Consider the following 57,671-nt stretch of genomic DNA (forward strand, 5'->3'; position numbering starts at 1 on the left):
CGTCGTCCCGGTACGCGCGGGAAGCGAAAGAGTGTTGGGCCACGCCTTTATCTTCCCATCTTTGGGGATACTGCCCTTCCGGCGTTCCCGGGCGGAAGGGGGGGGGGGGGGGGGGGGGGGGGGAAAAAAAAAAAAAACCCCCCCCCCCCCCCCCCCCCCCCCCCCCGCTTCCCTGTTGGTGCTTTAGCCGGGTTAGTTTCCGCCTCAGATGGCGGCGACTCCGCGTTCCCCGGTCCGGACCCGCACTGCCTCAAAGACGTCCATGGTCCAGACTTTGCCGTCCCCCGCCCGGCCCGTGTTCGAGCTCGCGATGATGACGTCCAGGATGTCATCGGCCTGCTCGTCGGTTGCAAGGACTTCCACCCGGATTTTCGGCAGGAGGTCGACGTTGTACTCGGCCCCCCGGTACACCTCGGTGTAGCCACGCTGCCGGCCGTAGCCGCTGGCCGCGCTGACCGTCAGGCCCTGCACGCCGTAGGACTCCAGGCCTTCCCGGATGGCTTCAAGCTTTTCCGGCCTGACGATTGCGGTGATCAGTTTCATGCCCCCACGCTTTCCTTGCCTGTGGCTGATTGGTTCTTCCGGTCGCCCGGCGTGGCTGCGGAAACCTCCGCGGCTTCCGGCTGGGTCTTGCCCGTGATCATGTCATGCAGCGGCTGGAAGGTGCCGCCGTGGCCGCCAACACCGAACTCGTAGGCAGTTTCGGCGTGCAGGCTGAGGTCCACACCCACCGTTTCCTGTTCCTGCGAGACCCGGAAACCCATGGTTTTGTGAATGGCCAGGGCGATGAGGGCGGTCAGGATTGCGGAGTAGGCGATGGCAATGCCGGCCGCCGCAAGCTGTGCCCACATCTGGGTCATGCCGCCGCCGTAGAAGAGGCCCCCGCCCACGCCGTCGGCGGGCAGTGCGATGAAGCCGAGGGCCACGGTGCCGATGATGCCGGAAACGAGGTGGACGCCGACGACGTCGAGCGAGTCGTCAAAGCCCCAGCGGAACTTCAGTCCCACCGCCAGGGCGGAGGCAACGCCTGCCACTACGCCGAGGCCGAGGGCGCCGACGGGGCTGACGTTGGCGCAGGCGGGGGTGATGGCCACCAGACCGGCAACCACACCGGATGCTGCACCAAGGGAGGTGGGGTGTCCGTCACGGATGCGTTCGGTGACCAGCCAGCCGAGCATTGCGGCAGCCGGTGCTGCAAGGGTGTTGACCCAGATGAGGCCGCCCTGTTCGGCGGTAGCCGCGGCGCCGCCGTTGAAGCCGAACCAGCCGAACCACAGCATGGCAGCACCGAGCATCACGAACGGGATGTTGTGCGGTCGGTGGTTGGGATCCTTGCCGAAGCCCTTGCGGTTGCCGATGATGAGGACGAGTACCAGTGCTGCGACACCTGCGTTGATGTGGACCACGGTGCCGCCGGCGAAGTCGATGGCGGGGCCGAGGGCCTGGCCCACAGCGCCTTCGGGGCCGAAGAGACCGCCGCCCCAGACCATGTAGGCCAGGGGGCAGTAAACCAGGGTGACCCAAACGGGCACGAAAACGCTCCAGGCGCCGAATTTTGCCCGGTCGGCGATGGCGCCGCTGATCAGGGCGACAGTGATGATGGCGAACGTGGCAGCGTAGCCAATCTTGATCAGCCCATCAGGAGTGTCGATACCTTCGAGGCCGAAGGTGGCGAACGGGTTGCCGACGATCTGCAGGAATCCCTCGCCGGAGCTCATGGAGGCGCCCCAAAGGACCCAGACGACGCCCACCATGCCGATGGAAATGAAGCTCATCATCATCATGTTCAGCGCGGCCTTGGCTCGGGTCATGCCGCCGTAGAAAAATGCCAGACCCGGTGTCATGAGCAGCACGAGGGCTGCCGACACCATGATCCATACGTGACCTGGGGTTAGTTCCATGGCGCACGTCCTTCCTGATCGAATAATGCGGAGTCCTCCGCCTGCCAACGCCTTTTCGCGTCCTGTAATGAGTTTGTGCGCGCCGTGTTTCGCCCGCGGAGGATTTAGATTGCCGGGCTGTTACAACAACCTCTAGGAAGTAAATGGTGCATATCTGGCTTGTTACCGTTGTGTTTCATCGTTTTCGCCGGCACCCGGCACTCCAGACTGCAAGGATTTGCGCATCATGACGGCAGCACCCCGCGGAAGCGGCGCCACAGCCAGGGTCCGGGCCCGTTTCCGGCAGCAGCGGGACCGGTTACCCCGCGACATCAAGGTGATGCTCGTCGCCGCGTTCCTTATTGCGCTGGGGTTCGGGCTTGTTGCGCCCGTATTGCCGCAGTTTGCCACCACGTTTGGGGTGGGCAACACCGAAGCGTCGGTGATTGTGGCCATCTTCGCGTTCATGCGGCTCGTGTTTGCGCCGGCGGGCGGAAGTTTGATCGGCAAGCTGGGCGAGCGGCCGGTTTACGTCGCGGGGCTGCTGATCGTGGCGCTTTCCACGGCGGCGTGCGCGTTCGCCCAGGACTACTGGCAGCTGCTGCTCTTCCGTGGCCTCGGCGGTGCAGGGTCAGTCATGTTCACCGTGGCCTCCATGGCGCTGGTGATTCGGCTGGCGCCTCCGGAAAGCCGCGGCAGGGTGTCCGGCGCGTACGCCTCGGCGTTCCTCATCGGCAATGTCTGCGGTCCCATTGTGGGCGGATTGCTCGCAGGGTTCGGCCTCCGGGTACCTTTCCTGGCCTACGCCGCGGCCCTGGCAGTGGCCGCGCTTGTGGTCCAGACGCAGCTGAGCCACGAGCGCCGGGGAACCGCCGAGGCGGAGCAGCGGGATCCGGCGATGAAGCTGGGAGAGGCCCTGGGGACTGGAGCGTACCGCGCCGCCCTGGTGTCCAGCTTCGCCAACGGGTGGGCCACTTTCGGGGTCCGTATGGCCACCGTTCCGCTGTTTGCCGCCGCGGTCTTTGGGGCCGGACCCGAGGCAGCAGGGCTTGCCCTGGCGGTGTTCGCCGCGGGCAACGCCGCGGCGCTGACCTTCTCGGGCCGCCTGGCGGACAGCCTGGGGCGCAAGCCCATGATGGTCTCGGGCCTGTTTGTGGCTGCCGCGTCGACGGCCGGGATCGGCTTCGCCGGGGATCTGGCGTGGTTCCTGGCGGCTTCGGCGCTGGCCGGCGTCGGATCCGGACTGTTCGGACCTGCCCAGCAGGCAGCGGTCGCCGATGTGATCGGCAACGGGAGGTCCGGCGGCAAGGTCCTGGCGGTCTACCAGATGACGTCCGACGTCGGCGCGATCGTTGGGCCGGTGCTGGCGGGTGTGCTTGCGGACTGGCTGGGCTACGGCTGGGCGTTCGGCGTGACGGGCGGCATCATGCTGGTTGCGGCCTGCACCTGGCTCGGCACCCGTGAGACCCTTAAGACCGCCAAGGCACCGGAGGCGGCTGACACGCCCTAGTTCAGCAGGGCGTCAACGAATGCTTCCGCCTCGAACGGGGCGAGGTCGTCTGCACCTTCACCGAGTCCGATCAGCTTGACCGGAACACCAAGGCTCTTTTGGATGGCGACGACGATCCCGCCCTTGGCCGTACCGTCCAGCTTGGTCAGGACGATTCCGGTGATGTTGACCACCTCGGAGAACACGCGTGCCTGGTTCAGGCCGTTCTGGCCGGTGGTTGCGTCGAGCACCAGGAGGACCTCGTCCACCTCAGCCAGCTTTTCCACCACGCGCTTGACCTTGCCCAGTTCGTCCATCAGGCCCACCTTGTTTTGGAGGCGGCCCGCGGTGTCGATCATCACCACGTCGACTTCCTGGTCAATGCCTGCCTTCACGGCCTCGTAGGCCACCGACGCCGGGTCCGCGCCGTGAATGTCCGACTTCACCGTGGGAACACCCACACGCTGGCCCCAGGTTGCCAACTGCTCGGCGGCGGCAGCCCGGAAGGTATCCGCGGCGCCAAGGATGACGTCCTTGTCCTCAGCCACCAGCACGCGCGCGAGTTTGCCGACAGTAGTGGTCTTACCCACGCCGTTGACGCCGACAACCATCATGACGGCGGGCCTGTCGGCATGGCGCTGGACATTCAGGGTCCGGTCCATGGTGGGGTCGACAAGCTTGATGAGTTCTTCCCGGAGCAGCACCTTGACCTGTTCGGGGGTACGGGTGCCCAGCACCTTGACGCGCTCCCGGAGTGCGTCCACGAGCTGCATGGTAGGTTCGGTGCCAAGATCCGCCAGCAGGAGGGTTTCCTCGACTTCGTCCCAGACGTTTTCGTCGATCCTGTCACTGGAGAGCAGTGCCAGCAGTCCCTTGCCCATGACGTTGTTGGAGCGCACCAGCCGTCCGCGAAGGCGCACAAGCCTGCCGGCCACCGGCATTGGCGTGTCCACGGGAATGGCTTCCAGCCCGGCTGCATCATCGGGGACCGTGGTGGTATCAAGCCCCTCCAGGTCCACCCCGTCCGGCGCCCTGCGGTCCGTCGGCGCGCCCGGGCGGTCCTCAACGGCTGTGCTTCCGCTGCGGGGCAGGACAGGATCATTGGCGTCCCGGGTTCCGGGGTACTGGGTGATGTTTTTCCGCGTTTTGAGCAGGACCGGAATCAGTCCGCCAATAACCGCCAAGGCAGCAACAATGGACAGAATTATGGGGAGGATGTCGTTCACTCCCCTAGCTTCTCATAACGGGGCGGGCGTTACGGGCGGCGCAGACGCAGCTGAACGCCGTGCGTCCTGCCTACACCTCGGGGCCCAGGCGCTGGCTGATGACGGTGGAGACGCCGTCGCCCCTCATGGTCACACCATAGAGTGCATCCGCCACTTCCATGGTCCGCTTCTGGTGGGTGATGACAATGAGCTGGCTGGATTTCCGGAGTTCTTCGAAGATAGTGATGAGCCGGCCGAGGTTCGTGTCGTCCAGGGCCGCTTCCACTTCGTCCATCACGTAGAACGGTGACGGCCGTGCCTTGAAGATCGCCACCAGCAGGGCCACCGCGGTCAGCGAGCGCTCGCCGCCGGAGAGAAGCGAAAGCCGCTTGATTTTCTTTCCCGCAGGGCGGGCTTCGACTTCGATGCCGGTGGTAAGCATGTCGGAGGGATCGGTGAGCACCAGCCGTCCTTCTCCGCCGGGAAACAGCCGTGCGAATACGCTCACAAACTGCGCCTGGGTATCCTCGAAGGCTTCCGTGAAAACACGCTGGACGCGGTCATCCACTTCCTTGATGATGTCCAGGAGGTCCTTCCGGCTGGCTTTCAGGTCCTCCAGCTGGGTGCTGAGGAACTGGTGGCGCTCCTCAAGGGCGGCGAATTCCTCCAGTGCCAGGGGGTTAACCCTGCCCAGGCTGGCCAGGTCGCGTTCTGCTTTCCTGAGCCGCTTTTCCTGCTCCTCGCGGACATACGGCTTTCCCTCAATGATTTCCGCTCCGCTGGAATCCACCGGGGCCCGCAACGCGGCCCACTTGTCGCCGCTTTCCCGGGCAGGGACCGGGACAGGAACCGCAGGCCCGTATTCCGCCACCAGGGCATCCGGGGTGATCCCCAGCTCCTCGATGGACCGTGTTTCCAGTGCTGCAATGCGGGCCCGTTGCTGTGTGCGGGCCAGCTCGTCGCGGTGGACATTGTCCGTCAGTTCGGCCAGCTCCCGCGCCAGGAAGTCATTGGCGGTCCGGATGTTCAGCAGTTCCTTGTCACGCTGTTCCCGGTTCTCTTCAGCGAGGTCGCGTTCATGCCGTGCCAGGTCCACGGACACGTCCATATACCGCAGGGCCAGCTCTGCGGCGGCAGCTACGGCGGCAGCCCGTTTCGCCTGGGCACGGCGGCGGCGGGCCCGCTCTGCTGCTTCTTCCCGGGCGCGGCGCTCGGTGGCAGCGGCGCGTTCCAGCGATTCCACCCGGTTCCGGGTGGCGGCGAGCTGCTCTTCGGCGCTGCGCAGCGCCAGCCGGACCTCAACCTCGGCCGCCCGGGCGGCTGCGGCGGTCCTGGCGAGCGCATCCCGGTGTTCAGTGGAGGGCTCCTGCTCCAGCGGCGCCTCCTGTGCTGCGGCGAGCCGGGCGGTCACGGCGGTAAGCGCTTCCTGCTCGGCCACCACGTTTGCTTCTGCCCTTGCCAGCGACGCGGCCAGCCGGTCGCTCTCCCCCACCGCGCTGCGAAGTACGGAGTTGAGGTACCCCAGCCGTTCCGCTACCGCTGCCAGCCTGGCGTCGGATTCGTGCAGCCGGTCAAGGGCGGCGTCCGCCTGTTCCTGCGCCCCGACACGCCGGGCCTCAGCCGCGGCAAGGGCGAACCGGTTCCGCTCCAGCTCCGCGGTGACGGCTGCGAGCCGGCTGTCGGCGTCGTCCAGTGCAGCCTGGACCTCAAGGAGGGATGGCGCCTTCGCTGATCCGCCCGCGGCTGAAACCGCGGTGAAGACATCTCCCGCCCGCGTTACCGCGGTGGTGCCGGGGCGGGCAGCCACCAGCGCGGCGGCCGCCTGAGTGTCAGCGACAACGACGGCGGCGGCCAGCAGGTGCCTCACCGCGGCGGCTGCACGCCCGGCGTGCTGCACCAGTTCCACGGCCCGGCGGGCTCCTTCGGGCAGCACCGGGAACCCGCCGGTCCCGGCCTCCCGGGCCGCACCTGCCAGTTCGAGCAGGAACGCGGCCCTCCCGGCGTCGTCGTCCTTGAGCAGTTGAACGGCCCGTGCTGCCGCCCCGGGGTCCCGTACGAGGACCGCCTCCGACGCTTCGCCCAGGGCGGCGGCTATTGCGGTTTCATAACCCGGTTCCACTGTCAGTTCCGCCGCGAGGGTTCCCAGTACCCCGGCCATTCCCGCCTTCAGGATGTGCGCTGCCCCGTCCTTCCTGTTCAGTCCGAGCTGCAGGGCATCCCGGCGCGCGGCCAGGGCGTCGCGCTTCCTAATTCCCTCGCTCACGGCGGCTTTGAGGCCTGCGATGTCCTGGAGCACTGCATCAAGGGCTGCCCCGGCGGCCTCGTACTCGGAGTCAAGGGATTCTTCCCCTTCTTCGACGCCCGCCACCTGGTTCTCCAGCGCCGTGAACTCGGACTGGGCCTTGGCCCGCCGTTCCATCCCGGCAGCCTGGGATTCCCGGAGCCGGCCCAGCTCGGCCTGCGCCGATTCGACGCGCGACCTTGCGGCAGAGACCTGTCCGGCGAGCCGTGCCAGTCCTTCACGCCTGTCAGCCGCTGCCCGGAGCACGGCGGTGAGGCGCTTGTCTTCGGCAAGGGCGGCCGACTCTGCCTCTGCCTTCGCTGCGCTGGAGGCTTCAAGGCTGCTGCGTTTATCCAAAATGTGGCGTTCGAGCTCGGCAAGTTCCCCGCGGACCCGGGCGGCCTGCCGCTCCAGTTGTTCCGGATCCCGGCCGGCTGGCGGGGGCTCGCTGGACCCGAGCAGGCGGCTTCGCTCCTGCGCGAGGGTTCCGAGGGCACGGAGCCGTTCACGGGCAGCGGTCAGCCGGTACCAGGTGTCCCTCGCCGCGTTCAGTTTCGGGGTTGCTTCCGCTGCCAGCTGCTCCAGGGCAGCCTGCTGCCGGCGCCCGGTTTCCAGTTCCTGCGCGACGGCGGTCCGCCGGGACTTCAGCGCGGCTTCGTCAGCAACGTCCTGCTCCAGTGCTTCCTGCAGCAGGACGAGCTCATCGGCGAGAAGCCGTGCCCGGGCGTCGCGGACGTCGAACTGGACGCGCTGGGCGCGGCGGGCCACCTCGGCCTGTTTGCCCAACGGGGTCAGCTGGCGGCGGATCTCCCCCGTGAGGTCCGTGAGGCGCTGCAGGTTCGCCTGCATGGCTTCGAGCTTGCGGACTGTCCGTTCCTTGCGGCGCCGGTGTTTCAGGATGCCTGCAGCTTCCTCAATGAACCCACGCCGGTCCTCAGGGGTGGCGTGCAGGACCCGGTCCAGCTGCCCCTGGCCCACGATGACGTGCATTTCCCGGCCCAGGCCGGAATCGGACAGGAGTTCCTGGATGTCGAGCAGCCGGCATCCCGCACCGTTGATGGCGTACTCGGAACCACCGGCGCGGAAGAGTGTCCGGGATATGGTGACTTCGCTGTATTCGATGGGCAGGGCGCCATCGGCGTTGTCGATGGTCAGCGAGACGTGGGCGCGCCCGAGCGGCGCCCTGCCGGAAGTACCGGCAAAAATGACGTCTTCCATCTTGCCGCCGCGCAGGGTCTTGGCACCTTGCTCCCCCATGACCCACGCCAGGGCGTCCACCACGTTGGACTTTCCGGAACCGTTAGGGCCCACCACGGCAGTGACGCCTGGTTCGAAGTTGAAGGTGGTGGCGGACGCAAAGGACTTGAACCCCCGAACGGTAAGGCTTTTGAGGTGCAAGGCTTTTGGATCTCCTGGATGGCTGGGACGGATGCTTCCCTGCACCAAATCTACTGCTTAGCGGCAGGAAGGCCGCGGATTGGACCGGTTGCGCGGCCTGAACTACCAGCGTCCGTTGCGGGGACGGGGCTGGCACACGGGACAGGTGTGCGAGGAACGGTTCATGAACTGCTCTCGGCGGATGGTTGCGTGTATTCCGGCAGCGGAACAGCGCCTGCAGGGCTGGCCTTCCCGCCCGTAGGCGTTGAGGGACCGGTCGAAGTAGCCGGAAGCGCCGTTGACGTTGACGTACAGCGAATCGAAGCTGGTTCCGCCCGCGGCCAGCGCATCCAGCATGACCTCACGGGCGCTGCCCAGTACCCTCTCCGCTTCCGCACGGCGCAGGGTGTCGGTGGGCCGGGCGTAGTGGAGCCGGGCACGCCACAGGGACTCGTCCGCGTAGATGTTTCCGATGCCTGACACGAGGCCCTGGTCCAGCAGGGCCCGCTTCAGTCCTGTCCTGCGTTTGCGGAGGCGCCGGTAAAAGAGGTCGAAGGAAAACGCCGGATCCAGGGGGTCCCTGGCAATGTGCGCCGCCTCCTCTGCGATCAGCGGCAGGGGCAACTCAGCCAGGCCACCCGGGCCGCCGTCGTCCGTTGGAACCAGAGCCGTGACGAACAGGCCACCAAAGATGCGCTGGTCCACAAAGCGCAACTGTTCCGGCATGCCTTCGCACGGGCTCAGCCGGAACCGTACCTTGAGGTGTTTCTCGTCGGGGACACTGACGTCCTGCATCAGCAGCTGGCCGCTCATGCCCAAGTGCGCCATCAGCGCCACCCGCGGGCCGCCGTCGGGTTCCTCAGCCCCTGCGGCCGCATCAAGCAGCGGCATCCAGAGGAACTTGCCCCGCCGCACCACGTCCGCAACGGTTGCACCCTGGAGGTTTCCGACGAAGTCTTCGGTACCCAGCGCGTGACGGCGGATCGAGCGCTGGTCGAGGACTTCCACGTGTTCGATGGTCCTGCCGCGGACCCAGCTCACCAGGCCGCGGCGGACCACCTCAACCTCGGGAAGTTCAGGCACGCCGGCTACTTGGCGGCTACGGAACCGGGAGACTTGCCGGCCGGCGCGGAACCGGCGCTGCCGGTAAGGGCCCGCCAGGCGTCGGCGGCAGCTTCCTGCTCCGCTTCCTTCTTGGAATGTCCCGTGCCTTTGCCATAAGCCTTGCCGCCAATGTGCAGGGCAGCGGCGAAGACCCGGGCATGGTCGGGCCCGGAGCCGTCCACGGCATAGTGGATGGTGCCAAGCTGGCGGCTGGCTGCCAGTTCCTGGATGCTGGTTTTCCAGTCCGTCCCCGCGCCCAGGGCGGCGGCGTCCTTGAGCAGGGGCCCGATCAGGCGCATCACCAGCTGACGGGCCGTCTCGATGTCGTTGGAGACGTAGGTGGCACCGATCAGCGCCTCCATGGTGTCAGCCAGGATGGAGGCCTTGTTTTTGCCCTCGGTGAGCTTTTCGCCCTGTCCGAGGTAGATGTAGTCGCCAATGCCGAGGCTCCGGCCGATGCCGGCGAGGGCACGGGTGCTGACCACGGCAGAGCGGCGCTTCGCGAGATCTCCCTCCGGAAGGTCCGGGTTGTCCCGGTACAAAGCGTCCGTGACGGAGAACCCCAGGATGGAGTCGCCCAGAAATTCGAGCCGCTCATTCGTGGGGATGCCGCCGTTTTCGTAGGCGTAGGAACGGTGCGTGAGCGCAAGACGAAGCGTCCCGGCGTCAATAGAGACACCGAGACGCTTCAAAAGCTCTTCAGTTGAAGACATCATGTCAGCCGGAGGGCCGATTAGACGTCCGCGACCTTGCGGCCCTTGTACTCAAGGAACAGCGCGGTGCCGGCCGAGTCGGTAACGACCTTTGCCTGGTGCGGCAGGCTGTAGGTAACCTGGCCATTCTCCACGGTCTTCACCAGGTGGGGGGCGGTCGCCTTCCACTGCGAGCGGCGGGCGCGGGTATTCGAGCGAGACATTTTCCGCTTGGGAACAGCCACGGCTAACTCATTTCTCTCTAGACAAACACGTACAAATCAATTTTGCCGGTCAGGCTTAGCCATATCAGCTAGGGCAGCCCAGCGAGGATCCAAGACCTCGTGGTGGTGCCCCGGCTCGTCTTCCAGGCGCGCTCCGCATTCGGAGCAAAGGCCCTGGCAGTCTTCCCGGCACACCGGCTGGAACGGCAGATTGGTGACAACCGCGTCCCGCAACACCGGTTCAAGATCGATTACATCGTGCTCGACTCGACGTTGCTCTTCATCATCTTCTCCGTCCGAAAGCTCCACGCCTTCATAGAAGAAAAGTTCTTGCACATTGACCTCAAGGTCATACGCAAGGGGATCCAGGCATCGACCACATTCACCGGTTACCCCGGCAAGGGCGGTTCCTGATACCAGAATTCCTTCGTGTACGGCCTCAAGCCTCAGATCCAGCTCGATATCCGAGCCTTCCTGAACACCAATAAGCGCCACACCGAGATCACCCGGTGCGGGTACATGTTCCTTCAGTGTCCGCATGCTTCCCGGACTGCGTCCGAGGTCCTTGACGTCGAACGCCAGGGGCGAACCAGCATCTCGTTTAATGAGAACTCCTGTTGAACATATGACCGACGTACCATCTTAGCCTGAAGAGCCACGGGGACTCAAACCAGGCAGCCGGCGGCGCCGAAGTACCGGACCAGCCTACCCTCTCTGCTGCTGTTCCGGCGCCGGCTCGCCCGCAAGCATCCGCCGGTGCACGGACCTGGGTACGTATTCCGAGACATTGCCGCCCAGGCCGGCAACTTCCTTGATCAGGGTGGATGACAAATGAATGTAGTGGGCCTCGGCCGGCAGGAACACTGTTTCCACGCCGCTGAGCTGGCGGTTCATGGTGGCCATGGGAAGCTCGTAGTCGAAATCCGAAGAGGACCGGAGTCCCTTGACGATCGCCGAGACGCCGCGCTGGCGGCAATACTCCGCGAGAAGTCCCTCCCCTACGGGTTCCACCACGATGCCCTTCAGCGAGGCCAGGGTTTCCCGTGCCATGTCCAGCCGATCTTCCAATGCGAACCTGTACTTCTTGGCCGGGTTGGTGGAGACCGCAACGAGAACTTCATCAAAAAGGCCCGCAGCCCGGGCAATGACCTCAAGGTGGCCATTGTGGATGGGGTCGAAGGATCCTGGGCAGACAGCTCGTCTCATGTTCCGAACCTACCCATAAAAAGGCCGGGATACCATGACTGGATGCATCCACGACGGGAAGTTTCCACCCCTGCAGCCCCGGCCCCCTGGCAGCGGACGGCACTCGGAGCCAACCTTCTGGGGCCTGACGGCGCGTTGGGGGTCACGATCTTCGAAGAGATGACCACACTTGCGGTCCGGACCGGTGCCATCAACCTGGGCCAGGGTTTTCCGGACGAGGATGGACCGTTGGCAGTCCGGGAAGCAGCCCGGGCGGCCATCACGTCCGGAGCAAACCAGTACGCACCGGGCAAAGGCGTCGTGGAACTCCGGGAAGCAGTGGCTGCCCACCAGGAAAGGTTTTACGGCCTCACCCCGGACCCGCAGACCCAGGTGGTGGTTACCACCGGGGCCACCGAGGGCATCGCCGCCTCCCTCCTGGCGTTTGCCGGACCCGGCGACGAGGTCCTGACCTTCGAACCCTTTTATGACTCCTACGGCGCAATCATCGGCCTGTCCGGTGCTGCGCATGTGACCGCGCCCCTGCTGGCTCCGGACTTCATGCCGGACATGGCAGCGCTGGAGGCGGCCTTCACCGGGCGGACACGGGTGGTGCTGCTGAACAATCCCCATAACCCCACCGGCGCCGTCTTTCCCCGCCCGGTGCTGCAGCGAATCGTCGACCAGGCCCGGAAGCACGACTGCCTGATCGTCAGTGACGAGGTGTACGAACACCTCACGTTCGGCCAACGGCACGTGCCGGTGGCCTCCCTGCCGGGAGCCAAAGACAGGACCATCACCATTTCGTCTGCCGGGAAGACCTTCTCCCTGACCGGCTGGAAAATCGGCTGGCTCACGGGCCCGGAAGAACTTGTTTCCGCTGTGCGCACCGTTAAACAGTTCCTCACCTACAGTTCGGGCACGCCGTTCCAGGCGGCCATCGCCACCGGGCTCGGCATGCCGGACGATTTTTTCCACGGCATTGCCGCTGAGCTGATGCACAAGCGGGACATCCTCAGTGAAGGCCTCCGGGCCGCGGGCTTCGACGTTTTCAACCCCCAGGGAACCTACTTCGTCAACGTTGACACGTCACCGCTGGGCATCCGCGACTCAGTGGAATTGGCGCGCAAGCTCCCTGGCCTGGTTGGCGTGGCCGCCATTCCGGTTCCTGTCTTCTGCCACCCGGAAGGGGCAGAGAGGACCCGGAGTCTGCTGCGGTTCGCGTTCTGCAAGAAAACCGATGTCCTGGAGGAAGCCGCCCGCCGGCTGTCCACGCTCAGGAACCGGCTCTGATGCCTGCACGCAGCGGCGGGCGTGCGGAGCGGTTTTTGCGAACTACCGGACAGCACGCAACCATCGAACCGGACGCTTTCATTGACGGCAGCTTCGTGCTCAGCATTGGCGGCGCGGAGCAGTCCCACGTAAACCTGGTCCGGCCGGAGGAGATCTTCTATGAGTACCTGCGGCGGATCGGGCACCTGGTGGATCTGGCTGCCCCTGCCGGCACACCGGTGACGGCGCTGCATCTGGGGGCCGGGGCACTGACCTTGGCCCGCTATATCCAGGCCACGCGGCCGGGGTCCGTCCAGCACGCGGTGGAGCTGGAACGTGAACTGCTGGATTTTGTCCTGCGCCAGCTGCCCCTTCCGGAAGGGACGGACCTGCATACCACCATCGGGGACGCCCGCGGCGCCCTTGCTGAACTCGAACCCGGGTTGCTGTTCGACGTCGTCATCCTGGACATCTTCTCCGGCCCCGAAGCGCCCGAACATCTCGCCTGCGCCGCGTTCTACGGCGAGGTTCGGGATCGGCTCACCCCGCACGGGCTGCTGATCGTCAATGTGGGCGACGAGCCCGGGCTTACCCTTGTCCGCAGCCAGGTCGCAGCCATGCGGCAGGCGATGGGCGACGTGGCGGCGTTTGCTGAAGCCGGAATGTTCGACGGCCGCTACCCGGGCAACATCGTCCTGGCCGGCACCCAGACGTCCTGGCCGGACGGCTGGTCTGCGGAATTGCTGTCCCGCGGCCCGCATCCCGCCAAGGTCCTGGCCGGCGTGGACCTGGACGCTTTGACGTCCTAGTCCCGGTCAGCGGCGTCGTGGCTGACCGGGTCCTCGTCAACAACGTCCGGATCGATGGCGTCCGGCACAAAAGGCTCCGCAAACCAGAGCCGGGTCTCGCCGTATTTTTTCTCTGCGAAACGTGCCAAACCACTGGGCCAGCCCGGTTCCGGTGAGCGGGATGAACGTTCCACCACCACCACAGCGGCCGGCGAGAGGTGGGCAGCGAGCTTTTCCAGTACGGCGGACAGCGCCACCTGCTCCAGCGGATAGGGCGGGTCCAGGAACACCAGGTCCCAGGCCGCGGTGTCGTCGGCGCGCTCAAGGAAGGGCTCAACTTTGGAACGGTGGACCGTCACGGCTTTGCGCCCCAGTACCCCGTTGATGAGGTCGGCGTTGCGCTGGCAGACGGCGCTCGCCTTGGCATCAAACTCCACCAGGTCCACCGTCAGGGCTCCCCTGCTGCCGCTTTCCACCCCGAGCGACCCCGAACCAGCGTAGAGGTCCAGCACCCGCGCCCCGCTGATGACCTCAAAGGCATCCAGCCGCGAGAACAAAGCCTCCTTGACCCGGTCCGTGGTGGGCCGGGTCAAGGAACCCGGAACCGACTGCAGAGGCGTACCGCCAGCGGCACCGGCAATGATGCGGCTCATTGGGCACCTGCGCCTGCGCCGCGGCCTGCTTCTGGTTTGTGCGTGCTAACCGCGTTCAAGGAAAGCCTCCTTCTCGGGGTTGAGGTACTTGTCTATGGCCTCGGCCAGATCCGGGTGCGCACGCAGCGAGGGGTCTTCGGCCACGATGTGCTGGGCGTCGTCACGGGCGCGGCTGATGACAGCTTCGTGTTCGAGCACGCGCAGCAGCTTCAAAGTGGAACGGCCTCCGGACTGGGAGGCGCCCAGGATGTCACCCTCACGGCGCAGCTTGAGATCCTCCTGGGAAAGTTCGAAACCGTCCGTGGTGGCCGCAACAGCGTCCAGCCGTCGCCGGCTGGGGTGTTCAGGCTCCAGTGCGGTGACCAGCAGGCAGGTCCCCGGCAGGCCTCCCCGTCCCACCCGTCCGCGGAGCTGGTGCAGCTGGGAGATGCCAAAGCGGTCGGCGTCGAGGATGACCATGAGGGTGGCGTTGGGTACGTCCACGCCCACTTCGATCACCGTGGTGGAGACCAGCAGCTTGACGCTGTTTGCCGTGAAGCCGGCCATGTTGGCGGACTTCACTTCGGGCGGCTGGCGCCCGTGGAGTGGTGCCATCGGGACCCCGGAAAGGGCGGGCTCGTCCAGGAGCTGTTCGACGACGGCGGTAACTGACGCCAGTTCCCGTCCGTTTTCCCCGTCGGAGCCTTCATCCAGGTCGGCTTCCCCGGGGCTGAAGTCGCCGTCGTCGTCGGCCCCGATCTTGGGACACACGACGTACACCTGGTGGCCGGCATCGATCTCCTCCCGTGAACGGGCCCAGATGCGGCCGGCCCAGGCGGGATTCTCCGCCAGCCCCACCAAATGGGTGCTGATCGGTGCCCTGCCCTCGGGAAGCTCGTCCAAGACGGACGTTTCAAGGTCCCCGAACACCGTCATGGCAACGGTGCGCGGGATGGGCGTAGCAGTCATGACCAGCAGGTGGGGCGGCTTCCTGGCTTTGGCCCGGAGCGCATCCCGTTGCTCCACGCCGAAACGGTGCTGCTCATCCACCACGATCAACCCCAAATCGTAGAAGGTGACATTGCCGCTGAGCAGGGCGTGGGTGCCGATGATGATGCCGGCGGTCCCGGAGGCGGCGTCGAGCAGGGCCTGCTTGCGTGCCGCGGCCGGCATGGAACCTGTCAGCAGCGTGACCTGGACGGAGGCGTTATCGAGCCCTCCCAGCAGGCCGTCCCTTGAAAGCGGCCCCAGTGCGCGGCGGATCGACTCGAAGTGCTGCGCGGCGAGGACCTCGGTAGGCGCCAGCAATGCCGCCTGCCCTCCGGCGTCCACCACCTGCAGCATGGCGCGCAGCGCCACGACGGTCTTTCCTGACCCAACTTCGCCCTGCAACAACCGGTTCATGGGGCAGTCGCGGGCCAGTTCCGCGGCGAAAGTTGTCCCGACGGCGGCCTGTCCGGCTGTGAGGGTGAAGGGGAGGCCGGCATCAAAGGCGGCGAGCAGTCCGTCAGGGACGGGCCGGCGTGCAGTGGCTTCCTCAGCGGCGAGCTGTGCGCGGCGCCGGGCCAGGGCGGACTGCAGCACCAGCGCTTCGTGGTACCGGAGCCGGTCCCGTGCCCGCTGCCAGTCGTCAGGGGATTCCGGAACGTGGATGAGCCGGTACGCCTGGGCAAGCGGAAGGAACCCTTCGCGTGCAGCGACCGCGGGCGGGACGGGATCAGGCAGGGCGTCGAGGTCCACGGTTTCAAGCAGGGTTGAAATGGCTTTCTGAATCTTCCAGCTGGGAAGTTTGGACGTGGCCGGGTAAACCGGAACGGGCATGGCCGCGAGTTTTTCAGGGTCCTGGACGCCCTGGCTGAAAGGGTCCTCGTCGAGGAGCTGGAAGTCGGGGTTGGTCAAACCCAGGACTCCCTTAAAGCTGGTGACCTTTCCGGAGAACAGGGCCCGGCGTCCGGGCAGGAGTTCGGCTTTCGCTTTGTAGCCGTTAAAGAAGCTGATTTTGAGGGTGCCGGGGACTTTGCCCCGGTAGTCTGTGCCGCCAACCAGCCGCAGCCCTTGCTGCCCGTCGTCGTCGGAGACCACCACGTCGGTGATTGTCCCCCGGCGGGCCTGCATGGACCTGGTGCTGCTGGAAAGCACCCTGGCAATGAGCGTGACTTCCTCGTCCCGCGGAATTTCGTTGATGGGTGTCAACTCTCCCCGGGACATGTAGCGGCGCGGGAAATAGTTCAGCAGCCCGTCCACCGTGGTGATGCCAAGGTGCTTTTCAATCACCGCCGCGGAACGTTTGCCGATGCGGCGTTCCAGCGCGAGGTCCAGTTCAGCGCTCATGCCCACTGGAGTTCACTGCATCCGTTTGCGGTCCCTGCGGCAGGGTGAGTTCGCTGATACTGATCTGCACCGGATCACCAAGGGAGCGGATGATGGCAACAGCCGGTTCAGGGGCAGGGACGTGGACGTGGACGCGCCAGCGGTAGTTTCCCTCGCTGTCGGAACCGCTGCCCACCTGGCTCATGATGACCGACTCGCCGATCTCGTCAAGCTGCTGGCGAAGCGTGGCGGCCTGCAGCGGTGAGAGGCTGATGGTGCACATGACTTCGACGCCGTCGTCGTCCGGCAGCGCCGTGTGGATGTGGGGATCGGACACGTCATAGCCGTGGAGCCCATCGAGGAGTTCGCTTTGGAGCTCCTCGCCCAGGACAGCAGACCGAAGGCAGTCCAGGATCAGGAGCATCCCTACTCCGCCGGCATCCACGACGCGCGCGGTGGTCAATGCGTCCAGCTGGTCCTCGGTGCGGATGACGGCAGCGAGGGCGGCTTCGACGGCGGCATCGAGGGCCAGCCCGAGGGCGTGGTTGCTGTCATCGCCGTTCTGCCCGGCATCCACGGCGGCGGCGGCGCGGGCAGCGGCCTCCATGACCGAAAGCATCGTTCCCGGGACGGGATCGCTGAGCGCCGACCAAGCCCGGATCTGGGCGCGGTTCAGGGCTGCAGCCAGCAGTGTCGACGTCAGCCGGGTGTGCCCTGCCAGGGGCTCGGCCGCCGCGCAGAGGAACACTGAGAACAGGGTGCCGGAGTTGCCCCTTGCCTCCTCCAGGGCCGCCTGGCCGGCGCCGGCCAGCACAGCGCCAACGTCCAGGTGTGCGGCCTGGTCATCCGCGGCTGCAGCAGCCTGGGAGGCCGCACGGACAGTAAGGTACAGGTTGGTGCCCGTGTCGCCGTCAGCCACGGGAAAGATATTGATGGCATTGAGGCGGTCGCTGTGGTTCCCCAGGACGGTCTCCGCCTTGCCCAGCCACCTCTTCATCGCTTGCGCGTTGGCGGCAACCTTAGTGTGCAAAGTGATCCCATCCCCCGGTGTCCGCGGATTGGCCCGCTGTTTTGACGCTCGGGCTTTCGTTGCTTCCCAATGCTTGTATCGAGCCTATCGCAGTGAATACGGCCGGAAGCTGAACGCGCGGTGGGAATGTGGCGAGCAGTCCGTGGTCTTCCCCGCCACCAAGAACCCACGCCATCGGATCGGTCTCCAACAGATCCGAGGCAGGCCGCAGCACGTCCGCCAGCGCCCTCAGCGGCGCGGCGTCCAGGTCAATGGTGATGCCGCTGGCCGCCGCCAACCGTAGCCCGTCCCGCAGCAGGCCGTCCGAGACGTCCAGCATGGCAGTGGCGCCTGCGCTCCGGGCGGCAGGCCCGGCAGCCAGTGGGGGCCGGGGCCTGCACTGGCGATCCAGGAAGACCCGCTGTTCAGGGCGAAGGGCCTCGATGTTGACAGCGGACTCAAGAAGTGCCAGGCCGGCAGCCGCGTGCCCCGCAGTTCCGGCAAGGGCCACGACGTCACCGGGTTGCGCTCCGGACCGCAGAACCGCGTGGTGGCCGTCGAGCGTCCCCAGGACCGCCACGGTGACGGAGATTTCCCTGCCCCTGCCCAAATCACCTCCGGCCACGGAACACCTGGTGGCGCCCAAGCTCCTGATGCCGGCCGTCAACCCATCCGCCAGGTCCTCCACCCAGGCAACCGGTGTCTCCGGGGTGAGGGTAAGGCTGACCACCAGGGACGTGGCTGCAGCTCCCATGGCATTGATATCGCTGAGATTCTGCGCTGCCGCTTTCCAGCCGACATCAAAGCCGGTGGTCCGGTACCCGTTGGGCCACTCCAGCCGGAAATCCTGGTCCTGCACCTGCGTGTCGATGCTGATGACCGTCCTCCCGTCAGGGGCCGCCACCACAGCGGCATCGTCCCCGGGACCGAGCAGCGTGGCTTGGGCGTGGTCCCCTCCCATGGACAGGCGCGGGAAAATCCGCGCCAGCAGCTCGGCTTCGGAGAGGGCTGCGACGGGCGGATGCTCTTGGATTGTCAAACGCTTTTCAGGCACGCCACTACGCTACAGCGGGCCCCCGACATTGGCGGCCTGCGCCCATTCAGGTACCGCACGGGCAGTGCGTCCGGGACAACCCGGCTGCACCGATAGTCTTGGAGTATGCACCGCCCAACGCTTCCCTTGCCCGCCCGCGTTGCCGGGATGGCGGTGATGGGGACTGTTGCTTGCCTGGCCCTGGCTGCCTGCTCCCCCGCCGTCGACGTTCCCCCAGCCCGGGATGCGGCAAACCCGGCCTGCGCTCCCATGATGGTGGCCTTGCCGGAAGCCATCGGTGACGCTGCGTTGCGCAAAACGAACAGCCAGGCCACCGCGGTGTGGGGCGAACCCTCCCTGGTGGTTCTTCGCTGCGGAGTCAACGTGCCGGGCCCCACGACGGACCGCTGCGTCACGGTCAACGGAATCGACTGGGTGATCAAGGAAGGCGACCCCGTCTGGACGCTGACAACCTACGGCCGGGAGCCCGCCACCGAAATCCTTCTGGATCCGGACAAGATCAGCTCCGCGACGGTCCTGGCCGATCTTGCCGTCGCCGCAGGAGAAATCCCGCCCACCCGGAACTGCGTGGGCCAGGAAGAGCTCCAGGACCTGCCGCAAAGCCAGTAGTGGGGCCCACGCCCGCCGGCTTCCCTGGCCGAAGCGAGGTCAGGGGCGGGTAGGGAGGCTTCAGCGCCGGCGATCCAGCCCGGAAATCAGCGGAGGCCGGTCTTGCGGTTCAGGGCGAGGTGAATAAGTTCGTCAATGAGCCCGGCGTAGTCCAGACCGGATGCGGCCCACATTTGCGGGTACATGCTTTTCGGGGTGAAACCCGGCATGGTGTTGATCTCGTTGATGATCAGCTGGCCGTCCGGGGTGTAGAAGAAATCAACCCGGCTCAGGCCCTCAGCCCCCACCGCGTCAAAGGCGGCTGCGGAAAGTTCGCGCACCCGGGTGATCGCTTCTTCAGGAAGGTCTGCCGGGCAGCTGAGCGAGGCCGCGTCGTCCTCAACGTACTTGGCGTTGAAGTCGTAGAACTCGTGGTTTCCCCCGGCCACGGAAATTTCGCCGGGCATGGAAGTCCGGGGAGCGTCGGTGCCCCTGCCTTCCAGCACCGCGCACTCGATTTCGCGGCCAACAATTCCAGCTTCAATGACCAGTTTGAGGTCGTGCCGCCGGGCTTCTTCGATGGCGGCGTCCAGTTCGTCCAGCGAATCAACTTTGGAGATGCCCATGGACGATCCAGCCCGTGCCGGCTTAACAAATACGGGGAAGCCGAGCCGGTCCACCTTTTTCCGCACGGATTCGGCATCCTTGCTCCACTGCCGGTCCGTTACCGCGATGTAGGGGCCCACCTGGAGGCCCGCGGCTTCGAAGACCACTTTCATGAAGTGCTTGTCCATGCCCACTGCCGAAGCCAGGACGCCGGCCCCGACGTACCGGGTGTCCGAGAGTTCCAGCAATCCCTGGATGGTTCCGTCCTCGCCGAACGGGCCGTGCAGCAGCGGGAACACCACATCCACGGTGCCGAGTTCCTGCGGAACCTCGTTCGGGGAGGCAACGATCAGCTGGTGTTCACCGCCGATCTGGGCCAGCGTCACGGTCTGCTGCGACGGAACCACCTCCGGCAGCGAGGATGCGGCGAGGGACCACTGGGCGGTATCGGCGGCAGCCAGCACCCACTGCCCCGACTTGGCGATCCCGATCGGTATGACCTCGTACTTATCCCTGTTGATCGCACCAAGAACGCCGGCGGCAGTGACACAGCTGACGGCATGTTCGCTGGAACGGCCGCCGAAAAGTACCGCCACCCGGGGCTTTGCCCCGCCGGCCGGCTCTGTTGCGGTCAGTTTGTCATGGGACATTGTCAGTAATCGCCTTCAGGTTTCAGTTCCCGGGCCAGCAGGACCGGCCCCAGTTGGTCAACGGACAGCTTGCCTGCCAGCACGGCAACGACGGCAGCCGTGATGGGCATCTCCACGCCAAGCTGTTTTGCAAGATCATGTACGGCCTGGCCGGACTTAATGCCTTCGGCAGTCTGGGTCATTTTCTGGCCCACCTCCTCCAGCGTGAGGCCCTGGCCCAGCAGCCGTCCGGCGGTGTGGTTCCGGGACAGGGGTGAGGAGCACGTTGCCACGAGGTCGCCCAGGCCCGCGAGTCCGGCCATCGTTTTCGCTTCCCCGCCCAACGCCAGGGCAAGGCGGGATGTTTCGGCGAGGCCACGGGTGATCACGGAGGCTTTGGTGTTGTCCCCCATTTGCCTGCCTTCACAGATGCCCACCGCCAGCGCAATGACGTTCTTGACGATGCCGCCGATCTCAACCCCGACAATGTCCGAGGTGGTGTACGGCCGGAAGTACGGTGCGGTGCAGCTGCGTGCGATCCAGCCGGCAGCAGCCGCGTCGGTGCAGGCCACCACTGAGGCTGTGGGCTCTTCCCGGGCGATCTCCATGGCAAGGTTCGGCCCTGAGACGATCGCAATGCGCTCGGTGGGCAGGCCGAGTTCCTCGCTGATGACTTCGCTCATCCGGGCGTCGGTTCCCACCTCAAGGCCCTTCATGAGGGAAACCACCATGGCGCCGGGCGCGATCATGTCTTTCCATGCGCGCAGCTGCGGCCGCAGCGACTGGGCCGGCACGGCCAGGACCACCAGATCTGCCCCCTCGAACACGTCACGGACGTCGGTGGAAGCAGTAATGCTCTTGGGGAGGGCGATTTCCTTCAAGTACTGCGCGTTGCGGTGGACCGTGTTGATTTCCTCCACCACTTCGCTCCGCCGGCCCCAGATCCGGATGGCGCGCTGCTCGCCTGCTGCAGTGGCAGCATCGGCCAGGATCTTGGCGAACGTCGTCCCCCACGACCCTGCACCCAGGATCGCGACGGACCGGGCTGAACCGGGGTGGTTCCCCTCAGGAGTCACCGGCCGTCCGTTCGCCATTTTGCTGCTGCCCGCGCTCCACGAAGCGGCCGTGCTTCGCCTGCTGCTGCCTGGCCGGATCCCAGCGCTCCGCGGGAGGCTGCTCGCCCCTGATGTCTGCGAGCAGGGCGGTGATGGCATCCATTATGGCGTCGGTGGCCCCGGCCAGCGTTGCCTTGTCCAGGGGACGGCCGGTGAAGGCGCTCAGGTCGACGGGCTCGCCCACCACCACCCTCGACTTCTTGCGGGGGAACAGGTGAAACCGCTTACCGTAGCGCGGGAACACTTCGTGCGCGCCCCAGTGTGCAATCGGAACCACCGGAATATTCCCCTCGAGGGCCAGGCGCGCCGCGCCGGTGTGCCCCTTCATGGGCCACAGGTCCGGATCGCGCGTGAGGGTCCCCTCGGGATAAATAATGATGGCGCCGCCTTCGGCAACAATTTCCTGGGCCACCTGCAGCGAACGGTTCGCACCCGCCGTCGAGCGTTCCACCGGCACCTGCTTGGTGGCCCGCAGGACCCAGCCCAGGACCGGAACCTTGAACAGTCCGGACTTCGCCAGGAAATGGGGGGCGCGCTTGTGGTTGTAAAGGATGTGGCCGATGATCAGCGGATCAATCTCGGTACAGTGGTTGGGCGCTGCGATAAAACCACCGGCAGGCAGCTTTTCGGTGCCTTCCCACTTTTTGTCCATCATGAGGTTGAACACGGGGCGCACTATGGCCGCGACCACGGCGAGGGTGGCGCGGCTCTTGGCCGATTCCTTCACTTCGGTACCGCTACTTCGCCGTGGTGATGTCGAAATCGGCGCCGAGTCCGGCGAGCTTTTCGGTGAAGCGCTCGTAGCCCCGGTTGATGATGTCGATCCCTGTAACGCGGGAGGTTCCGGTTGCGGCCAGTGCCGCGATCAGGTGGCTGAAGCCGCCGCGGAGGTCCGGCACGTCGATGTCGGTTCCCTTGAGCTGGGTGGGCCCCGAAATCACCGCGGAGTGGAGGAAATTGCGCTGGCCGAACCTGCAGGGGACGCTGCCCAGGCATTCCCGGTGCACCTGGATGCTGGCGCCCATCCGGATGAGGGCATCAGTGAAGCCAAACCGGTTTTCATATACGGTCTCGTGGACAATCGAAACGCCCTCGGCCTGGGTCAGCGCCACCACCAGCGGCTGCTGCCAGTCGGTCATGAAGCCGGGGTGCACGTCCGTTTCCAGGACCAGCGGGGTGAGCTTTCCGCCGCGGTGGTAAAAGCGGATGCCTTCCTCGCCGATGTCCATGCCGCCGCCCACCTTGCGGTAGGTGTTGAGGAAGGTCATCATGTCGCGCTGGGAGGCGCCTTCGACATAGATGTCGCCTTTGGTCACCAGTGCAGCCGACGCCCACGACGCCGACTCGTTGCGGTCCGAAAGCGCCCGATGGTTGTAGCCGCCAAGATCCCGGACACCTTCGATGCGGATGGTGCGGTCGGTCTGGACGCTGATGATCGCGCCCATCTTCTGCAGGACGGCGATGAGGTCGATAATTTCCGGTTCGGTTGCGGCACCGGAAAGTTCCGTGATGCCCTCCGCGCGCGTGGCGCTCAGCAGCACCTGCTCGGTGGCGCCGACAGAGGGGTACGGCAGGGAAATCTTGGCCCCGTGCAGGCCCTTGGGAGCGGAAATGTGGATGCCGCCGGGCCGCTTTTCCACTACTGCACCGAACTGGCGGAGCACGTCCAGGTGGTAGTCGATGGGGCGGTCGCCGATCTTGCAGCCGCCAAGGTCGGGGATGAACGCTTCGCCAATGGCGTGGATCAGCGGGCCGCAGAGCAGGATGGGAATCCGGGAGTCGCCGGCGTGAGCGTCGATGGCCGTGCTGGGGGCCGTTTTGGCCGCTTTAGGGTCCAGGGTCAGGTCCCCGTTCACCGGGTCCTTGACCACGGTGACTCCGTGCAGCTGCAGGAGGGAGGTGACTACCTCCACGTCCTTAATTTCCGGCACATTCCGCAACACCGACGGCTCGTTGCCCAGCAACGCCGCCACCATGGCCTTGGGAACGAGATTTTTCGCTCCCCGGACGGTGACGCGGCCAGTAAGCGGGACTCCGCCGCGGATGGTCAGAACACTACTCATATACCGGTTTCCTAACGATGACTAGCCCCAAGATCCCTGCAAAGGCTCCAACCAAGCATAGGAGGTTGCGTTACCGAACCGAAATACGCGGGCGACGGCGGCAGGGCGTGGCGCGCCGCCGCCGCCCCCGTCACGGCTGCTTGGGCGGGCTCAGGAAAGGCGGGCCGGCAGTGTTTTCGGCTTGAAGGCAGGGCGGGTCGCCTCGTAGGCAGTGATGTCTGCCTCATGCTGGAGTGTCAGGCCGATGTCGTCCAGGCCTTCGAGCAGGCGCCACCGCGTGTAGTCGTCGATTTCGAAGGGTGCCACGATGTTACCGCAGACCACCGTTTTGGACACAAGGTCCACCGTGACTTCGGTCCCGGGAGCGTTCTCCAGTTCTTTCCAGATCAATTCGATGTCGTCCTGGGCCACTTCGGCGGCGAGCAGTCCCTGCTTGCCGGAGTTGCCCCGGAAGATGTCGGCAAACCGGGAGGAGAGCACAGTCTTGAAGCCATAGTCCTTCAAGGCCCAAACGGCGTGCTCACGGGAGGATCCTGTACCGAAATCCGGCCCGGCCACCAGGACCGAACCGGCGCTGAAGGGCGCCTGGTTCAGGATAAACGCCGGGTCCTTGCGCCACGCTGAGAACAGGGCGTCCTCGAAGCCCGTGCGGGTGATGCGCTTGAGGTACACAGCGGGGATGATCTGGTCCGTGTCAACGTTGCTCTGGCGCAGCGGGACGCCGATTCCGGTGTGGGTGGTGAACTTTTCCATGGCGTGTCCTAGGCTGCGTTCGTGCGGGTGGCGGCTGATTCAGGGGCCGGATCAAGGTCCGACGGCGAGCTGAGCGTGCCACGGATGGCTGTGGCAGCGGCGACCACCGGCGACACCAAGTGGGTGCGGCCGCCCTTGCCCTGGCGCCCTTCGAAGTTGCGGTTGGAGGTGGAGGCGCAGCGCTCCCCCACTTCCAGCTGGTCAGGGTTCATGCCCAGGCACATGGAGCAGCCTGCGAAGCGCCACTCCGCCCCGAAGTCCTTGAAGACCCTGTCCAGGCCCTCAGCCTCGGCCTCCAGCCGGACCCGCGCCGATCCGGGCACCACCAGCATCCGGATGTTCGGGTCTTTTTGGCGCCCGCGGATGATGTCTGCAGCGGCGCGCAGGTCCTCCATGCGGGAGTTGGTGCAGGATCCAAGGAAGACGGTATCAACCCGGATGTCCTTCATGGGCGTGCCGGCCTCGAGTCCCATGTAGTGCAGGGCGCGTTCGGCTGCGGCCTTCGCGTTTTCATCGCCGAAGTCCTCGGGGGACGGCACCGATTCAGACAGCGAAACGCCCTGCCCGGGATTGGTGCCCCAGGTGACGAACGGTTCCAGCGTGTCGGCGTCCAGGTCCACCTGCGCGTCGAAGACAGCGTCGTCGTCGGAGCGGAGCGTGTTCCAGTATTCGACGGCGGCGTCCCAGTCAGCGCCTTCCGGGGCGTGCGGGCGGCCCTTCATGTAGTCGTACGTGGTCTGGTCCGGCGCCACCATGCCGGCGCGCGCGCCGGCTTCGATGGACATGTTGCAGATGGTCATGCGGGCGTCTATGGACAGCGCGCGGATTGCGGAGCCCCGGTACTCCAGGACGTAGCCCTGGCCGCCACCGGTGCCGATTTTGGCGATGACGGCGAGGATGATGTCCTTGGCCGTGACGCCGGAGCGCAGCGTGCCCTCAACGTTGATGGCCATCGTTTTGAACGGCTTCAGCGACAGTGTCTGGGTGGCCATAACGTGCTCCACCTCCGAGGTTCCGATGCCCATGGCCAGCGCTCCGAAGGCGCCGTGCGTGGAGGTGTGGGAGTCACCGCAGACAACAGTCATGCCCGGCTGGGTGAGGCCCAACTGCGGGCCCACCACGTGCACGATGCCCTGCTCGGCGTCACCCAGGGAGTGGAGCCGGACACCGAACTCGGCGCAGTTGTTGCGGAGCGTCTGGATCTGGGTGCGGCTGGTGAGATCGGCGATAGGCTTGTCAATGTCCAGAGTGGGAGTGTTGTGGTCCTCCGTGGCGATGGTCAGGTCCGGCCGGCGCAGTTTCCTGCCTGCCAGCCGGAGGCCCTCAAAAGCCTGCGGGGATGTGACCTCGTGGACAAGGTGGAGGTCGATGAAGAGAAGGTCGGGCTGGGCATTGGCACCGTCGCCGTCACCCTTGCGCACCACGTGGGCGTCCCAGACTTTCTCGGCCAATGTGTTTGCCATGGCCATCTCCCTTCACTGCTGTTTGGCTGTTGAGGTCCACTGAACCAGTACGCCTTCGCACTGCGCCAGCCGAAAGATTTGCATCTCAGATAATGAGACGGCAATATCATTACATGGACAATTCTAGTGGAGTCGGTGTCATTGATAAAGCGGCCCATGTACTTGATGCACTCGAGGCCGGCCCCACTACTTTGGCGCAGCTGGTGGCAGCCACCGGGCTCGCACGGCCCACTGTCCACCGCCTTGCCCTTGCCCTCGTGCACCACCGGCTGGTGAGCCGGGACATCCAGGGCCGATTCGTCCTGGGAAGCCGGCTGGTTGAACTTGCCTCGGCTGCAGGCGAGGACCGTTTGATTGCTTCCGCCGGGCCGGTGTTGATGCAGCTGCGCGATGCCACGGGCGAAAGTGCGCAGATCTTCCGCCGGCAGGGCGACTGGCGCGTCTGCGTCGCCTCCGCCGAGCGCCCCATCGGATTGCGCGACACCATCCCGGTGGGAACGCAGCTGTCCATGAAGGCAGGATCCGCGGCCCAGGTACTCCTCGCGTGGGAGGACCACGACCGCCTGCTCGAAGGGCTGCAGTCGGCCCGCTTCACACCCACCGTCCTGGCCGGCGTACGACGGCGGGGCTGGGGACAAAGCCTCGGCGAACGCGAGCCGGGGGTCGCCTCAGTTTCCGCACCGGTGCGCGGTCCGTCAGGCAGGGTCATCGCCGCTGTTTCGATCTCCGGACCAATCGAGCGCCTCACGCGGCAGCCCGGCAGGCTGCATGCCGAAGTGGTCTGCAACGCGGGCCGGATCCTCACCGAGGCCCTGCGCAAGAACAACGACTGAACCGGAACAAGGACAAGTGACCGCCTGAGCTTTGATGGGCGGCGGCTAGTATTTCCGCCATGGGCAGCTATGCAGTGTTTCTTCGCGGCATCAACGTTGGCGGCATCAATATCAAAATGGCGGACGTCCGGGAGGCGCTGAAGGGTGCCGGGTTTTCCGATGCCCGTACCCTGCTTGCCAGCGGGAACGTTGTCCTGGCCAGCAGCCTGGATGCGGCTGCCGTTAAGCGGGAGTGCGAGAAGTGCTCTCGCGATGCGTTTGGTTATGACGCCTGGGTGGTGGTGCTCGATGCAGCCCGGCTGGCCGAACTCGTGGCAGCTTGCCCGTACTCGGACGATGACAAAAGCACCCACACCTACATCACGCTTTCCTCGGACCAGGCGATGCTGGATGAACTCGATTCCGCTGGGGCTGCCCTGGAGGGGGCGGAATAGACGAGGTTGGGTTCCGAGGCACTGGCCTGGCTGGCGCCGGCGGGGGGAACGCTGGCCAGCCCCTTCAGCAGCATCACGGCCAAACCCAGGTTCAAAGCCTCCACCACAACCCGGAACCTGCGTACCCTCATCAAGGTCCGGGACGCGGCTGCGGAGCTGGCAGCCGCCGGCAACTAAGAGGTTCCCGCCTTCCAACCCGGCCTTGCCGCAGCGGATATCCCGCTTATCCGGCCCGGGCCGTCTTCAGCGCGGCGTTGAAGGCGGAAAGCCTGGTGACTTCCACTTCCACGGGTTCCACTACAAGTTCGTGTGCCACCGCTGCCACTGCAGCATTGAGCCGTTTCCTCGCCTTCGCCGCACGCGCACCCGCAGCTGCAGCGGAAATAAAACGGCCGGTTACGGCCAGGAAGACTCCCAGGACCACCCCGGCTGCGATCATCAGCGTGGGCAGCGGCCAGCCTTCAAGCCTTGGCACCTCCGGAACGGGCATCTGGAAATAGCCGAGGACGGCCAAAACGGCGAGCCAGCCAAGGCCTCCCAGCGCCGTAAGCAGCGCCAGCCACTGCACCACGTTGAACACGCCCCACCACCATGACTTGCGGTTCGCGGCAAGATCGGTTCCGGCGATGGCCTGGTCGAGCGCGTCAGGAAGGCGTTCCCTGCCCTCCCGGGCTGCTCCGCGGATGGCGGCACGCCACGGCCCCGGCGCGCCGGCACTGGCGGTGTCGGCGAACTCCCGGACGGCCGCGTCCGTGCGTGCGCGCTCCGGCGCTCCTGCCGGCGGCAGCGAGGTCCGGTTCAGCTCAGACGGAGCCCCGCTTCGCAGGTTGAGCCGCCGCAGCGGATCGGGCCGGAACCGGGACAGCCACCTGGTCACCGGCCAACCGGTGCGCTTTACTGACTCAAGCCGGTAAGACTGGCTTACCGCCCGGACCACCGTGGGAACGTTGGCAGCTACGGCGAGCTCATCGGCCAGGCGTTCCTTTGCGGCCGAACGGACCCCTGCCGCTTCTCCCCCGCCGGACACCGCAGCCAGGTCAGCTGACGCCCTGGTGATGTCGGCAGCAAGCCGTTCGGACTGGGCCTTGCGCTTCACAGCTACGCTCCGGATGGCCGTGCGGACTTTGTCCACACCTGCACCGGTCAGGGCCGAGGCCGCCAATACCTGGACCTTCGCCAGTCCGTCCCGGGCAAGGATGGCCCGCAGCGATTCCAGGACGGGCTGCACGTCACGCTCCGGAAGCCTGTCCACCTGATTGAGGACCACCAGCGTGACGGCGCCGTGCGAGGCCAGACGCGACAGGAAGTCATTGTGCACCGCGGCGTCTGCGTACTTTTGGGGGTCAAGCACCCAGACGAGGACATCCACCAGGCCCACCATCCGCTGAACCACCTCGCGGTTTGCTGCCCGGGTGGAATCGAAGTCGGGCAAATCCAGCAGGATCAGGCCCGTCTCCTCATCAGCGAACCCTTCCACAGCTGCGGCGTGGTGCCGGTTGCGGACCTCCAGCCAATCGAGGAGGGGGTCGCTGCCCTCAGCTCCCCACACCCCCGCCAGGGGTTCGGACGTCGTGGGCCGGCGCGCCGCCGCCGTCGCAATCTCAGCTCCGCTGACCGCATTGAACAGGGACGACTTGCCGCTTCCGGTGGCGCCGAAGAACCCCACCACGGTGTGGTCCGCCGAAAGCGACCGCCGTGAACTGGCGCGTTCGAGGACGGTGAAGACTTCCTGGAGGGACTCATCGGGAAGGACGCCCTCGCCCAGCCCGCGGGCATCGTTGAGGGCCGAAAGCCTGCGGTCGAGCCGAGACGCTTCGCGGGTGTCGCTGTGGCGGCTCATGCGTTGTCCGCCAGACGGACCAGTGCGTCCGCGTGCGCGGCAAGGGTCTGCGGGGCGCTCTCATCGCGCTCGGGCAGCCGGGAAAGAAACTTCTGCCGCTCATCCTGCAACAGGCGCTGGCAGCGGTCGTGAAGGTCCTCGCGTGCTTTTTCGGCCATGCGACGGACGGCGTCCTCGCCGAAAACCGCTTCGAGCAGCCGCTGGCCAACGACGGCGGTTCCGCCCGCCACTCCGATTTCGAGTCCTGTCAGTCCGGCAGTCATCGAGAACACAACGATCATCAGGGCAGCACCCAGGCCATTGATACCGAAGGACAGCCAGCGCGCCTGTGTCCGTTTTCCCTGTCCTTCGGTGCGGATCAGTTCCATTAGCGCTTCCTGCCAGGCCCTGATCTCGGCCGCGGTCCTGTCCTCGAAGCCCGGCGTAGTGCCGGAAAGATCGTCCGTTCCCAGCAGTTGGCGCCCGGCGGGGTCAGTCCGCCAGCGCTGGTCTGTGTCCTCGGCGGCATTTGCGGCTTCGTCGACGATGACAGCCTGCAGCCCCGTCTCGATCGCTGCCTCAACCGTTACGGCCGGGGCAGGTTCACCACGGAAAAAGGCGCCCAACCGGTCCCGGAGCCGGCCGACGTTCTGTTCCAGAGTTCGGAAGAATTCGCCGGTTCCCACAAAGTCCTGCCAGCGGGCAAGCACTTCTCCCCGCAGCAGGGCTCCGTCCCTGGTGGCCTCGAGGATCCGGTTGGCAGCATCACGGTAGGCCGCCACCGCTGCGGCTTCGAGGCTGTCCCCGGCGGCCTGCTGCTCCCGGGCGGCCTGGGCCACGGCAGCCACACGGCCGGCCAGCGCCCGGACAGTCCCGTTCAGCGTGCGCCGGGCGATGTCGGAACGGCCGGCGGCATCCGCCGCCAGCGCGCCAAGCCATGTCCGCAGCGGGAGGACGGCGGCGGCCGGCAGCATGCCCAGCGGATCCAGGGGGGCTTCCGGGATAATGAACAGTTGTGCCCCGCCCAGGCCCTCACGGTCCAGCAGGGCGCGCAGGTCCTCGCTGACTTCCGTTTCCGCCCCTGGCGGTACCCGGTCAAGGACAACCGCGACCATGATGTCCCTGGAAGCTGCGTTTAGGAGCAGTTTCCAGGGGACGGCGTCGGCGTAGCGGTTGGCGGTGGTGACGAAGATCCACAGATCGGCGGCGGCGAGGAGCTGCGCTGCCAGCTTGCGGTTGTCATCAGAAATTGAATCGACGTCCGGGGCGTCCAGGACGGCAATACCGGCCGGAACTGCGGGGTCGGCCACCAGGACGAGGGAAGACATTGCACCGGCGTCCGGCACGGCTCCCGCCCTGCTTGCCGGCACCGGGCTGCTGGCAGCGTAGCCCCGGATCCGGCTGAGGCTTGGCAGGACGCGTTGTCCTTCAAACCAGGCGGCCTCGGACGGGTGGTGCAGGAGGATGGGCTGGCGGGTGGTGGGCCGGATAGCGCCGGACCGGGTGACGGGGTGGCCAACCAGGGCGTTGACGAGGGTCGACTTGCCCGCACCTGTGGAACCGCCCACCACTGCCAGGAGCGGGGCATCAAGGCTGCGGTACCGGGGAAGGATGTAGTCGTCGAGCTGCGCCACCGCCCCGCCCGCATCACGCCGCGCCTGCTCCGCGTCCGGCAACGCAAGCGGAAGTGCCGTGCCTGCAAGGTCATCCCGGACCTCTTCCAGCAGCGTTACTGCTGCCAAAGCCGGCGGGGCCGCCTGCGCATCGTTCGGGTGGTCTTGCTCGTTCCGGTAGGTCACAGCAACATCATGCCAGTTCAGGTCGGCGCTGGTGGGGTTCCTTCGCAAAGCCCCCCAAACAGCACACCTCGGGGAAACCCACGATGTGCTGTCCGAAAAGGGGGCCAGGGCGGGGAGGTAAGCATCCGGGCAAAGAAAAATGGCCCCGGGCGTTTGCCCGGGACCATTCTTGCTGGTGACCCCAGCGGGATTCGAACCCGCGTTACCGCCGTGAGAGGGCGGCGTACTAGGCCGCTATACGATGGGGCCGTGTACTGTCGGTACTTCCAACCAACGTTTCCGCTGGTCAAGCTCAGTGATTGTTTCACACACTTCGCTGTGGTTTCAAATCGGCGGACCGTCCGAAACCTTCTGTTTTCGGCCCATGTGCAGGGCCCCAAACAGAGCTGGGATACCAGGACTCGAACCTAGAATGACGGTACCAGAAACCGTAGTGTTGCCAATTACACCATATCCCAATAATACTTTCGGGCCGGTTTTCAGGGCGTTTACCCTGCTCCGTGCGCCTCAGCACGAGAAATTACTTTACCCGAGACTTCCGGCTCGCACAAATCGGGCATTCCGGCCCCTGCCGCCGAAAGGTGTGCGGGCCGCCGGAGTGGCGGCGGCCCGCACAAGGCGCCGCTACGCGACTAACCCTTCAAGGGAAGAGACCGAGTTGCCCTCGAACCCCGCCGCGGGCTCCCCCGCCCGGTTGAGCCAGACACCGAGGAGGCCTGCCGCCGTCGAGCCCTCGGCGTCGAGGAGGCGGTTGTCTCCTACGTACAGGGTGTCGGCGGCGTTGGTGCCCAGGAGCCGGACGCCCTCAAGGTAAATGGCTGGATCGGGCTTAGCCACGCCGAGGGTGTCCGTTCCCACCAGGCGCCGGACCCGCCCGAGTCCTGCGCCGTCGAGTTTGGCCCGCTGGTAGTCATGGACGTTGTTGCTGACGGCCCCGTAAGGGATGCCGGCCGTGTCCAGGAGGTCCAGGAGCGGAATCACGTCCGGGAAAGGCTTTACGTAGGCCGGCTGTTTTTCGATGTAGGCGCTGAGCCACTGGTGCGATTGCTCGCCCTCGCCGAGCTCAACGCCGAAGTGGCCCAATGCCGCCCGGCCGCGCAACAGCCGCTGTTCGTTAAACGTCAGTTCGCCGGCGAGGTAGCGGTCGTAGTAGTGCGTGGTCTCGTGCGTGAAGATGCGCCCGAACCGCTCCCAGCCGGCCTGGTCAAGCCCCGGCAGGAGGTGTTCGCTGACCTCCCGCAGAGCCGTGGTCATGGAGTATTCGAGGTCGACCAGGGTGTCATCGATATCGAAGAGCACTCCCCGGACGGTACCGAAGGGCGTGGCCAGCACTGCGCCGCCTGCCCGGCTGGGAGCTTCCATCAGCCGCGGAACGCCTGCAGCCGGCGGAGGGAGGACTCCTTGCCCAGGATCACCATGGACTCGAACAGCGGTGGCGAGATCCGCCGTCCGGAGACTGCGGTGCGCACAGGTCCGAACGCCAGGCGGGGTTTGATGCCGAGGTCCTCAACAAGTGCCTGCTTCAGCGCGGTCTGGATGTTGTCCGGGGTCCACTCCTCCACCGGTTCGAGCGCCGCGATGGCTGCATCGAGTACTTCGGGCAAGTTTTCCGGAAGTCCTTTGCGGGCGTCGGCGGCGACGTCGATGGCGTCGTCGGCCTTGAAGAGGAACGCCAGCATCTCCGGCGCCTCCCCCAGCAGGGTGATGCGTTCCTGGACCAGCGGTGCGGCTTCGGTGAGGATCTCCTCTTCCCGGTCCGTCAGAATCTCCCCCACCAGGCCGGCTGCGCGGAGGTAGGGAACCAGGCGCTCCCGGAACACTTCCGGGGAAAGCATGCGGACGTGCGTCCCATTGATCGCCTCGGCCTTTTTCAGGTCGAAGCGGGCGGGGTTGCCCAGCACGTCATGGATGTCGAAGTGCTCCACCAGCTGTTCCACCGTGAAAATGTCCTCGTCCGCGCTGAGCGACCAGCCCAGCAGTGACAGGTAGTTCAGCAGGCCCTCGGGGATGAAGCCCCGCTCCCGGTGCAGGAACAGGCTGGATTCGGGGTCGCGCTTGGAGAGCTTTTTGTTGCCCTGTCCCATGACATACGGCAGGTGGCCGAACTCCGGCATGTACTTTGCCACTCCGACCGCATGCAAAGCCCGGTAGAGGGCAATCTGGCGGGGAGTCGAACTGAGCAGGTCCTCGCCGCGGAGGATATGGGTGATGCCCATCAGGGCGTCGTCAACCGGGTTTACCAGCGTGTACAGGGGCGCTCCGTTGGCGCGGACCACCGCGAAGTCCGGGACGGATCCCGCACGGAAGGTGATTTCACCGCGGACCAGGTCGTTGAACGTGATGTCCTCGTCCGGCATCCGCAGGCGAAGGACGGCTTCGCGGCCTTCGGCCTTGAACTGCGCGAGCTGCTCCTCCGTCAGGTGGCGGTCAAAGCCGTCGTAGCCGAGCTTCGGGTCGCGGCCCGCCGCACGGTGCCGCGCCTCGATCTCATCCGGGGTGGAGTAGGACTCGTAGACAAAGCCGCCCTCCCGGAGCCGGCCAATGACGTCCTGGTAGATATCGCTCCGCTGCGACTGCCGGTAGGGCTCATGCGGCCCACCGACCTCAACGCCCTCGTCCCAGTCGATGCCCAGCCACTTCAGCGCGTCCAGCAGCTGGTGGTAGCTTTCCTCGCTGTCGCGCGCAGAATCCGTGTCCTCGATCCTGAACACCATGGTGCCCTTGGTGTGCCGGGCATAGGCCCAGTTGAACAGGGCCGTGCGAATCAGTCCGACGTGGGGCGTGCCCGTGGGCGAGGGGCAAAAACGGACCCGGACGGGAGTGTCCGCGGTGACGGGCGGGATGGAGGCAGCATTCGGTGCAGCAGCAGTAGTCATAGTGGCTTCAACTTTACCGTCTGCCGCCAGGGGTCACGGCGGAGAAAAGTCAGCGGCGGACTATGGGGTTGGACAAGCGGCCGATGCCCTCGATCTCCACCTCGATGCGGTCACCCGCGCTCACCAGGCCCACGCCGGCCGGCGTACCGGTCATGATGACGTCGCCCGGCAGCAGGGTGAACGCCTGGGAGACCAAAGACACAAGTTCCCGTACGCCCCTGATCATCTGGCTGGTGCTGCCGTCCTGCCGCAGCTCTCCGTTCAGCCGGGACTGGATCTGTACATCGTCCGGATCAAGTTCGGTCTCAATCCACGGGCCAAGGGGCGCCGAGGTGTCAAAGCCCTTGGCGCGGGTCCACTGCAGGTCGCTCTTCTGGACGTCCCGCGCCGTGAGGTCGTTGCCGCAGGTGTAACCAAAGATGACATCGTCCACGCGTTCCTCCGGCACGTCCTTGCAAATCCGGCCGATCACCACGCACAGTTCAGCTTCGAAGGACACTTCTTCAGAGAACTCCGGCAGCACGACGGGATCGTTGGGGCCAATGACGGCGGTGTTGGGCTTCAGGAACAGGAGCGGCTGGGCAGGAACCTCGTTGCCAAGTTCGTGCGCGTGCTCCACGAAGTTGCGGCCGACGCCAACCACCTTGCTGCGGGGAATGATCGGGGCAAGCAGCCGGACGTCTTCGAGCTTGTGGCGGACAGAGGTGCGCTCCACCCCGTTGAAGAAAGGGTCTCCGTGAATGACGGTGATCTCCTCGCTGCCCGTTTCACCTTCCACCACGCCGTACAGGGGATCAGAATCGACAACAAACCTGGCAATACGCATGGCTCCTACCCTACCGTCCCGCCAAGGCTGCCTGGGTCCTGGCCGCCGCCGGCCCGCTCCGCCCGCAGGTAGTGAAGCTGTGCCGCAACCGACGCAGCGGCAGCGCGCCGCACGGAAGGGTCGACGCCGGCGTAGACAACATCCGTGACGTCACCGGCCGATGCGTCCGGGCCCAGTTGGTCCAGTGCCGTCCGGACCTGCGCCAGCCGTTCCAGGCGATGGATGCGGTAGACCCGCACGACGGTGGCCAGGGACGGCAGCACCGGACCGTGGGCCGGCAGGACGGTGGCCGGCCCCAGCAATTCCAGCCTGTCCAGGGAGGCCAGGTAATCACCGATGGTCCCGTCCGGGTAGTCGATCATGGTGGTGCCGCGGCCGAGGATGGTGTCCCCCGTCAGTACGGAACCGTTTGGGCCGTCGGCGGGAAGGTGGAAGCACACCGAATCGGATGTGTGTCCGGGTGTCGCCGTTACCATGACGTCCATGCCTGCCATCCGGATCGCCTCACCGTCCTGCAGGGGGTTTCCGGCGCCGAGGCAGTGGGCGGGATCTGCGGCACGGACAGGAGCGCCGGTCAGCTGATGCAGGCGCGCGGAACCTGCAGTGTGGTCGGCGTGCCGGTGGGTGATGAGGATCAGTTCAACAGGGCCGGTACCGGCAAGCGCCCAGAGGTGCTCCTCATCCAGCGGGCCGGGGTCCACTACTACGGCGCCGGGACTGCCGGCCGCACGCAGCACGTAGGAGTTGGTTCCCTCCAGGCTCATGGGGCCCGGGTTGGGTGCAAGGATGAACTGCGTCAGGGCCGAGCTGCGCTGTAGGACGGGGCCGGAAGCTGAAGTCACCACCCCATCCTTCCACCGGCACGCGCCGGTTGCCCTTCCGCGCGGTGGAATAGAACTGCCGGCGAACCGGGTTTAGCTCCAGTGAAGACCACCTGATGTCCACAAGGAAGCCGGAACCAGACACCATGAGCACCACCACGCTTGCAGATCTCCTCGCCGAAGCTGACGCCGCCGGCCACGACCACGCGGCAACCGAGAAGAACAGCGGACTCCAGCACATCCACAACCACGCTACGGGCAGCATCGTGTGGTTTCCCACGTGGAAGAAGTTCCGCGAGACCAGCGATTGGCGCGAGGAAGTCGACGCCTACGCCAAAGACCTTGCGTCAGGTTCAGGGGCGGTGGAAGAAGCGGCCGCCCGTTCCGTCGCCGGGGAATTGGATGCTCTCCTGAAACGCGCCGCGGCAGCGAGTGACGCGAATAACTTTGTCCAGGACAACCTGGCCAGGCACCTGACCCGGACCTGGGCTGTCGCCGACGCCGTCGCGGAAGTAACGGGCAAGGCCCTGCCCACGGGAAGCACTGCGCCGTCCATATTCGCCGATTACCCCTATGACGTCTACGCCCAGGACGGCGGAGCTTTCGCCACCGCTTTGTGGAATGACATCATCGACGCCCGCCGCAACCGGGCACTGGCCGAAGAAGCAGAGCGGAAGGCCCTCAAGCCTGTGTCCCGGAAGGCCTTGAAAAACGCCGCCCGGAAGGCCGCGCGCCGCTGATTTCTTCCGCGGGACCAGAGCAGCACAGTGCAAAGGTGCCTGCCGGGCAGAAGCCCGGCAGGCACCGTCGTGCGTTCTCGAAAGGGTGGCCTACGCGAGGCGCGTGAGCCAGCCGTGCGTGTCGGGAACCGTTCCGGTCTGGATGCCCAGCAGTTTTTCGCGGATGGCCATGGTGGTCTCGCCCGCTTTTGCATCCTCGGAGCCGATGAACTCGGTGGCGTCCTTGAGGACCCCGATCGGGGTGATGACGGCGGCGGTGCCACAGGCAAAGACCTCCGCGATATCGCCTGAGGCAACACCCGCCCGCCACTCGTCCAGCGTGATCTTGCGCTCGGCGACGTCACGGCCCATGTCCTTGGCCACCTGAATAACCGACATCCGGGTGATGCCTTCGAGGATGGTCCCGGTCAGCGCCGGCGTCACCAGTGAGCCGTCCTTCATGACGAAGAAGACGTTCATGCCGCCAAGTTCTTCGACCGCGTTGTCGTTGAACTGGTCCAGAAAGAGGACCTGCTTGCAGCCGTTGGCTTCGGCTTCCTGCTGGGCGATGAGCGAAGCGGCGTAGTTGCCCCCGCATTTTGCATCACCGGTTCCGCCGCGGCCCGCGCGGGCGTACTCCCGGGAGATCCAGATGGAAACGGGTTTCAGTTCGCCGCCGAAGTAGTTGCCGGCCGGCGAGGCGATGACCCGGAAGGAAACCTCCCGCGCAGCCCGCACGCCCAGGAAGGCTTCGGTGGCGATCATGAACGGCCGCAGGTAGAGGGCTTCGCCGTCGCCGCTGGGCACCCATTCCTTATCGGCTGAGACGAGCTCGCGGATGGCGCCGAGGAAGTACTCTGCCGGCAGTTCGGGCAGCGCAAGCCGGCGGGCGGACTTATTCAGGCGGGCAGCGTTGGCCTCGGGACGGAAGGACCAGATGGAGCCGTCGGCGTGGCGGTAGGCCTTCAGCCCTTCGAAGATTTCCTGGCCGTAGTGCAGCACCGCAGCTGACGGGTCAAGGGAAATGGGGCCGTACGCCTCCACGCGGGCATTGTGCCAGCCGCCGTTGCCGTTCTCGTCCACGACGTAGTCAACGATGGCGGTGTGGTCGGTGAAGTGGTTGCCGAATCCCGGGTTGGCCAGGATTGCTGCACGCTCTTCAGCAGACTTCGGGTTGGCCGAGGGCTGCTGGCTGAATTCGACGCCATGGGCGGTCTGAGTCATGGTTCCTCCACGATCGGCCGCCTGGCATTTCAGCGTTGAAAGGCAAGGCGGCATTTGGTGATTCGAGACAAGCTTACGCCCGATGCCGGAAGCCCTGGCGCGGTCAGAGACCGGCGGCGATGGCGTCGCCGACGGCACTGGTGGTGCGGGCACCGCCGTCGCGCTTCTCGACGTCGGCAACCACCGCAGCCTCGATCCTGCGGGCCGCGCGGGTGTAGCCAAGGTGGTCCAGCAGGAGCGCCGCAGACAGGATGGCCGCGGTGGGGTCGGCCTTGCCCTGGCCGGCGATGTCCGGAGCTGACCCGTGGACGGGTTCAAACATGGACGGTGCGGTGCGGTCCATGTTGATGTTCCCGGAAGCTGCCAGGCCGATGCCGCCGGTGACGGCTGCGGCGAGGTCCGTCAGGATGTCGCCGAAGAGGTTGTCGGTGACGATCACGTCAAAGCGGGAAGGGTCGGTGACCATAAAGATCGTCGCGGCATCCACGTGCAGGTAGTCGTGCGTAACCTCCGGGAACTCCTGTGCCACGGCCTCCACGGTGCGCTTCCAGAGGTGGCCTGCGTAGACCAGGACGTTGTGCTTGTGGACCAGGGTGACGTGCTTCCGCTCCCTGGCACTGGCGCGGCGGAAGGCGTCGCGGACAACGCGTTCAACACCGTGGGCGGTGTTCAGCGAGACTTCCGTGGCCACCTCATGGGGGGTTCCTGCACGGAGCGTGCCGCCGTTGCCGACGTAGGGGCCTTCGGTGCCTTCGCGGACCACGATGAAGTCAATGACGCCGGGGTTGGCCAGTGGGCTGCCGACAGTGCCGTAAAGCCGGGACGGCCGCAGGTTGACGTAGTGGTCCAGGCTGAAGCGGAGCTTGAGCAGCATCTCGCGCTCGATGATGCCGGAGGGGATCCGGGTATCGCCGGGGGCAGCTCCAACGGCACCGAACAGGATCGCATCCCTGGTGCGCAGATCGGCCAGGACATGGTCCGGCAGGGTTTCGCCGGTTGCCAGCCAGTGCTCTGCGCCGAGCTTGTAGTGGGTCTGCTTGAGCTCGACGCCCTCCGACGCGGCAGCCTTCTCCAACACCTTAAGTGCTTCTGCAATGACCTCCGGGCCAATGCCGTCGCCGGGAATAATTGCCAGATCGATGGAGGATGCGCTCATGCTTTCAGCGTAGCCAAGACATCCATATGCTGGTCAAGCTGTCTCATTATTCGAAACGCTGAGGCGACGCTCTCTCACTTACTGCAGGAAAACAGCGGACGCTCTCTCACCGGCGATTCAGGGGTGACAGGGCGTCCGCGGAAAACTCGGATTAAGTGAGAGAGCGTCCCGGCCCCTACGCTCCCGCGGGTTCCTCGTACTTGGGGAACACCGGCGAAGGTGCCGGCAGGTCCGTCCCCGCTTTGATCGGCGTGCCGATGGCGGAGAACTGGCGGGCCTCCCCTTCCGGCTGGCCGAGGCTGGCAAGGAGCGCCGCTGTAGCGGCGGGCATGACCGGCTGCGCAAGGATGGCCACGATCCGCAGGACTTCCAGCGTCACGTACAGCACGGTGTTCATTCGTTCGACGTCGGTTTTCCGCAGCACCCACGGCGCCTGCTCGGCGAAGTAGGCGTTGGTGTCGCCCAGGACGGCCCACACCGCTTCGAGGGCACGGCTGAATTCCTGCTTCTCGAACGCTGCCCGCGAAACGTCAAGGAGGCCACCGGCCTGCGCCAGGATGGCGTCGTCCTCAGCGGTGAACGCGCCCGGGACAGGCACCTTGCCCCCGCAGTTCTTGGCCACCATGGACAGTGAGCGCTGTGCAAGGTTGCCAAAGTTGTTTGCGAGGTCAGCGTTCATGCGGCCGACGATTGCGTCGTGGTTGTAGCTGCCGTCCGCGCCGAAGGGCACTTCCCGCAGGAAGAAGAAACGTACCTGGTCAAGGCCGTACTGCTCCACGAAGTCTGCCGGGGCCACCACGTTCCCCAGCGACTTGGACATTTTGACGCCGTTGTTGTGGAGGAATCCGTGGATCATGACCCGCTTGGGCAGGGCGAGGCCTGCGCTCATCAGGAAGGCGGGCCAGTAGATGGCGTGGAACCGGGAAATGTCCTTGCCAATAACGTGGACATCCGCCGGCCAGTACCTACGGAACTTTTCTGAATCGACGTCGGGGTAGCCCACGCCGGTGAGGTAGTTGGTCAGGGCGTCCACCCATACGTACATGACGTGTTTGTCGTTGCCCGGGACCGGTACGCCCCAGTCGAAGGTGGTGCGGCTGATGGAAAGGTCCTCCAGGCCGCGCTTGACGAAGCTGATGACCTCATTGAACCGGTACTGCGGGGCACCGAACCCGGGCTGGGCCTCGTAGAGGGCCAGCAGCTTGTCCTGGTAGGCGGAAAGCCGGAAGAAGTAGCTCTCCTCGGCCGTCCAGGTCACCTCGGTGTCCGTCTCCTTCGAGTAGCGCACGCCGTCGTCCTTGACCACGGTGTCGTCCTCGACGTAGAAGGCCTCGTCGCGTACGGAGTACCAGCCCTCGTATTTGGAGAGGTAGATGTCCCCGTTGGCTTCCATCTTTTTCCAGATGGCCTGCGAGGCAGCGTAGTGGTCCTCGTCCGTGGTGCGGATGAAACGGTCGTACGAGATGTCCAGGGCCGCATGTGCCGCCTTGAAGACCTCCACGTTCCGGTCCACCAGCTGCTTGGGCGTGATGCCTTCCTTTTCGGCGGTTTGGGCGATCTTCATCCCGTGCTCGTCGGTGCCGGTCAGGAACATCACGTCATACCCGTCAAGCCGCTTGAAACGCGCCATGGCGTCCGTGGCGATGTACTCGTAGGCGTGGCCGATATGGGGCACCCCGTTGGGGTAGGTGATGGCCGTGGTGATGTAGAACGGCGTTTTCTGTGAAGCAGTCACGGGTGGACGTTACCTTCGGTGCGGAGGGACAGGCTAGATCAGTTCGGTCAGGGAGTCGCTGAGCCGGACGAGTTCGTGGTCGTGCGAAGCCACCAGGACTGCTATGCCGTCCGAGGTGGTGTCCTTCAGGATGCTGATGATGCGGTTTGCCGAGGCACGGTCCAGGCTCGCCGTAGGTTCATCCACCACCAGGACCCGGGTGCCCAGGATCAGGGCACGGGCGATCGCAACGCGCTGGCGTTCGCCGCCGGACAGCTGGGCCGGCCGGTGCCGCATACGGCGGCCCAGGCCCACGAGGTCCAGCAGGTCCTTTGCCATGTCGCGGCGCTGTTCCACTTCCCCGTCCGGCACAGCCGGCAGGAGCACGTTCTCCAGTGCGCTCATTCCGTCAATGAGCGCACCGCCCTGGTCCACGTACCCGATGAGTGCACGACGGCGGTCGGCAATTTCGTCGTCTCCCATGCTCTCAAGGGAATCACCCTCCCAGAAGACACGACCCGACGTCGGCAGGGTCAGGCCCGCGCCGACCGTCAGAATGCTGGTCTTTCCGGAGCCGCTTCGGCCGGCGACGCAGTGCATCTCACCCGCGTGCAGCGTGAGGTCGAAGCCTTCCACCACGCTGACTGCCTCGGCCCCGCCCTTGCCGCCGCCGTAGCGGATGGTGATGTCGCTCAGTTCCAGCGGGGTTTCGTGGTCAGCTTCTTTGACGATGGTGTTGGCACGCGTCTGCAGGGGGACGTCGCCGGAGCCGCTCCTGCGGCTCCGCTGGACATTGGTCTGGTTTGTCATTGGACCACTTTCGTTGCAATCGGTATCCAGCAAAGTACAGCCACAAGGCCGGCTACGCCTGCCCACAGCGCGGCATAGGGGGCCAGCAGCAGGCCAATGCCGAGGGCGCCCAGCACGCCCAGGGGCAATGCCACGCTTCCCACCAGCGCGTTCTCGAAAATCCGGACCTGGCGGAGCATGTCCGGGTTCCAGCCCATGGCTTCGAGGATCCCCAGGTACTGGCGCTTGGCGTGAAGCTCAAAGCGCCCGGTCACCAGGGTCAGGACGAGTCCCACCACCACGCCTGCGAGGGCAAGGAGGATGCTCGGCAGCGCCACGCTGGCAGCAGCGAGCCCGCTCAGTGCACTGGCCCCGGCAGCGCGGGGAATGTCGATCAGCAGGGCGATCAGTCCGCCCACGGCGGCGCCGAAGACTCCGACGGCAACGGCCAGGGAAAGGGTGTTGAACTTGTTGGTGCCCAGCTGGCGGTTCGCGAAGGTCAGCGGTGAGTCCACCGGAATAAGACGCTCGTCGTGCTGCGGTTCCTGGTCGATGACGTCGCGGTGGCGCAGCTGCCGGGCTGCGAAGAATGCAGCACCGGCGTACAGGACCAGGACGGCAACGCACACGAGGGCTGTTGTGAGGCTCCAGCTGACCAGGCTCAAGACGAGGCCTGCCACGGCAAGCAGCACCGCACCCACACCGAACTCCTCCAGCACCCAGCTGCGGATGCGGCGCTGGGTCCAGCCCATGGCGCGCAGTGTTCCTGCTTCGTTCCGGCGCTTGCGGATGTAGCTCACGGTGGAGGCACCGGTGAGAAGGGCAGCCCCGCACAGCGTCAGGAAGAGCAGCGTGATGTTTGTTCCGGAAAGCGAACCTGTCACGGCGTCTGCTGCGTTCTGCCTGACCCATGACTGCTGCACGGTGCCCAGGTCGGATTCCTTGCCGGCGTCGTCCTTGGAGTAGCCGGGAACCAAGATGCCGGTTTCCTCGCGGGCGGACCCGGCCACGATGGTGGCCTCCAGTCCCATTCCGCGGATTTCGGTGGCCAGCTTTTCAACGTCCGGCTGGGCTTCCTTCCAGCTGCCGGGTGCATCAGCGCGGACGCGGACGGCGTCGATGACTGCTGCGTTTTCCTTGTAGCCGCGTGCAGCGGCGAGCCCGTAGTAGTCGGTGATGGCACCGGCGGACTGGCTGGCCAGCCCGGTGGCGCTCAGGGACGGCTTGAGCCCGGCAGCGGCGACGTCCTTGCCCTCGGCGTCCTTGACCAGGGTGAAGGGAGCGGGGTCGTAGCCACCCAACGGAAGCTTGTTGACGTCACCGGCGGCCGCTGCCACTGCGGAAGGATCGAAGGTTCCGTAAACCATGGCGAGCGGGGCTCCCGCCTTCTGCTCCCCCGTCTCCAGGTTCTCCCGGTAGGAGCGTTCGTCCACGGGCTCGCGCTGGGTCTGGTCCACCGGGGTGCCGTTGGCGCTCTTTTCGGGCAGCCGGTTGACCGTGACCCACTCGCCCGGAACTGCGTTCTTGTCGACGGCGCCATTTGCTGCGGTGCCACCGTCGGTGTACTTAGGAGCGGCCGCGAAGTCGGTGCTCCACTTCGCGGGAGTGTAGAGCCCATGGTTGAAGTTGCCGGTGGCGCCAAGAACGGAGGAGTGGTCTGTGGAGCCGGGCCAGGCGAGAACGAAGGGGTCTTTCGAAACAAACGGCAGGTAGTCCTGGTCCAGTGACTGCGAGACGGTTCCAACGTCCTGGACCACCTTGCCCGCGTCGTCGATTTCCTCAATCTTGACGTTGTACTTCAGGTCCAGGGACGTGCCCGAACGCACAATGAGGGGAATGGCCTGGGAATCGGCGGTCAGCTGGCCGCTGCGCTTGGCCTGCTGGTACTGCGTCATCAGGGGCGCCCAGTACTTGAGCTTCACACCCAGGAAGTCCGGGCCTTCTTCCAACTCGTCCAGGCCAATGCCGTTGGTGAAGAGTCCTTCGAAGTAGCGGCCGATGGCTCCAGCATCACGTGCGTCGGCGGGCGGGGCCTTTTCCAGCGGGGCGAGGAAGTCGCCGGCGGAACCAAGGAGGGCCCGCTCGGCAGCGGGATCGACGGCAACGACGGATTCGGTGACCTCCGGGGCCAGGGGCAGCGACACGGATACGTTGAACAGGTTGTGTTCGGATCCGCCGGCCGGGGCAGGGAACTTGACGCCCGTTTCGCCTTCGGGAGCGGCAATGCGGATGCTGCTCCCCCCGGCGGCCCGTTCCTCGACGAGTTTCGCTTTGCCAAGCGTCCCTTCGGCAGTGGACTTGAACAGCGTCTGTTCCGAAACACCGTCGGAACTGACGGCACTGGCAGTCAGGCGGTACTTCTTCGCCTTATCGCTGAGGACAGACTCGGCCGCAGGCCAATCGGCCGGCGCGGTGGCGCCGGCAGCCTGGTCGGCCGTCGCGGTGCCGGCAAGCCCGGCGTTGTAGCCCAGGTAGTCCATGGCTTCCAGCCGCGGCGCCTCGAGGTTCTGCGTCACCCGCGACACGAGGCTGATAGGCGCTGCCACCGAGGTCCCGGACAGCTTCCGGATGGCTTCGAGTTGTTCGAAGCTGATGCCGCCGGTGCCGTTGGCGATTTCCGGCTGCAGCAGCGCACCCGTCGGCGCCTTTGCCTGGACCAGGATGTCGTAGAGCCCCCGCGAATTTTCATCCACCGTCCGGCTGAGCGCGGCTTGTGACTGGCTTTGGACGAGGACCGACAAGCACATGGCTGCGATCAAGATGGCCGCGGTCAACAGCAGCACTCTGCTTCTGATGAACCTCTGGACGGCGTTCATGGAACTCCCTGAGACCTGGATTGCGTGCGCACATTCGAGACCGCGCCGGGCGGACGCGGATAATTACGGACGGATGTGCAAAAGGTATTGGCCGGCCTGCCGGCATGGTCCTGAACCAGGACCCAGCCATTGTAAGCAGACCGGCCAATCATACGTGGCCCCGCCGGGACGCGCCGAGCGGAGGGTGGCAGTGCGGCGTTTCGCCGGGCGCGGGCTTAGTCCTCCAGGTCCACTTCCCGGACCATTTCAGCGCCGATGCCGGCCTTGATGGCGTCCAGAACCTGCTGCGGTACGGAGCTGTCGATGGTCAGCAGCGCGAGCACCTGCCCGCCCTGGTCGTGGCGGGCCACCTGCATGCCGGCGATGTTGATGTTGTTCATGCCCAGGATGTGGCCGATGGTGCCGATCACGCCGGGACGGTCGGTGTAAGCGACCACCACAAGGTGCTCGCTGATCGGAATTTCCACCTCGAAGCCGTTAATGCCTACCAGCTTCTCGATCTGCTTGGGTCCGGTCAGGGTGCCGGCCACGGAGATCTGGCTGCCGTCGCTGAGCGCGCCGCGCAGGGTCAGGACATTGCGGTAGGACTCCGTCTCCGGTGAGGTCATCAGGCGGACGTTGATACCGCGCTGCTCAGCGATGACCGGGGCGTTGACGTAGGAGACCTGCTCTGTCACCACATCGGCGAAGACGCCCTTGAGGGCCGCCAGCTCCAGGACCTTGACGTCCAGGGAAGAGATCTCGCCGGCAACCTCCACGTCCAGCTGGGTCAGCGAATCGTGGGTCAGGGCGGTGAAGATTCGGCCCAGCTTCTCAATCAGCGGGATGCCGGGGCGGACGTCGGGGGCAATGACGCCGCCGGCAACGTTGACCGCGTCCGGCACCAGTTCCCCGGCCAGGGCGAGGCGGACGGACTTGGCCACCGAAACGCCCGCCTTTTCCTGGGCTTCATCGGTGGACGCGCCCAGGTGCGGGGTGACCACCACGTTGTCCAGCTTGAAGAACGGCAGGTCGGTGCTGGGCTCCTTGGCGAAAACATCCACACCGGCGCCGCCGATTTCGCCGTCCTGCAGGGCCGTGAACAGTGCCTCTTCATCCACGAGTCCGCCGCGGGCGACGTTGACCACGTAGGCGGTTTTCTTCATCTTCCTGAACGCGTCCGCGCCGAGCATGCCCACGGTTTCGGGGGTCTTGGGCATGTGGATGGTGATGAAGTCGGACTGGGCCAGGAGCTCGTCGAGGCTCACCAGCTGCACACCCAGCTGGGCTGCGCGGGCGGAGGTGATGTAGGGGTCGTAGGCCAGGATCTTGGTGTCGAACCCCTTCAGGCGGGCCGCGACGAGGGCACCGATCCGGCCCAGGCCGATGATGCCGATCTTCTTTTCGAACAGCTCTGTGCCCGTGTACTTGGAGCGCTTCCACTCGCCGTCCTTCAGCGCTGCACTGGCCTGCGGGATGTGGCGGGCCAGGCTGAGGATGTGCCCCACGGTGAGTTCTGCAGCGGAAACGATGTTGGACGTAGGGGCGTTGACCACCATCACGCCGGCCTGGGTGGCGGCCTTGATGTCCACGTTGTCCAGGCCCACGCCTGCGCGGGCGATGACCTTGAGGTTCTTTGCGGCCGCGATGGCTTCGGCGTCGACCTGCGTGGCCGAGCGGACCAGGATCGCGTCAACGTCGCTGATGGCAGAGAGCAGCTGGGAGCGGTCCGCGCCGTCGGTCTGGCGGATCTCGAAGTCCGGGCCGAGGGCCTCGACAGTGGCGGGGGAAAGTTCTTCGGCGAGCAGTACTACGGGTTTTGACACGTCTGGTCCTCTGCGTTGCAGTCCTGGGGATGGGAACAAGTCTAGGCCGACGGAAAGGCCGGGCTCACATTGTTAAGTGTGAACCCGGCCTCACAGCTGCCTCTATAGGGGCGCCTCGGTTGCGGCCTTAGCGGGCGGCGGAACCTTCAACGTAGTCAACGTCCTGCTGCTGCCAGGAGAACAGGGAACGCAGCTCGCGGCCGACAGCCTCGATGGGGTGCTGCTCGGCCTTGGCACGCAGTTCCTTGAACTCCACGCCGCCGTTGTCCTGGTCTTCGATGAAGCGCTTGGCGAAGGCACCGGACTGGATGTCGGCGAGGACGGCCTGCATGTTTTCCTTGACCGCGGGGGTGATGACGCGGGGGCCGGAAACGTAGTCGCCGTACTCGGCGGTGTCGGAAACGCTCCAGCGCTGCTTGGCGATGCCGCCTTCCCACATGAGGTCAACGATGAGCTTGAGCTCGTGGAGCACCTCGAAGTAGGCGATCTGGGGCTGGTAGCCGGCTTCGGTCAGGGTTTCGAAGCCGTACTGGACCAGCTGGGACACGCCGCCGCAAAGGACGGCCTGCTCGCCGAAGAGGTCCGTTTCGGTCTCTTCCGTGAAGGTGGTCTTGATGACGCCGGCGCGGGTGCCGCCGATTGCCTTGGCGTAGGACTTGGCCAGGTCCCAGGCAGAGCCGGAAGCATCCTGTTCAACGGCGATGATGTCGGGGATGCCGCGGCCTGCCTCGAACTCGCGGCGCACGGTGTGGCCGGGGGCCTTCGGGGCAACCAGGATGACGTCAACGCCCTCCGGTGCCTGGATGTAGCCGAAACGGATGTTGAAGCCGTGGGCGAAGGCAAGGGCCTTGCCGGGCTTCAGCTTGTCCTTGATGGAGTCGTTGTAGATTGAGCGCTGGTGCTGGTCCGGCGCAAGGATCATGATGACGTCGGCCCATTCGGCGGCGTCGGCGACGTTCTTGACGGTGAAGCCTGCGTCCTCGGCCTTGGCGGCGGACGTGGAGCCGTCCTTCAGCGCGATGACAACCTCGACGCCGGAATCACGCAGGTTCAGCGCGTGGGCGTGGCCCTGGGAGCCGTAGCCAACGATGGCAACCTTGCGGCCCTGGATGATCGACAGGTCGGCGTCGTCGTCGTAAAACATTTCAGTCACTTGCGTAACTCCTCTTGAGTGGATTTCCAGATAGGTGTGTGGTGGTGCGGTTACGGGCGGTGCGCCCTGCGGAGGGATCCTGGCGGAGTCCTACGCGGAACGCAGCGCCCTGTCACTCATGGAGCGGGATCCCCGTCCAACGGCCAGGGTGCCGGACTGCACAATTTCGCGGATGCCGAAGGGCTCAAGCACTGAGAGCAGTGCGGTGAGCTTTTCGGGGTGGCCTGTTGCTTCAATGACGACCGAATCGGTGGAAACGTCGACTACTGAGGCGCGGAACAGGTCTGCAGCCTGGGTCACCTGCAGACGTGTTGCGGCATCCGCACGTACCTTGACCAGGATGTGGTCACGCTGTACGGAAGATTCGGGGGTCAGCTCAACGATTTTGATGACGTTGATCAGTTTGTTGAGCTGCTTGGTGACCTGTTCGATGAGGTCGCCGTCGGCGTCGACCACCACGGTCATCCGGGAGATGCCCGGAACCTCGGTGGGGCCAACGGCCAGGGAGTTGATGTTGAAGGCGCGGCGGGCGAAGAGGCTTGCGACGCGGGTCAGCACGCCGGGTTTGTCTTCAACCAGGACGGAAAGTGTGTGGCGGCTCATGGTCAGTCCTCTTCTTCCCATTCCGGGGTCATGTTGCGGGCAACCTGGATCTGGTCGTTGCTCACGCCGGCGGGCACCATCGGCCACACCATGGAGTTTGGGCTTACCACGAAGTCGATGACCACGGGGCGGTCGTTGATGGCCAGGGCCTTCTGGATGGTGGCGTCGATGTCCTCGTCGCGTTCGCAGCGGAACGACGCGCAGCCGTAGGCCTCCCCCAGCTTGACGAAGTCCGGGATCCGGACGGTGTCATGGCCGGTGTTGAGGTCCGTGTTGGAGTAGCGGCCTTCGTAGAAGAGCGTCTGCCACTGGCGCACCATGCCCAGGGAGGAGTTGTTGATCACGGCGACCTTGATAGGGATGTTGTTGATCGCGCAGGTGGCCAGTTCCTGGTTGGTCATCTGGAAGCAGCCGTCGCCGTCGATGGCCCAGACCACCCGGTCCGGCTCGCCCACCTTTGCGCCCATGGCAGCCGGAACGGCATAGCCCATGGTGCCGGCACCGCCCGAGTTCAGCCAGGCGTGCGGCCGTTCGTACTTGATGAACTGCGCCGCCCACATCTGGTGCTGGCCGACGCCTGCCACATAGACGCCTTCGGGACCGGTCAGCGCACCGATGCGCTCGATGACTTTCTGCGGAGCAGTCAGTCCATCGTCCGGCTCAGTCCAGCCCAGTGGATAGGTTTCCTTGAGGTTGTTCAGGAAGGCCCACCAGGTGGTGAGGTCCGGAGTGCCCGACGCCTCGAACTGGGCCCGTACGGCGTCAGTGAGCTCCGGAATGATTTCCTTCACGGAACCAACGATGGGCACGTCGGCAGTGCGGTTCTTCGAGATCTCCGCGGGGTCGATGTCGGCGTGGATGACCTTCGCCATCGGCGCGAATGTCTTCAGGACGCCGGTAACGCGGTCGTCAAAGCGCGCGCCGAGGGTGATCAGGAGGTCGGCCTGCTGCAGGGCGGTCACGGCCGAGACGGTTCCGTGCATGCCGGGCATTCCCATGTGCTGCGGGTGGGAGTCCGGGAAGACACCCTTGGCCATCAGCGTGGTGACGACGGGAGCGCCGGTTGCTTCCGCCAGGGCCAGCAGCTCGGCGGAGGCATGTGCCTTGACCACGCCGCCGCCCACGTACAGCACGGGCTTGCGGGCCGCGGCGATCAGCTTGGCAGCTTCCCTGACCTGCTTGTTGTGGCCGCGGGTCACGGGACGGTAGCCGGGCAGGTCGACCCGGGGCGGCCAGGAGAAGGTCATCTGGCCAACCTGGGCGTCCTTGGCCACGTCCACCAGGACAGGACCCGGGCGGCCGGTGGAGGCGAGGTGGAACGCCTCCGCCATGACGTGCGGGATGTCGTTGGGGTCGGTCACCAGGAAGGAGTGCTTCGTGATGGGCATGGTGATGCCCACGATGTCAGCTTCCTGGAACGCATCGGTGCCGATCACACCGCTGGATACCTGGCCGGTAATGGCCACCAGCGGCACGGAGTCCATGTGGGCATCCATGATGGCGGTGACGAGGTTGGTGGCGCCCGGGCCCGAGGTGGCGATGCACACGCCTACCCGCCCGGTGACCATGGCGTAGCCTTGCGCGGCGTGGCCGGCTCCCTGCTCGTGACGGACCAGGACGTGGTTCATGCTGGAGGCCATCAAGGGGTCGTAGGTGGGCAGGATCGCGCCACCGGGCAAACCGAAAATATCGTCGACGCCGAGTTCTTCGAGCGAGCGGACAATAGCTTGCGAGCCGGTCATCACCGTTGGGGGTACAACGTTGTTCGGCCCAAGGACAGGAGAGACGGCAGCAAGGTCAGCGACGGCGACGGCGTGCTCTGCCGTACGGTCGGCGCGTTCCGGAGCCTTGGGGGCTCCAGCGGACTTGGTAGCCATCAGCGAGGGGCTGATGGGCGATCCTTTGCTCATCGGACTCTTCCTTGTGGATCATCTGTGTGGTTCATGGAGACTGCGGGGAAATAAAAAAACCCCTCAGCCTGGCGGCTCTTCGAGGGGTTGCGCGTGACGGTTCGTTACCAGGGGCTAATATGCCACGCGCTGGATAAGGACGACGACTGCAACTGCGGCAGCGCGGCTGGTAACGAAAGTCATGCGTTCAGTTTTCCCTCTGGGCGAGATAAGTGTCAACGAGGCAGTTCCCTATCTCACCATGTGGACTACGCTGTCCACGGTGCGATCCTACCCCGAACTTCCGGCGAAGGCGCCGTCCGCCGGGGCCCTGGATCACCCCCTGTTACGCCCCCGCCTCCAGCGGCTGGTTCACCGCCGGCGGCTTGGGTTCCTGCTAGCCGGTGTAGGCACCCGTGCTGGCGCTGTGCACCAGCTTGGCGTACTTCGCCAGGACGCCCTTGGTGTAACGGGCGGGCAGGGGCTCCCAGCCCACCTTGCGGGCGTCGAGCTCTGCCTCGTCCACCAGCAGGTCAAAGCTGCGGGCTGCAATGTCCACCCGGATCCGGTCGCCGTCCTTGACGAAGGCGATGGGTCCGCCGTCGACTGCCTCGGGGGCGACGTGGCCGATGCAGAGGCCCGTGGTGCCGCCGGAGAAGCGGCCATCCGTCAGGAGCAGGACGTCCTTGCCGAGGCCCGCACCCTTGATGGCGCCGGTGATGGCAAGCATCTCACGCATGCCCGGGCCGCCCTTGGGACCTTCATAGCGGATCACCACAACGTCGCCGGCGTGGATCTGGCCGTTGTCCAGCGCATCCAGGGCGCCCTGTTCACGCTCGAAGACGCGGGCCGTACCCTCGAAGACGTCAGCGTCGAATCCCGCGCTCTTCACCACTGCACCCTCAGGGGCCATGGTGCCGTGCAGGATGGTGATGCCGCCGGTCTTGTGGATGGGGTTGTCCAGCGCGCGCAGGATCTTTCCGTCAACGTCCGGCGGGTTGATCGCCTCTAGGTTTTCCGCCACGGTCTTGCCGGTGACGGTGAGGCAGTCGCCGTGCAGCAGGCCGGCGTCGAGCAGTGCCTTCATGATCACCGGCACGCCGCCGATCTTGTCGACGTCGGTCATGACGTAGCGGCCGAAGGGCTTGAGGTCGCCCAGGTGCGGAATCTTGTCGCCGATGCGGTTGAAGTCATCGAGGGTCAGCTCGACTTCGGCTTCGCGGGCGATGGCCAGCAGGTGGAGCACAGCGTTGGTGGAGCCACCGAAGGCCATGGTGACGGCGATGGCGTTTTCGAAGGCCTTCCGGGTCATGATGTCGCGCGCGGTGATGCCCTTGCGGAGCAGGTTGACCACCGCTTCGCCGGATTTGCGGGCAAATTCATCACGCCGGCGGTCTGCCGAGGGCGGGGCGGCCGAACCGGGCAGTGACATTCCCAGGGCCTCGCCGATGCAGGCCATGGTGTTGGCCGTGTACATGCCACCGCAGGCGCCTTCGCCGGGGCAGATGGCCTTTTCGATGCGGGTGAGGTCCTCCAGGCTCATCTTGCCGGCGGCACAGGCGCCAACAGCCTCGAAGGCGTCGATGAGGGTCACTTCCTTCTCGGACCCGTCCTCGAGCTTTACCCACCCCGGCATGATGGAGCCGGCATAGAGGAAGACGCTGGACAGATCGAGGCGGGCGGCCGCCATCAGCATGCCCGGGAGGGACTTGTCGCAGCCGGCCAGCAGGACGGAGCCGTCGATCCGCTCGGCCTGCATCACAGTTTCCACGGAGTCGGCAATGACTTCGCGGGACACCAGTGAAAAATGCATGCCTTCGTGGCCCATGGAAATGCCGTCCGAAACCGAGATGGTGCCGAACTGCATGGGGAAGCCCCCGCCGGCGTGCACGCCTTCCTTGGCGCCCTGTGCGAGGCGGTTGAGGGAGAGGTTGCAGGGGGTAATTTCGTTCCAGGAACTCGCGACGCCAACCTGGGGCTTGGCGAAGTCGTCATCGCCCATGCCTACCGCGCGGAACATGCCGCGCGCCGGGGCGGCGTGGATGCCGTCAGTTACTACCCGGCTGCGGGGCTTGATGTCAGGCTTGTTGTCGGTCGCGATCTGGGTGTCCTCACTCATAGGGAAAATTCTAGGGCTCCCCGGCGGTGCCCGGGGACAGGATCTCCCGGGTAGGGCGGAAAACGGGGAAATTTTGCTCAGATGGTGGACGTTCGTCTCACATAATGAGATGCGCGCTGCCCGGGTGGTTCTGCGGGGGTTTCTTGCAGCGTCTGCGGCCTCAGATGCATGGCTGTTGCCCAAGGGTTCTTTATGGCCGGATACGCCCCCGGTCCACTCCTGGGTTTCGGGAGTACAAGCAGGTCAAGGTGCTGGACACCGCTGTTGAGCCGACGTAGCGTCGGGGAAAGTGCACCCTGCCATCCGACTGAAGGACCCGCCATGGACTTTGTCTTCTGGATCATACTGCTCGTTGTGATTGCCGCTGTTGGATGGTGGTGGCTCAAGCGCAAAAATTCCTCCGCTCCCAAAGAGAGCACCAGCCAAGCCGAGGGCGCCCGGGCGGACGCCGGCACCCGCCCTGACGGTGCTGCCAGGACAGAGGACACTGCCCAGGCCGAGGACAATGCCCGGACCGGCGGTGCCCTTGCCGGCGGCAGCGCCGCCCCCTCCGCCGAAGCTGCGGCCACCGCCGGCATGGCCGGCGTTGCCGGATCCGGCGCCCAGGCCGTGCGCGCTGCACCCACCACTGCCGATGAACCGGTTGAAAAAAGGGTCACGCCGGCAGAGACTCCGAACGCATCCCGGGGCACCAGCAGGACAGGAGCAACTGCGATGACCGCGGCGACGGGCAGCGCAGCAGGAGCAGCAAAGGACGAACGCCGGGTCAAGGACGAAGCTGAATGGGAAACCCAGTGGTCGGAGGCGGGACCTGCCCACGTCGATGAGCATGCAGCTCACCGGCAAAGTGCCGCCCCGGCGTCAGCCACCCCATCCCCCGCGCAACCGGAACCAGTCGGACAGGCGCCCGTCCATCATCCGGAATACACCGAACCACACGCGCCCACCCTGCCCGGCGCCGAAACTGCGGCCTTGGAGGATGCAGAAGACGCCGGCCCAGGGACTGCCCTCCCGGCCGCGGCCCACAACGCGGCGGGCCCCAAGGAGAGCGATCGGCACCCCATTGCCGGTGTCCGCGTCCCCCATGATGCCGCCGCCGCTGAGACCCGGGACAGGGCACAGTCCTCGGCATTGGTCGAAACTGGAGCGGACCGTACCCAGGCCCCGTCAGGCGGCACTGCCCAGGGTGAGCCGGCCGGGCATCTCGCGGCAGAGGAACCCTATGGCCAGGGATCGGCGTCGGCCGCGGCTGACGGCAGCGGCCCGGCGGACTACACCGTCAAGGGCGACGCCGGTGCCATGGTCTATTACGAGGAGGGACACCCCGAGTATGAGCTGGCCAGGGCTGAAGTGTGGTTTGAGTCGGCCGCCCACGCCGAGGCTGCAGGCTTCAGGGCGCCACGGCGGAGGCGGCTCTAGCGGAACCCGCCCCGGCCGGGCAAGAGAGGAGCCCCACCGCTGTGGCCCATTTCACAAGGAAGCGCGGCCGGATCCTCGGCGCATCGGGGGCGCTTCGGGGCAGTTCTTGGCTGCCCGCCAGTAACGAAAACCCCGGCTTTCCGCTGTTTCGGCCCCCTGGAGGCCAGGCAGGAAATACAAGGAGGCGTCGATTTCACATGCACCAAAAGTTCGTGTAGAGTTTCATGTCGTTGCGGAGATCATCGGGGAAACAAAAAGCCCCAAACGGTCGAAACAAAAGATGCACCTCTAGCTCAATTGGCAGAGCAATTGACTCTTAATCAATGGGTTCCGGGTTCAAGTCCCGGGGGGTGCACCACTGGGAAAACAGCCCCTGGCTTGCGGAAACGCAAGCCAGGGGCTGTTTTGTTTTATCCGGTGCCTGCGGCCCGCCCGCAGCAAACTTCGTTCTGCTGCTGCCGCCCGCCTTCCTCGTTGGGGGCCTGTATACAAAAAGGCGTGACCTCAGCTTCGGAAGAAGCTGCGATCACGCCTGGAAGCGGGCTGCGCCCGCAATACTGGCAGGGACGCCTAGGGAGTCATGGATGAATTGTTGAGCAGTTCTCCGGTTGCCTGCGTTCCGAACTGGCTTGCCAGCTCGCGGACAACGGCCTTTAGTTCCTGCCGGAGGGCATCAGGATCAATGGTGGCAGCGGCAAGTACAGTTCGCTCCATCTCCACGGCAGCGGCAACCGCTTCCTTGCCCCGTTCCGTGAGTGACACCACATGGCTCCTGCGGTCCGAGGTGCTGCGGACGCGGGCAATGTGGCCGTGCGACTCCAGCCGGCTGAGGGTTTTCCCCATGGTCTGGGCCTGGACACGCACATATTGGGCAAGCTGTGCCTGCGTCATGGGTCCTTGCGCGTTGAGAACCTCGATGGCAATAACCCCCGCATGAGTGAGGCCTATGGCCCCAAGCTTTTCGTTCCAGGAGTGTTCCACGAGGCGCGCAGCAGTGGACAGGAGGCGGCCTGTGGGCCAGTGATCCATATCAGGCATAGCAGCAAGTATAGCCAAGTGTCGATTGGCACTGGTCCCGACCGCTTACTAGGCTGTTATGTCCCGCCTGCAACAAGGAGAAAAACATTGGCTGACAGACTCGTAACCGGTGACCAAGCGCCCCTCTTCACGCTCAAGGATTCAGCCGGTAATGACACCGGCCTGACACCGCGCGCGGGCCGTCACACCATTGTCTATTTCTACCCGGCAGCGGCTACCCCCGGATGCACCAAGGAAGCCTGCGACTTCCGGGACAACCTGGCCTCCCTGCAGTCAGCGGGCTATGACGTCCTGGGCATCTCCCCCGACCCGGTGGAGAAACTTGCAAAATTTGCGGCCCAGGAATCCCTCAGCTTCCCCTTGCTCTCCGATGAGGACCATGCCGTAGCGGAGGCCTACGGGGCCTGGGGCGAAAAGAAAAACTACGGTAAGACCTACCAGGGCCTGATCCGCTCCACCATTGTGGTTGCGCCGGACGGCAAGGTGGCGCTTGCCCAGTACAACGTCCGCGCCACCGGGCACGTGGCGAAGCTCCGCCGTGACCTTAAGCTGGATGCCTGACCCGAGAGCCCGGCGACGGACCTGGGGCCGCTGACGCAGGTCCTTCCCGGGCGACGCTACAATAAAAACTGGGATCCGGCGTCGTACGTATCCCGGCCCGGTGTATGGTGCGGACACGCAGCCGGGCCAAGCGCGAGTGGTGAAATTGGCAGACACGCAGGATTTAGGTTCCTGTGCCTTCGGGCGTGGGGGTTCAAGTCCCCCCTTGCGCACAATTGGAAAGAGATCCTCCGGCTCCGGCCGGCGGATCTTTTTCGTTTTAAACCCGCCCGCGGTGCTGAATATGCAGCAAATTCGCAGCCCTCAGAAAAACTTCCTGCTTTTGACCCATCCGCATTAGTGGAACTCCCGAATACCCATTGAGACACCAGCCAAGGGCAGGTGCCCACAAGCCAAAGGCGAACAAGGCCCCGGACAACCGGTCCGCGGCCGGTGAAACGCTAATCCAAGGAGAACCGAAATGCAGACAATCAAGCGCACAACTTTCACGGTCGCAGGCGTTGCAGCTGCCGCTCTGCTGAGCCTGACGGCGTGTGGCGGCTCGGCCGGCAGCACAAGTTCATCCGCCCCGTCCGCCGCACCATCGGCCTCCACCATGGCTCCTTCCCCATCAGCCAGCTCCTCTGCCGCCGCCATGGATCCGGCCGCCAACCTGGTTGGCCCCGGTTGCGCAGGGTACGCCGAGCAGGTTCCCACCGGTGCCGGCTCCGTTGAAGGCATGGCTCTGGATCCGGTAGCGGTCGCCGCGTCCAACAACCCGATCCTCACCACCCTGACGTCCGCCGTATCCGGCAAGCTGAACCCGAAGGTGGACCTGGTGGACACCCTCAACGGCGGTGAATTCACTGTCTTCGCCCCGGTTGATGACGCCTTCGCCAAGATCGACGCCGCCACCATCGAAACACTGAAGACGGACGACGCCCTCCTGAGCAAAATTCTCACCTACCACGTAGTGCCGGGCCAGATTACTCCTGACAAGATCGCCGGCACCCACGCCACTGTCCAGGGCGGTTCGGTCACCGTTTCCGGCAGCGGGGACACCTTCAAGGTCGATGACGCCAACGTGATCTGCGGCGGCGTCCAGACCAAGAACGCCACGGTCTACCTGATCGATTCGGTACTGATGCCCAAGTAATTCCGCAACGATGGCCCGGTGCCCGCTCCGCAAGGACCGGGCACCGGGCTTTTGCCTGAGGTCCTCTGGCCGTGGTCCTTCCTGAAACGGGAGTACCGGTCAACTAGACTGGGTCCCGGCCCGCAGTCGGCGGCGCCGGCAAGATCCAGAGGTGATAAGCGAGTGCCCAGCAGTCCATCGCGGCGGACGGTCATCACGGCCGGGGCCGCCCTCCTGGCATTGAGCGTCGCATCCTGTACGGGCATTCCCGCACCCTCGCCCTCGTCATCCACGCCGACTCCCAGCACCTCCGCAGAACCCATCGCCACCTTCAACTTCGGCACCGCAGTGCAGCCGTTGGGCCTCGACCCTGCGCTGTCCAGCGACGTTGAATCCCAGCGCATCACCCGGCAAATCCTCGAGGGGCTGGTGGGCGTGGACCAGACCACCGGAAAACCAACCCCGCTGCTGGCCATTGAGTGGAGCGAATCAAACGAGGGCCGCAGCTACACGTTCAAGTTGCGCAGCGGGGTCACCTTCCAGGACGGTACTCCTTTCAACGCCGACGCCGTGTGTACCAACTTCAACAGGTGGTTTGCGTTCTCTGAAGACCTCCGCCGGAAGGCCCCCGGCAGTTCGTTCCAAGACGTGTTCAAGGCGCATGCCGACGAGCCGGGGCTGTCCATTTTCAAGAGTTGCACCGCATTGTCCGCCGACACCGTGCAGATCGACCTGACGCAGCGCTTCACCGCATTCCTGCAGGCCCTGACCTTGCCTGCCTTCGCCATCGCCTCCCCCTCAGCACTGGCCGCCGGCACCGCAGATGTCCTGGACCAGACCCGCGGCGGCCAGGCCATCTCGGCCTTCGGCGCCAACCCGGTGGGCACAGGTCCATTCAACCTGAAGTCCTGGGACGAAGGCAGCGTCACCCTGGTCAGCAACCCGTCCTACTGGGGGGACCGCGGCCAGATCGCCACCATCAACTTCGTGGCCTACAACCACCCACAGGCACGTCTCCAGGCGCTTTTGGACGGCAAAATCGACGGATACGACGCCGTGACGGTGGGAAACTTCGACCAGCTTGTGAAGCGCGGCAAGCAAATTGTGCAGCGCGATCCGTTCTCGGTGATGTACCTGGGTATCAACCAGGAGATTCCGGTCCTGCAGAACCAGAAAGTCCGGCAGGCCATCGAACTGGCGATCGACAAAGAGACGTTGATCCGGAAGTTCTTCATCGACAACACCGCAGCCGCCACGCAGTTTGTCCCGCCCAAGATCAGCGGCTTCAACAACGACGCCCCTGCGCTGGGCCACGATCCGGCAAAGGCCAAGGAGTACCTCAAGGAGGCCGGGTACGCCGGCGAAGCGCTGAGGTTCTACTATCCGTTGAATGTCACCCGGCCGTACCTTCCCACCCCCGAAAAGGTGTACGCCGAGATCAGCCGGCAGCTGACAGCGGCGGGCTTCAACATCCAGCCCGTGCCCGTTGATTGGTCCGACGGCTATCTCCAGAAAGTCCAGTCCCCCGGTGACCACGCCCTGCATCTTTTGGGCTGGAACGGGTCCTACTCCGACGCCGACAACTTTGTGGGACCCCTCTTCGGGGAAAAGAACGGCGAGTTCGGCTACCAGGACCCGCAGGTTTTCTCGAAGATCAACCGGGCACGCGGTTTGCCCGAGGGAGAGGAACGCGATGAGCAGTATCACACCATCAATGCCCAGATCGCAGCGTCAGTTCCCGCCGTGCCCATTGCCTTCCCCATCTCCGCGCTGGCCCTTTCGGACCGGGTACTGAGTTATCCGGCTTCCCCTGTCTTAAATGAAGTTTTCACCAAAGTGCAATTGAAGCCTTGACGGGCCAGCCCAATTTCAGTAGTAGGGCTGCCCGGGGATATTCTGTGACAGCCAGAGCCGCTGCAATCGGAGACTGATCGTGACCTTCATTTCCAAGACCCCACATGCCGACGTCGTCCTGATTGGCGGTGGCATCATGAGCGCCACGCTGGGGGCATTCATCAAGCAGCTGGAGCCGAACTGGACCATCTCCATGTTCGAACGGCTGGACCAGCCTGGGCTGGAAAGCTCGGACCCCTGGAACAACGCCGGAACCGGGCACGCTGCCCTCTGTGAACTCAACTACTCCCCCGCAGCCAAAGACGGCTCGGTGGACCCCACCAAGGCGCTGCTCATCAACGAACAGTTCCAGCTGTCCCGCCAGTTCTGGTCACACCTCGTGGACCAGTCCCTGATCGGGTCGCCCAAGGGCTTTATCAACACCGTGCCGCACATGAGCTTTGTCATTGGCGAGGCGAACACCAGGTTCCTGAAGACCCGTTACGAGGCGCTCAAGCCCCACGCCCTGTTCCGCAGCATGGAATACTCCGAAGACCACGGCCAGATCGGCAAGTGGGCTCCGCTGATCGTC

Annotated in this window: 47 protein-coding genes, 4 tRNA genes and 1 pseudogene (1 of these 52 running past the window's edge); 14 read left to right on the forward strand and 38 right to left on the reverse strand. The window is 65.3% G+C overall.

Translation table 11 applies throughout. The features are described 5' to 3' along the window. Positions 1-204: 204 nt before the first annotated feature. Together AC5RT4_RS16125 and AC5RT4_RS16130 are read right to left on the reverse strand one after the other, a co-directional pair. Entirely contained in the window at positions 205-543 is a 339-nt protein-coding gene (locus tag AC5RT4_RS16125; RefSeq protein WP_050687078.1) for a P-II family nitrogen regulator, read from the reverse strand. Next, on the reverse strand, positions 540-1,901 hold the full coding sequence (locus tag AC5RT4_RS16130; protein WP_494039960.1) for an ammonium transporter: 1,362 nt from the start codon (positions 1,899-1,901) through the stop codon (positions 540-542). The genes AC5RT4_RS16125 and AC5RT4_RS16130 overlap by 4 nt, the downstream gene beginning before the upstream one ends. Positions 1,902-2,127: 226 nt before the next feature. Here AC5RT4_RS16130 and AC5RT4_RS16135 point away from each other — a divergent pair, with 226 nt between their 5' ends. Continuing rightward, the gene (locus AC5RT4_RS16135; RefSeq protein WP_494039961.1) at positions 2,128-3,390 is read left to right on the forward strand and encodes an MFS transporter; all 1,263 of its coding nucleotides are present in this window, start codon (positions 2,128-2,130) and stop codon (positions 3,388-3,390) included. On the opposite strand, the gene ftsY is transcribed toward AC5RT4_RS16135, so the two are convergent. From ftsY to coaD, 7 genes are all read right to left on the reverse strand, one after another. After that, complete coding sequence (gene ftsY, locus AC5RT4_RS16140; RefSeq protein ID WP_494106441.1) at positions 3,387-4,595, reverse strand: signal recognition particle-docking protein FtsY; 1,209 nt, start codon at positions 4,593-4,595, stop codon at positions 3,387-3,389. The two genes, AC5RT4_RS16135 and ftsY, sit on opposite strands and share 4 nt — an antisense overlap. A gap of 70 nt (positions 4,596-4,665) precedes the next feature. Next, complete coding sequence (gene smc / locus AC5RT4_RS16145) at positions 4,666-8,253, reverse strand: chromosome segregation protein SMC (RefSeq protein WP_494106442.1); 3,588 nt, start codon at positions 8,251-8,253, stop codon at positions 4,666-4,668. Positions 8,254-8,355: 102 nt separating this feature from the next. Next, entirely contained in the window at positions 8,356-9,315 is a 960-nt protein-coding gene (gene mutM, locus AC5RT4_RS16150; RefSeq protein ID WP_494039964.1) for a bifunctional DNA-formamidopyrimidine glycosylase/DNA-(apurinic or apyrimidinic site) lyase, read from the reverse strand. A 5-nt stretch (positions 9,316-9,320) separates the two neighbouring features. Next, complete coding sequence (rnc, locus tag AC5RT4_RS16155; protein WP_494040148.1) at positions 9,321-10,049, reverse strand: ribonuclease III; 729 nt, start codon at positions 10,047-10,049, stop codon at positions 9,321-9,323. A 20-nt stretch (positions 10,050-10,069) separates the two neighbouring features. Continuing rightward, positions 10,070-10,273 carry a 50S ribosomal protein L32 gene (gene rpmF, locus AC5RT4_RS16160; RefSeq protein ID WP_009356569.1) on the reverse strand — a complete coding sequence of 68 codons (204 nt, stop codon included), beginning with the start codon at positions 10,271-10,273 and terminating at the stop codon, positions 10,070-10,072. A 36-nt stretch (positions 10,274-10,309) separates the two neighbouring features. Further along, positions 10,310-10,834, reverse strand: coding sequence for a YceD family protein (locus tag AC5RT4_RS16165; protein ID WP_494040149.1), 525 nt, complete (start codon positions 10,832-10,834; stop codon positions 10,310-10,312). A gap of 123 nt (positions 10,835-10,957) precedes the next feature. After that, on the reverse strand, positions 10,958-11,458 hold the full coding sequence (gene coaD / locus AC5RT4_RS16170; RefSeq protein WP_494039965.1) for a pantetheine-phosphate adenylyltransferase: 501 nt from the start codon (positions 11,456-11,458) through the stop codon (positions 10,958-10,960). A 42-nt stretch (positions 11,459-11,500) separates the two neighbouring features. On the opposite strand from coaD, the gene AC5RT4_RS16175 reads away from it, so the two are divergent. Both AC5RT4_RS16175 and AC5RT4_RS16180 read left to right on the forward strand, forming a co-directional pair. Then, on the forward strand, positions 11,501-12,730 hold the full coding sequence (locus AC5RT4_RS16175) for an aminotransferase class I/II-fold pyridoxal phosphate-dependent enzyme (RefSeq protein ID WP_494039966.1): 1,230 nt from the start codon (positions 11,501-11,503) through the stop codon (positions 12,728-12,730). After that, positions 12,730-13,518, forward strand: coding sequence for a spermidine synthase (locus tag AC5RT4_RS16180; RefSeq protein WP_494106443.1), 789 nt, complete (start codon positions 12,730-12,732; stop codon positions 13,516-13,518). The genes AC5RT4_RS16175 and AC5RT4_RS16180 overlap by 1 nt, the downstream gene beginning before the upstream one ends. Here the strand turns inward: AC5RT4_RS16180 and rsmD are convergent. From rsmD to thiL, 4 genes are read right to left on the reverse strand one after another with little or no spacing between them, the layout of a single operon-like run. After that, positions 13,515-14,150, reverse strand: coding sequence for a 16S rRNA (guanine(966)-N(2))-methyltransferase RsmD (rsmD, locus tag AC5RT4_RS16185; RefSeq protein WP_494039968.1), 636 nt, complete (start codon positions 14,148-14,150; stop codon positions 13,515-13,517). The two genes, AC5RT4_RS16180 and rsmD, sit on opposite strands and share 4 nt — an antisense overlap. Positions 14,151-14,195: 45 nt before the next feature. After that, positions 14,196-16,460 carry an ATP-dependent DNA helicase RecG gene (locus AC5RT4_RS16190; protein ID WP_494106444.1) on the reverse strand — a complete coding sequence of 755 codons (2,265 nt, stop codon included), beginning with the start codon at positions 16,458-16,460 and terminating at the stop codon, positions 14,196-14,198. Further along, positions 16,450-17,436 carry a DAK2 domain-containing protein gene (locus tag AC5RT4_RS16195; protein WP_494039970.1) on the reverse strand — a complete coding sequence of 329 codons (987 nt, stop codon included), beginning with the start codon at positions 17,434-17,436 and terminating at the stop codon, positions 16,450-16,452. The genes AC5RT4_RS16190 and AC5RT4_RS16195 overlap by 11 nt, the downstream gene beginning before the upstream one ends. 22 nt (positions 17,437-17,458) lie before the next feature. Continuing rightward, positions 17,459-18,502 (reverse strand): thiamine-phosphate kinase, encoded by a 1,044-nt coding sequence (gene thiL / locus AC5RT4_RS16200; protein WP_494039971.1) that lies wholly within the window; start codon positions 18,500-18,502, stop codon positions 17,459-17,461. A 105-nt stretch (positions 18,503-18,607) separates the two neighbouring features. On the opposite strand from thiL, the gene AC5RT4_RS16205 reads away from it, so the two are divergent. Then, the gene (locus AC5RT4_RS16205) at positions 18,608-19,111 is read left to right on the forward strand and encodes a DUF3515 domain-containing protein (protein ID WP_494039972.1); all 504 of its coding nucleotides are present in this window, start codon (positions 18,608-18,610) and stop codon (positions 19,109-19,111) included. 86 nt (positions 19,112-19,197) lie between these two features. Here the strand turns inward: AC5RT4_RS16205 and AC5RT4_RS16210 are convergent, their stop codons facing one another. The 6 genes from AC5RT4_RS16210 to leuC all read right to left on the reverse strand — a co-directional run bounded on the left by AC5RT4_RS16210 (position 19,198) and on the right by leuC (position 25,719). Then, on the reverse strand, positions 19,198-20,346 hold the full coding sequence (locus AC5RT4_RS16210; RefSeq protein ID WP_494106445.1) for a D-alanine--D-alanine ligase family protein: 1,149 nt from the start codon (positions 20,344-20,346) through the stop codon (positions 19,198-19,200). A 2-nt stretch (positions 20,347-20,348) separates the two neighbouring features. Then, positions 20,349-21,419 (reverse strand): NAD(P)H-dependent glycerol-3-phosphate dehydrogenase, encoded by a 1,071-nt coding sequence (locus AC5RT4_RS16215; protein ID WP_494039974.1) that lies wholly within the window; start codon positions 21,417-21,419, stop codon positions 20,349-20,351. Next, positions 21,391-22,167, reverse strand: a complete 777-nt coding sequence (locus AC5RT4_RS16220; RefSeq protein ID WP_494106446.1) for a lysophospholipid acyltransferase family protein — start codon at positions 22,165-22,167, stop codon at positions 21,391-21,393. The genes AC5RT4_RS16215 and AC5RT4_RS16220 overlap by 29 nt, the downstream gene beginning before the upstream one ends. A 10-nt stretch (positions 22,168-22,177) precedes the next feature. After that, on the reverse strand, positions 22,178-23,503 hold the full coding sequence (gene murA / locus AC5RT4_RS16225) for a UDP-N-acetylglucosamine 1-carboxyvinyltransferase (RefSeq protein ID WP_387546289.1): 1,326 nt from the start codon (positions 23,501-23,503) through the stop codon (positions 22,178-22,180). A gap of 150 nt (positions 23,504-23,653) precedes the next feature. Next, entirely contained in the window at positions 23,654-24,256 is a 603-nt protein-coding gene (leuD, locus tag AC5RT4_RS16230; protein ID WP_494039976.1) for a 3-isopropylmalate dehydratase small subunit, read from the reverse strand. 8 nt (positions 24,257-24,264) lie between these two features. Continuing rightward, complete coding sequence (gene leuC / locus AC5RT4_RS16235) at positions 24,265-25,719, reverse strand: 3-isopropylmalate dehydratase large subunit (protein WP_494106447.1); 1,455 nt, start codon at positions 25,717-25,719, stop codon at positions 24,265-24,267. Between the two features lie 113 nt (positions 25,720-25,832). Here leuC and AC5RT4_RS16240 point away from each other — a divergent pair, with 113 nt between their 5' ends. Together AC5RT4_RS16240 and AC5RT4_RS16245 are read left to right on the forward strand one after the other, a co-directional pair. Further along, complete coding sequence (locus tag AC5RT4_RS16240; RefSeq protein WP_066292257.1) at positions 25,833-26,552, forward strand: IclR family transcriptional regulator; 720 nt, start codon at positions 25,833-25,835, stop codon at positions 26,550-26,552. A 59-nt stretch (positions 26,553-26,611) separates the two neighbouring features. Further along, a pseudogene (locus tag AC5RT4_RS16245) lies at positions 26,612-27,163 on the forward strand (DUF1697 domain-containing protein). Between the two features lie 46 nt (positions 27,164-27,209). Here the strand turns inward: AC5RT4_RS16245 and AC5RT4_RS16250 are convergent. From AC5RT4_RS16250 to AC5RT4_RS16285, 8 genes are all read right to left on the reverse strand, one after another. After that, positions 27,210-28,826: a GTPase gene (locus AC5RT4_RS16250; protein ID WP_494106448.1), complete on the reverse strand. Its 1,617-nt coding sequence runs from the start codon at positions 28,824-28,826 to the stop codon at positions 27,210-27,212. Beyond that, a complete protein-coding gene (locus tag AC5RT4_RS16255; RefSeq protein WP_494106449.1) occupies positions 28,823-30,604 on the reverse strand; it encodes a dynamin family protein in 1,782 nt (593 codons plus the stop codon). Before AC5RT4_RS16255 ends, AC5RT4_RS16250 begins: the two co-directional genes overlap by 4 nt. A gap of 173 nt (positions 30,605-30,777) precedes the next feature. Beyond that, positions 30,778-30,853 (reverse strand) — tRNA-Glu (locus AC5RT4_RS16260). Positions 30,854-30,990: 137 nt separating this feature from the next. After that, positions 30,991-31,062, reverse strand: a tRNA-Gln gene (locus AC5RT4_RS16265). 166 nt (positions 31,063-31,228) lie between these two features. Beyond that, complete coding sequence (locus AC5RT4_RS16270; protein WP_494106450.1) at positions 31,229-31,966, reverse strand: HAD family hydrolase; 738 nt, start codon at positions 31,964-31,966, stop codon at positions 31,229-31,231. Next, a complete protein-coding gene (gene gltX / locus AC5RT4_RS16275) occupies positions 31,966-33,480 on the reverse strand; it encodes a glutamate--tRNA ligase (protein ID WP_494106451.1) in 1,515 nt (504 codons plus the stop codon). Before gltX ends, AC5RT4_RS16270 begins: the two co-directional genes overlap by 1 nt. A 49-nt stretch (positions 33,481-33,529) precedes the next feature. Further along, positions 33,530-34,306, reverse strand: a complete 777-nt coding sequence (locus AC5RT4_RS16280) for a fumarylacetoacetate hydrolase family protein (RefSeq protein WP_494039983.1) — start codon at positions 34,304-34,306, stop codon at positions 33,530-33,532. A gap of 5 nt (positions 34,307-34,311) precedes the next feature. Then, positions 34,312-35,148: an MBL fold metallo-hydrolase gene (locus AC5RT4_RS16285; RefSeq protein WP_494039984.1), complete on the reverse strand. Its 837-nt coding sequence runs from the start codon at positions 35,146-35,148 to the stop codon at positions 34,312-34,314. A gap of 125 nt (positions 35,149-35,273) precedes the next feature. Here AC5RT4_RS16285 and AC5RT4_RS16290 point away from each other — a divergent pair, with 125 nt between their 5' ends. Further along, positions 35,274-35,867 (forward strand): hypothetical protein, encoded by a 594-nt coding sequence (locus AC5RT4_RS16290; RefSeq protein ID WP_494106452.1) that lies wholly within the window; start codon positions 35,274-35,276, stop codon positions 35,865-35,867. Positions 35,868-35,957: 90 nt separating this feature from the next. Here the strand turns inward: AC5RT4_RS16290 and AC5RT4_RS16295 are convergent, their stop codons facing one another. The 10 genes from AC5RT4_RS16295 to ilvD form a co-directional block, all read right to left on the reverse strand. Beyond that, entirely contained in the window at positions 35,958-37,070 is a 1,113-nt protein-coding gene (locus AC5RT4_RS16295) for a branched-chain amino acid aminotransferase (RefSeq protein ID WP_494039986.1), read from the reverse strand. Between the two features lie 103 nt (positions 37,071-37,173). After that, positions 37,174-38,226, reverse strand: a complete 1,053-nt coding sequence (locus AC5RT4_RS16300; RefSeq protein ID WP_494039987.1) for a 3-isopropylmalate dehydrogenase — start codon at positions 38,224-38,226, stop codon at positions 37,174-37,176. A gap of 175 nt (positions 38,227-38,401) precedes the next feature. Beyond that, entirely contained in the window at positions 38,402-39,961 is a 1,560-nt protein-coding gene (gene metG / locus AC5RT4_RS16305; RefSeq protein ID WP_494106453.1) for a methionine--tRNA ligase, read from the reverse strand. A gap of 33 nt (positions 39,962-39,994) precedes the next feature. Then, positions 39,995-40,750, reverse strand: coding sequence for an ABC transporter ATP-binding protein (locus AC5RT4_RS16310; RefSeq protein WP_494039989.1), 756 nt, complete (start codon positions 40,748-40,750; stop codon positions 39,995-39,997). Further along, complete coding sequence (locus AC5RT4_RS16315; protein WP_494106454.1) at positions 40,747-43,545, reverse strand: FtsX-like permease family protein; 2,799 nt, start codon at positions 43,543-43,545, stop codon at positions 40,747-40,749. Before AC5RT4_RS16315 ends, AC5RT4_RS16310 begins: the two co-directional genes overlap by 4 nt. A 215-nt stretch (positions 43,546-43,760) precedes the next feature. Continuing rightward, positions 43,761-45,350, reverse strand: coding sequence for a phosphoglycerate dehydrogenase (gene serA / locus AC5RT4_RS16320; protein WP_494039991.1), 1,590 nt, complete (start codon positions 45,348-45,350; stop codon positions 43,761-43,763). Positions 45,351-45,477: 127 nt separating this feature from the next. Next, positions 45,478-46,503, reverse strand: coding sequence for a ketol-acid reductoisomerase (gene ilvC / locus AC5RT4_RS16325; RefSeq protein ID WP_494039992.1), 1,026 nt, complete (start codon positions 46,501-46,503; stop codon positions 45,478-45,480). Positions 46,504-46,593: 90 nt separating this feature from the next. Then, positions 46,594-47,106, reverse strand: a complete 513-nt coding sequence (gene ilvN / locus AC5RT4_RS16330; protein ID WP_079597732.1) for an acetolactate synthase small subunit — start codon at positions 47,104-47,106, stop codon at positions 46,594-46,596. A 2-nt stretch (positions 47,107-47,108) separates the two neighbouring features. Further along, positions 47,109-49,016, reverse strand: a complete 1,908-nt coding sequence (locus tag AC5RT4_RS16335; RefSeq protein WP_494039993.1) for an acetolactate synthase large subunit — start codon at positions 49,014-49,016, stop codon at positions 47,109-47,111. Positions 49,017-49,392: 376 nt separating this feature from the next. Next, positions 49,393-51,114 (reverse strand): dihydroxy-acid dehydratase, encoded by a 1,722-nt coding sequence (ilvD, locus tag AC5RT4_RS16340; protein ID WP_494106455.1) that lies wholly within the window; start codon positions 51,112-51,114, stop codon positions 49,393-49,395. 321 nt (positions 51,115-51,435) lie between these two features. Between ilvD and AC5RT4_RS16345 the strand changes: the two genes are divergently transcribed. After that, entirely contained in the window at positions 51,436-52,533 is a 1,098-nt protein-coding gene (locus tag AC5RT4_RS16345; protein ID WP_494106456.1) for a sunset domain-containing protein, read from the forward strand. A 282-nt stretch (positions 52,534-52,815) separates the two neighbouring features. Beyond that, positions 52,816-52,891 (forward strand) — tRNA-Lys (locus tag AC5RT4_RS16350). Positions 52,892-53,103: 212 nt separating this feature from the next. Here AC5RT4_RS16350 and AC5RT4_RS16355 read toward each other — a convergent pair. Continuing rightward, positions 53,104-53,562, reverse strand: coding sequence for a MarR family winged helix-turn-helix transcriptional regulator (locus AC5RT4_RS16355; protein ID WP_494040150.1), 459 nt, complete (start codon positions 53,560-53,562; stop codon positions 53,104-53,106). A gap of 96 nt (positions 53,563-53,658) precedes the next feature. Here AC5RT4_RS16355 and bcp point away from each other — a divergent pair, with 96 nt between their 5' ends. From bcp to AC5RT4_RS16380, 5 genes are all read left to right on the forward strand, one after another. Then, positions 53,659-54,132 (forward strand): thioredoxin-dependent thiol peroxidase, encoded by a 474-nt coding sequence (gene bcp, locus AC5RT4_RS16360; RefSeq protein ID WP_494039996.1) that lies wholly within the window; start codon positions 53,659-53,661, stop codon positions 54,130-54,132. Between the two features lie 130 nt (positions 54,133-54,262). After that, positions 54,263-54,344, forward strand: a tRNA-Leu gene (locus tag AC5RT4_RS16365). Between the two features lie 248 nt (positions 54,345-54,592). Then, positions 54,593-55,267, forward strand: a complete 675-nt coding sequence (locus tag AC5RT4_RS16370) for a fasciclin domain-containing protein (protein WP_494039997.1) — start codon at positions 54,593-54,595, stop codon at positions 55,265-55,267. A gap of 162 nt (positions 55,268-55,429) precedes the next feature. Continuing rightward, entirely contained in the window at positions 55,430-57,100 is a 1,671-nt protein-coding gene (locus tag AC5RT4_RS16375; RefSeq protein ID WP_494106457.1) for an ABC transporter substrate-binding protein, read from the forward strand. Positions 57,101-57,179: 79 nt separating this feature from the next. Next, positions 57,180-57,671, forward strand: partial view of a malate:quinone oxidoreductase gene (locus AC5RT4_RS16380; RefSeq protein ID WP_494039999.1) — the 5' portion only. 1,011 nt of this gene lie beyond the right edge of the window; the window shows 492 of its 1,503 coding nt (coding positions 1-492); its start codon is at positions 57,180-57,182; its stop codon lies beyond the right edge, outside the window.

This window comes from Arthrobacter sp. sptzw42, assembly GCF_059089685.1.

Bases quoted from the DNA above. Each gene is read 5' to 3' on its own strand.
- coaD (WP_494039965.1), bottom strand. From the start codon at position 11,458: ATGAGACGAGCTGTCTGCCCAGGATCCTTCGACCCCATCCACAATGGC.
- AC5RT4_RS16355 (WP_494040150.1), bottom strand. From the start codon at position 53,562: ATGGATCACTGGCCCACAGGCCGCCTCCTGTCCACTGCTGCGCGCCTC.
- AC5RT4_RS16345 (WP_494106456.1), top strand. From the start codon at position 51,436: ATGGACTTTGTCTTCTGGATCATACTGCTCGTTGTGATTGCCGCTGTT.
- AC5RT4_RS16190 (WP_494106444.1), bottom strand. From the start codon at position 16,460: ATGAGCGCTGAACTGGACCTCGCGCTGGAACGCCGCATCGGCAAACGT.
- AC5RT4_RS16290 (WP_494106452.1), top strand. From the start codon at position 35,274: ATGAGCACCACCACGCTTGCAGATCTCCTCGCCGAAGCTGACGCCGCC.
- leuC (WP_494106447.1), bottom strand. From the start codon at position 25,719: ATGGCAAACACATTGGCCGAGAAAGTCTGGGACGCCCACGTGGTGCGC.
- AC5RT4_RS16315 (WP_494106454.1), bottom strand. From the start codon at position 43,545: ATGAACGCCGTCCAGAGGTTCATCAGAAGCAGAGTGCTGCTGTTGACC.
- gltX (WP_494106451.1), bottom strand. From the start codon at position 33,480: ATGACTACTGCTGCTGCACCGAATGCTGCCTCCATCCCGCCCGTCACC.
- AC5RT4_RS16295 (WP_494039986.1), bottom strand. From the start codon at position 37,070: ATGACTCAGACCGCCCATGGCGTCGAATTCAGCCAGCAGCCCTCGGCC.
- AC5RT4_RS16175 (WP_494039966.1), top strand. From the start codon at position 11,501: ATGCATCCACGACGGGAAGTTTCCACCCCTGCAGCCCCGGCCCCCTGG.
- AC5RT4_RS16205 (WP_494039972.1), top strand. From the start codon at position 18,608: ATGCACCGCCCAACGCTTCCCTTGCCCGCCCGCGTTGCCGGGATGGCG.
- murA (WP_387546289.1), bottom strand. From the start codon at position 23,503: ATGAGTAGTGTTCTGACCATCCGCGGCGGAGTCCCGCTTACTGGCCGC.
- AC5RT4_RS16135 (WP_494039961.1), top strand. From the start codon at position 2,128: ATGACGGCAGCACCCCGCGGAAGCGGCGCCACAGCCAGGGTCCGGGCC.
- AC5RT4_RS16370 (WP_494039997.1), top strand. From the start codon at position 54,593: ATGCAGACAATCAAGCGCACAACTTTCACGGTCGCAGGCGTTGCAGCT.
- AC5RT4_RS16125 (WP_050687078.1), bottom strand. From the start codon at position 543: ATGAAACTGATCACCGCAATCGTCAGGCCGGAAAAGCTTGAAGCCATC.
- AC5RT4_RS16215 (WP_494039974.1), bottom strand. From the start codon at position 21,419: ATGGCGAACGGACGGCCGGTGACTCCTGAGGGGAACCACCCCGGTTCA.
- AC5RT4_RS16240 (WP_066292257.1), top strand. From the start codon at position 25,833: ATGGACAATTCTAGTGGAGTCGGTGTCATTGATAAAGCGGCCCATGTA.
- AC5RT4_RS16195 (WP_494039970.1), bottom strand. From the start codon at position 17,436: ATGAAGAGGTGGCTGGGCAAGGCGGAGACCGTCCTGGGGAACCACAGC.
- AC5RT4_RS16180 (WP_494106443.1), top strand. From the start codon at position 12,730: ATGCCTGCACGCAGCGGCGGGCGTGCGGAGCGGTTTTTGCGAACTACC.
- leuD (WP_494039976.1), bottom strand. From the start codon at position 24,256: ATGGAAAAGTTCACCACCCACACCGGAATCGGCGTCCCGCTGCGCCAG.
- AC5RT4_RS16310 (WP_494039989.1), bottom strand. From the start codon at position 40,750: ATGACAAACCAGACCAATGTCCAGCGGAGCCGCAGGAGCGGCTCCGGC.
- rnc (WP_494040148.1), bottom strand. From the start codon at position 10,049: ATGTCTTCAACTGAAGAGCTTTTGAAGCGTCTCGGTGTCTCTATTGAC.
- AC5RT4_RS16335 (WP_494039993.1), bottom strand. From the start codon at position 49,016: ATGAGCAAAGGATCGCCCATCAGCCCCTCGCTGATGGCTACCAAGTCC.
- AC5RT4_RS16280 (WP_494039983.1), bottom strand. From the start codon at position 34,306: ATGCGTATTGCCAGGTTTGTTGTCGATTCTGATCCCCTGTACGGCGTG.
- AC5RT4_RS16130 (WP_494039960.1), bottom strand. From the start codon at position 1,901: ATGGAACTAACCCCAGGTCACGTATGGATCATGGTGTCGGCAGCCCTC.
- ilvN (WP_079597732.1), bottom strand. From the start codon at position 47,106: ATGAGCCGCCACACACTTTCCGTCCTGGTTGAAGACAAACCCGGCGTG.
- AC5RT4_RS16250 (WP_494106448.1), bottom strand. From the start codon at position 28,826: ATGAGCCGCCACAGCGACACCCGCGAAGCGTCTCGGCTCGACCGCAGG.
- AC5RT4_RS16270 (WP_494106450.1), bottom strand. From the start codon at position 31,966: ATGGAAGCTCCCAGCCGGGCAGGCGGCGCAGTGCTGGCCACGCCCTTC.
- AC5RT4_RS16300 (WP_494039987.1), bottom strand. From the start codon at position 38,226: ATGAGCGCATCCTCCATCGATCTGGCAATTATTCCCGGCGACGGCATT.
- AC5RT4_RS16210 (WP_494106445.1), bottom strand. From the start codon at position 20,346: ATGTCCCATGACAAACTGACCGCAACAGAGCCGGCCGGCGGGGCAAAG.
- ilvD (WP_494106455.1), bottom strand. From the start codon at position 51,114: ATGAGTGAGGACACCCAGATCGCGACCGACAACAAGCCTGACATCAAG.
- rsmD (WP_494039968.1), bottom strand. From the start codon at position 14,150: ATGAGCCGCATCATTGCCGGTGCCGCTGGCGGTACGCCTCTGCAGTCG.